Source organism: Ensifer sp. ENS07 (assembly GCF_014852185.1).
GTDB classification, from domain to species: domain Bacteria; phylum Pseudomonadota; class Alphaproteobacteria; order Rhizobiales; family Rhizobiaceae; genus Ensifer; species Ensifer adhaerens.
Window position 1 is genome coordinate 1 of the sequence record NZ_JACVBE010000021.1, and the last position, 56778, is coordinate 56778.

General features: G+C 61.7%; 52 protein-coding genes and 1 pseudogene (1 of these 53 only partly in view). 34 read left to right on the forward strand and 19 right to left on the reverse strand.

Annotated elements, in window-relative coordinates:
* From IB277_RS35380 to IB277_RS35390, 3 genes are all read left to right on the forward strand, one after another.
* Positions 1 to 3749, forward strand: a 3749-nt coding sequence (locus tag IB277_RS35380; protein ID WP_192373037.1) for an S-layer family protein, incomplete at its 5' end; no start/stop codon positions are given.
* A 73-nt stretch (positions 3750 to 3822) separates the two neighbouring features.
* Positions 3823 to 4188, forward strand: coding sequence for a hypothetical protein (locus tag IB277_RS35385; protein ID WP_034798085.1), 366 nt, complete (start codon positions 3823 to 3825; stop codon positions 4186 to 4188).
* 10 nt (positions 4189 to 4198) lie between these two features.
* The gene (locus IB277_RS35390; RefSeq protein ID WP_112975601.1) at positions 4199 to 5416 is read left to right on the forward strand and encodes an ABC transporter substrate-binding protein; all 1218 of its coding nucleotides are present in this window, start codon (positions 4199 to 4201) and stop codon (positions 5414 to 5416) included.
* Between the two features lie 87 nt (positions 5417 to 5503).
* Here IB277_RS35390 and IB277_RS38450 read toward each other — a convergent pair whose 3' ends face one another.
* Together IB277_RS38450 and IB277_RS38455 are read right to left on the reverse strand one after the other, a co-directional pair.
* Positions 5504 to 5860 (reverse strand): GNAT family N-acetyltransferase, encoded by a 357-nt coding sequence (locus IB277_RS38450; protein WP_246812892.1) that lies wholly within the window; start codon positions 5858 to 5860, stop codon positions 5504 to 5506.
* Entirely contained in the window at positions 5820 to 6368 is a 549-nt protein-coding gene (locus IB277_RS38455; protein ID WP_246812893.1) for a hypothetical protein, read from the reverse strand. The genes IB277_RS38450 and IB277_RS38455 overlap by 41 nt, the downstream gene beginning before the upstream one ends.
* Positions 6369 to 6432: 64 nt before the next feature.
* Between IB277_RS38455 and IB277_RS35400 the strand changes: the two genes are divergently transcribed.
* From IB277_RS35400 to IB277_RS35445, 10 genes are all read left to right on the forward strand, one after another.
* Positions 6433 to 7482, forward strand: a complete 1050-nt coding sequence (locus tag IB277_RS35400) for a LacI family DNA-binding transcriptional regulator (protein ID WP_034798087.1) — start codon at positions 6433 to 6435, stop codon at positions 7480 to 7482.
* Between the two features lie 2 nt (positions 7483 to 7484).
* A complete protein-coding gene (locus tag IB277_RS35405; RefSeq protein ID WP_082584572.1) occupies positions 7485 to 8450 on the forward strand; it encodes a sugar ABC transporter permease in 966 nt (321 codons plus the stop codon).
* Complete coding sequence (locus IB277_RS35410) at positions 8450 to 9352, forward strand: carbohydrate ABC transporter permease (protein WP_034798191.1); 903 nt, start codon at positions 8450 to 8452, stop codon at positions 9350 to 9352. Before IB277_RS35405 ends, IB277_RS35410 begins: the two co-directional genes overlap by 1 nt.
* A gap of 49 nt (positions 9353 to 9401) precedes the next feature.
* Entirely contained in the window at positions 9402 to 10823 is a 1422-nt protein-coding gene (locus IB277_RS35415; RefSeq protein ID WP_113189164.1) for an extracellular solute-binding protein, read from the forward strand.
* Entirely contained in the window at positions 10813 to 12018 is a 1206-nt protein-coding gene (locus tag IB277_RS35420) for an ADP-ribosylglycohydrolase family protein (RefSeq protein ID WP_060520311.1), read from the forward strand. The genes IB277_RS35415 and IB277_RS35420 overlap by 11 nt, the downstream gene beginning before the upstream one ends.
* A 16-nt stretch (positions 12019 to 12034) precedes the next feature.
* On the forward strand, positions 12035 to 14134 hold the full coding sequence (locus IB277_RS35425) for an ADP-ribosylglycohydrolase family protein (RefSeq protein ID WP_192373038.1): 2100 nt from the start codon (positions 12035 to 12037) through the stop codon (positions 14132 to 14134).
* Positions 14135 to 14164: 30 nt separating this feature from the next.
* A complete protein-coding gene (locus IB277_RS35430) occupies positions 14165 to 15214 on the forward strand; it encodes an ABC transporter ATP-binding protein (RefSeq protein WP_034798094.1) in 1050 nt (349 codons plus the stop codon).
* Positions 15211 to 16428 (forward strand): CaiB/BaiF CoA-transferase family protein, encoded by a 1218-nt coding sequence (locus IB277_RS35435; RefSeq protein ID WP_060520308.1) that lies wholly within the window; start codon positions 15211 to 15213, stop codon positions 16426 to 16428. Before IB277_RS35430 ends, IB277_RS35435 begins: the two co-directional genes overlap by 4 nt.
* Positions 16425 to 17276: a CoA ester lyase gene (locus tag IB277_RS35440; RefSeq protein WP_034798098.1), complete on the forward strand. Its 852-nt coding sequence runs from the start codon at positions 16425 to 16427 to the stop codon at positions 17274 to 17276. Before IB277_RS35435 ends, IB277_RS35440 begins: the two co-directional genes overlap by 4 nt.
* Before the next feature lie 235 nt (positions 17277 to 17511).
* Positions 17512 to 20082, forward strand: coding sequence for an SH3 domain-containing protein (locus tag IB277_RS35445; RefSeq protein WP_034798195.1), 2571 nt, complete (start codon positions 17512 to 17514; stop codon positions 20080 to 20082).
* Positions 20083 to 20280: 198 nt separating this feature from the next.
* Here the strand turns inward: IB277_RS35445 and IB277_RS35450 are convergent, their stop codons facing one another.
* The gene (locus IB277_RS35450) at positions 20281 to 21471 is read right to left on the reverse strand and encodes a DUF882 domain-containing protein (RefSeq protein ID WP_051659394.1); all 1191 of its coding nucleotides are present in this window, start codon (positions 21469 to 21471) and stop codon (positions 20281 to 20283) included.
* A 397-nt stretch (positions 21472 to 21868) separates the two neighbouring features.
* Between IB277_RS35450 and IB277_RS35455 the strand changes: the two genes are divergently transcribed.
* Positions 21869 to 22201, forward strand: a complete 333-nt coding sequence (locus IB277_RS35455; protein WP_060581389.1) for a hypothetical protein — start codon at positions 21869 to 21871, stop codon at positions 22199 to 22201.
* A gap of 110 nt (positions 22202 to 22311) precedes the next feature.
* On the opposite strand, the gene IB277_RS38770 is transcribed toward IB277_RS35455, so the two are convergent.
* Positions 22312 to 22434 (reverse strand): hypothetical protein, encoded by a 123-nt coding sequence (locus tag IB277_RS38770; RefSeq protein ID WP_255382254.1) that lies wholly within the window; start codon positions 22432 to 22434, stop codon positions 22312 to 22314.
* 262 nt (positions 22435 to 22696) lie between these two features.
* Here IB277_RS38770 and IB277_RS35460 point away from each other — a divergent pair, with 262 nt between their 5' ends.
* A complete protein-coding gene (locus tag IB277_RS35460; RefSeq protein ID WP_034798107.1) occupies positions 22697 to 23368 on the forward strand; it encodes a response regulator transcription factor in 672 nt (223 codons plus the stop codon).
* A 4-nt stretch (positions 23369 to 23372) separates the two neighbouring features.
* Here IB277_RS35460 and IB277_RS38460 read toward each other — a convergent pair whose 3' ends face one another.
* Positions 23373 to 23510 (reverse strand): hypothetical protein, encoded by a 138-nt coding sequence (locus IB277_RS38460; RefSeq protein WP_244496901.1) that lies wholly within the window; start codon positions 23508 to 23510, stop codon positions 23373 to 23375.
* On the opposite strand from IB277_RS38460, the gene IB277_RS35465 reads away from it, so the two are divergent.
* The gene (locus IB277_RS35465) at positions 23491 to 24705 is read left to right on the forward strand and encodes a HAMP domain-containing sensor histidine kinase (protein WP_246812894.1); all 1215 of its coding nucleotides are present in this window, start codon (positions 23491 to 23493) and stop codon (positions 24703 to 24705) included. The two genes, IB277_RS38460 and IB277_RS35465, sit on opposite strands and share 20 nt — an antisense overlap.
* A 178-nt stretch (positions 24706 to 24883) precedes the next feature.
* Complete coding sequence (locus IB277_RS35470; RefSeq protein ID WP_112984795.1) at positions 24884 to 25771, forward strand: DUF3313 domain-containing protein; 888 nt, start codon at positions 24884 to 24886, stop codon at positions 25769 to 25771.
* 17 nt (positions 25772 to 25788) lie between these two features.
* Here the strand turns inward: IB277_RS35470 and IB277_RS35475 are convergent, their stop codons facing one another.
* The 5 genes from IB277_RS35475 to IB277_RS35495 form a co-directional block, all read right to left on the reverse strand.
* Positions 25789 to 26604: a carbohydrate ABC transporter permease gene (locus IB277_RS35475; protein WP_060643670.1), complete on the reverse strand. Its 816-nt coding sequence runs from the start codon at positions 26602 to 26604 to the stop codon at positions 25789 to 25791.
* On the reverse strand, positions 26601 to 27545 hold the full coding sequence (locus IB277_RS35480) for a carbohydrate ABC transporter permease (protein WP_113135549.1): 945 nt from the start codon (positions 27543 to 27545) through the stop codon (positions 26601 to 26603). Before IB277_RS35480 ends, IB277_RS35475 begins: the two co-directional genes overlap by 4 nt.
* Complete coding sequence (locus IB277_RS35485) at positions 27542 to 28573, reverse strand: aldo/keto reductase (protein ID WP_112984775.1); 1032 nt, start codon at positions 28571 to 28573, stop codon at positions 27542 to 27544. Before IB277_RS35485 ends, IB277_RS35480 begins: the two co-directional genes overlap by 4 nt.
* Positions 28574 to 28640: 67 nt before the next feature.
* Positions 28641 to 29981: a sugar ABC transporter substrate-binding protein gene (locus tag IB277_RS35490; protein WP_192373040.1), complete on the reverse strand. Its 1341-nt coding sequence runs from the start codon at positions 29979 to 29981 to the stop codon at positions 28641 to 28643.
* Positions 29982 to 30273: 292 nt separating this feature from the next.
* Positions 30274 to 31479, reverse strand: coding sequence for an MFS transporter (locus IB277_RS35495; RefSeq protein WP_192373041.1), 1206 nt, complete (start codon positions 31477 to 31479; stop codon positions 30274 to 30276).
* Between the two features lie 166 nt (positions 31480 to 31645).
* Between IB277_RS35495 and IB277_RS35500 the strand changes: the two genes are divergently transcribed.
* Positions 31646 to 32548 (forward strand): LysR family transcriptional regulator, encoded by a 903-nt coding sequence (locus IB277_RS35500; protein WP_192373042.1) that lies wholly within the window; start codon positions 31646 to 31648, stop codon positions 32546 to 32548.
* Between the two features lie 116 nt (positions 32549 to 32664).
* Positions 32665 to 33099 carry a helix-turn-helix domain-containing protein gene (locus IB277_RS35505; protein ID WP_051659405.1) on the forward strand — a complete coding sequence of 145 codons (435 nt, stop codon included), beginning with the start codon at positions 32665 to 32667 and terminating at the stop codon, positions 33097 to 33099.
* A gap of 30 nt (positions 33100 to 33129) precedes the next feature.
* Here the strand turns inward: IB277_RS35505 and IB277_RS35510 are convergent, their stop codons facing one another.
* On the reverse strand, positions 33130 to 33705 hold the full coding sequence (locus IB277_RS35510) for a flavodoxin family protein (protein ID WP_246812895.1): 576 nt from the start codon (positions 33703 to 33705) through the stop codon (positions 33130 to 33132).
* Between the two features lie 4 nt (positions 33706 to 33709).
* On the opposite strand from IB277_RS35510, the gene IB277_RS35515 reads away from it, so the two are divergent.
* Together IB277_RS35515 and IB277_RS35520 are read left to right on the forward strand one after the other, a co-directional pair.
* Positions 33710 to 34312, forward strand: a complete 603-nt coding sequence (locus IB277_RS35515; protein WP_162744752.1) for a hypothetical protein — start codon at positions 33710 to 33712, stop codon at positions 34310 to 34312.
* Positions 34313 to 34424: 112 nt separating this feature from the next.
* Complete coding sequence (locus IB277_RS35520) at positions 34425 to 34925, forward strand: DUF1801 domain-containing protein (RefSeq protein ID WP_060643687.1); 501 nt, start codon at positions 34425 to 34427, stop codon at positions 34923 to 34925.
* A gap of 102 nt (positions 34926 to 35027) precedes the next feature.
* On the opposite strand, the gene IB277_RS35525 is transcribed toward IB277_RS35520, so the two are convergent.
* Both IB277_RS35525 and IB277_RS35530 read right to left on the reverse strand, forming a co-directional pair.
* Positions 35028 to 36506, reverse strand: a complete 1479-nt coding sequence (locus IB277_RS35525) for a hypothetical protein (RefSeq protein WP_113293864.1) — start codon at positions 36504 to 36506, stop codon at positions 35028 to 35030.
* A 200-nt stretch (positions 36507 to 36706) separates the two neighbouring features.
* On the reverse strand, positions 36707 to 37408 hold the full coding sequence (locus IB277_RS35530) for a DUF899 domain-containing protein (protein WP_034798126.1): 702 nt from the start codon (positions 37406 to 37408) through the stop codon (positions 36707 to 36709).
* A gap of 175 nt (positions 37409 to 37583) precedes the next feature.
* Here IB277_RS35530 and IB277_RS38465 point away from each other — a divergent pair.
* The 7 genes and pseudogenes from IB277_RS38465 to IB277_RS35560 all read left to right on the forward strand — a co-directional run.
* A pseudogene (locus IB277_RS38465) lies at positions 37584 to 37850 on the forward strand (ArsR/SmtB family transcription factor); the annotation flags it as partial.
* A gap of 63 nt (positions 37851 to 37913) precedes the next feature.
* On the forward strand, positions 37914 to 38210 hold the full coding sequence (locus IB277_RS38470) for a helix-turn-helix transcriptional regulator (RefSeq protein WP_234852832.1): 297 nt from the start codon (positions 37914 to 37916) through the stop codon (positions 38208 to 38210).
* Positions 38211 to 38339: 129 nt separating this feature from the next.
* Positions 38340 to 40457, forward strand: a complete 2118-nt coding sequence (locus tag IB277_RS35540) for a carboxy terminal-processing peptidase (protein ID WP_060530513.1) — start codon at positions 38340 to 38342, stop codon at positions 40455 to 40457.
* Positions 40458 to 40932: 475 nt separating this feature from the next.
* Positions 40933 to 41778 carry a DUF3313 domain-containing protein gene (locus IB277_RS35545; protein WP_246812897.1) on the forward strand — a complete coding sequence of 282 codons (846 nt, stop codon included), beginning with the start codon at positions 40933 to 40935 and terminating at the stop codon, positions 41776 to 41778.
* A gap of 436 nt (positions 41779 to 42214) precedes the next feature.
* Complete coding sequence (locus IB277_RS35550) at positions 42215 to 42886, forward strand: response regulator transcription factor (RefSeq protein WP_192373044.1); 672 nt, start codon at positions 42215 to 42217, stop codon at positions 42884 to 42886.
* A gap of 29 nt (positions 42887 to 42915) precedes the next feature.
* Complete coding sequence (locus tag IB277_RS39070) at positions 42916 to 44052, forward strand: HAMP domain-containing sensor histidine kinase (protein ID WP_192373045.1); 1137 nt, start codon at positions 42916 to 42918, stop codon at positions 44050 to 44052.
* A complete protein-coding gene (locus IB277_RS35560; protein ID WP_246713282.1) occupies positions 43979 to 44269 on the forward strand; it encodes an ATP-binding protein in 291 nt (96 codons plus the stop codon). Before IB277_RS39070 ends, IB277_RS35560 begins: the two co-directional genes overlap by 74 nt.
* Positions 44270 to 44321: 52 nt before the next feature.
* Here the strand turns inward: IB277_RS35560 and IB277_RS35565 are convergent, their stop codons facing one another.
* Positions 44322 to 44840, reverse strand: coding sequence for an RNA polymerase sigma factor (locus tag IB277_RS35565; protein WP_192373046.1), 519 nt, complete (start codon positions 44838 to 44840; stop codon positions 44322 to 44324).
* Positions 44837 to 45046: a DUF2892 domain-containing protein gene (locus tag IB277_RS35570; RefSeq protein WP_034798134.1), complete on the reverse strand. Its 210-nt coding sequence runs from the start codon at positions 45044 to 45046 to the stop codon at positions 44837 to 44839. Before IB277_RS35570 ends, IB277_RS35565 begins: the two co-directional genes overlap by 4 nt.
* 314 nt (positions 45047 to 45360) lie before the next feature.
* Here IB277_RS35570 and IB277_RS35575 point away from each other — a divergent pair, with 314 nt between their 5' ends.
* Positions 45361 to 46611, forward strand: a complete 1251-nt coding sequence (locus IB277_RS35575; RefSeq protein WP_256436370.1) for a TolC family outer membrane protein — start codon at positions 45361 to 45363, stop codon at positions 46609 to 46611.
* Positions 46612 to 46685: 74 nt separating this feature from the next.
* On the opposite strand, the gene IB277_RS35580 is transcribed toward IB277_RS35575, so the two are convergent.
* A complete protein-coding gene (locus IB277_RS35580; protein ID WP_034798240.1) occupies positions 46686 to 47036 on the reverse strand; it encodes a GFA family protein in 351 nt (116 codons plus the stop codon).
* Positions 47037 to 47373: 337 nt separating this feature from the next.
* On the opposite strand from IB277_RS35580, the gene IB277_RS35585 reads away from it, so the two are divergent.
* Positions 47374 to 47736, forward strand: a complete 363-nt coding sequence (locus tag IB277_RS35585; RefSeq protein WP_034798136.1) for a helix-turn-helix domain-containing protein — start codon at positions 47374 to 47376, stop codon at positions 47734 to 47736.
* Positions 47737 to 47903: 167 nt separating this feature from the next.
* Here the strand turns inward: IB277_RS35585 and IB277_RS35590 are convergent, their stop codons facing one another.
* Together IB277_RS35590 and IB277_RS35595 are read right to left on the reverse strand one after the other, a co-directional pair.
* Positions 47904 to 48203, reverse strand: a complete 300-nt coding sequence (locus IB277_RS35590) for a PRC-barrel domain-containing protein (RefSeq protein WP_034798138.1) — start codon at positions 48201 to 48203, stop codon at positions 47904 to 47906.
* Positions 48204 to 48319: 116 nt separating this feature from the next.
* Complete coding sequence (locus tag IB277_RS35595) at positions 48320 to 49342, reverse strand: LacI family DNA-binding transcriptional regulator (protein ID WP_060530505.1); 1023 nt, start codon at positions 49340 to 49342, stop codon at positions 48320 to 48322.
* Positions 49343 to 49504: 162 nt separating this feature from the next.
* Here IB277_RS35595 and IB277_RS35600 point away from each other — a divergent pair, with 162 nt between their 5' ends.
* From IB277_RS35600 to IB277_RS35615, 4 genes are all read left to right on the forward strand, one after another.
* Positions 49505 to 51031 (forward strand): sugar ABC transporter ATP-binding protein, encoded by a 1527-nt coding sequence (locus IB277_RS35600; protein ID WP_192373048.1) that lies wholly within the window; start codon positions 49505 to 49507, stop codon positions 51029 to 51031.
* Between the two features lie 70 nt (positions 51032 to 51101).
* Complete coding sequence (locus IB277_RS35605) at positions 51102 to 52112, forward strand: ABC transporter permease (protein ID WP_034798144.1); 1011 nt, start codon at positions 51102 to 51104, stop codon at positions 52110 to 52112.
* Between the two features lie 63 nt (positions 52113 to 52175).
* Positions 52176 to 53129 (forward strand): substrate-binding domain-containing protein, encoded by a 954-nt coding sequence (locus IB277_RS35610; protein ID WP_034798145.1) that lies wholly within the window; start codon positions 52176 to 52178, stop codon positions 53127 to 53129.
* Between the two features lie 205 nt (positions 53130 to 53334).
* A complete protein-coding gene (locus IB277_RS35615; protein WP_060530503.1) occupies positions 53335 to 53835 on the forward strand; it encodes an NUDIX hydrolase in 501 nt (166 codons plus the stop codon).
* An 8-nt stretch (positions 53836 to 53843) separates the two neighbouring features.
* Here IB277_RS35615 and IB277_RS35620 read toward each other — a convergent pair whose 3' ends face one another.
* Positions 53844 to 56778 carry the 3' portion of an AAA family ATPase gene (locus IB277_RS35620; RefSeq protein WP_192373049.1) on the reverse strand. It continues 1079 nt past the right edge of the window, so the window shows 2935 of its 4014 coding nt (coding positions 1080–4014); its start codon lies off the right edge, out of view; it ends in the stop codon at positions 53844 to 53846.

The window sequence follows — 56778 nt, forward strand, 5'->3', positions numbered from 1 at the left end:
GCTTCAAGGCGAACGGCAACGGCTATCTCGGCACCTTCGCGCTCGACCCGCTGAACCAGGCAACCGATCAGGTCGGCTGGAGCTTCAAGGTTGCCGACAGCGTGCTCGACTCGCTGCAGGCTGGCCAGAAGCTGACGCAGACCTATGACGTCACCGTCGATGACGGCAAGGGCGGTACGGCGACGCAGACCGTGACGATCACGATCACCGGCACCAACGATGCCCCGGTCATCACCTCGGACGTGCAGAGCGGTGCGGTCACGGAGATCACCGACAAGGCGACGGGCGAGAACACGGCCACGCACACGCAGGGCGGTGCGGTTGGCTTTTCGGACGTCGATACGCTGGATGAGCACAGCGCTAGCTTCACGGCGAACGGCAACGGCTATCTCGGCACCTTCGCGCTCGACCCGCTGAACCAGGCAACCGATCAGGTCGGCTGGAGCTTCCAGGTTGCCGACAGCGTGCTCGACTCGCTGCAGGCTGGCCAGAAGCTGACGCAGACCTATGACGTCACCGTCGATGACGGCAAGGGCGGCACGGCGACCCAGACGGTGACGATCACGATCACCGGTACCAACGATGCCCCTGTGATCACCTCGGGTGTGCAGAGCGGTGCGGTGACGGAGATCGTCGACAAGGCGACGGGCGAGAATACGGTGACGCACACGCAGGATGGCGCGGTGACGTTTACCGACGTCGATACGCTGGACGAGCACAGCGCTAGCTTCACGGCGAACGGCAACGGCTATCTCGGCACCTTTGCGCTCGATCCGCTGAACCAGGCAACCGACAAGGTCGGCTGGAGTTTCAATGTCGCTGACAGCGTGCTCGATTCGCTGCAGGCGGGCCAGGTCCTGACGCAAACCTATGACGTCACCGTCGATGACGGCAAGGGCGGCACGGCGACCCAGACGGTGACGATCACGATCACCGGTACCAACGATGCGCCCATCATTACCTCGGGTACTCAGACCGGTTCTGTGACTGAGATCGCCGACAAGGCGACGGGCGAGAACACGGCCACGCACACGCAGGGTGGTACGATCGGCTTTTCGGACGTCGATACGCTGGATACCCACAGCGCCAGCTTCAAGGCGAACGGCAACGGCTACCTCGGCACCTTCGCGCTCGACCCGGTCAATCAGGCTGGCGACACGGTTGGCTGGAGCTTCCAGGTTGCTGACAGTGTGCTCGACTCGTTGCAGGCTGGCCAGACGCTGACGCAGACCTATGACGTGACCGTAGATGACGGCAAGAGCGGCACGGTGACCCAGACCGTGACGATCACGATCACCGGTACCAACGATGCGCCGATTATTACCTCGGGTACCCAAAGCGGTTCTGTGACGGAGATCGCCGACAACGCGGGTGGCGAGAACGCCACGCTTCATGCCAAGGCCGGCGAAGTGACGTTTAGCGATGCCGATACGCTGGACGTGCACAAAGCCAGCTTCGTAGCCGGCGGCAGCGGTTATCTCGGCACGTTCTCGCTCGGTGCGGTCGATCAGGCCGGCAATTCGGTCGGCTGGAGCTTCCAGGTTGCCGACAGCGTGCTGGACTCGCTGCAGGCGCACCAGGTGCTGACGCAGACCTATGAGGTGACCGTCGACGACGATCACGGCGGCACGGCGAAACAGACGGTGACGATCACGATCACCGGCACCAACGACGCTCCTATTCTGACTGTCGATAACTCTGGCTCTGTCACGGAGGACGTAAGCGTCGTTGCGGGTAAGCTCAGCGATAGCGGAAGCCTGAGCTATGCCGACGTCGACATCGGTGATACGCACACGGTATCGAGTACGCTGGCCGGTGCACCCGTATGGTCCGGCGGTAATCTTTCGGCAGTGCTGAGCGCGTCGCAGATCGCCGAGTTGACCAGCAACTTCTCGACGGCAGGTTCTAGCTGGAACTACAATGTCTCTAACGCGCTGGTGCAGTTCCTCGACAGCGGCGAGACGATTACGTTCTCCTACAATGTCGCCGTTACCGATAGCAAAGGAGCAACCGACACTGAGACTGTGACGATCACCATCAACGGCGCCAACGACGCGCCGGTGGTTGCCAGCACCAGCGTCTGGCTTCCGAGCGATCCTACGCAGCAGGCAACCGGCTACACCAATGGCTATCCGCTACACGTATCCGTGCCGACGGATGTCGATGGCGAAAACGTGACCGTTACCGCGACGACTGCGCCAAACGAAGTTTTCTATTTCAACGGCAATAGCTACGTCCAGCTCATCGCCGGAACCGTACTTTACAATCCTGCGGCGGGGATCAACCTGCTTGATGATCTCGTCTATCGGCCAACTTCGATTGTGAATGACACCCCTTCGGTTACTCTGAACCTTAGCGCAAACGACGGATCGGGGCCCGTGCCCTATTCTGTAACCATAAGCGAAATCGCTCCGACGAGGATCGGCGGGCCCGTCAACTCGATATCCGACAATTCCGGCCCGCTCACGTCGGGTAATAGCGCGCAAGCCAATGTAGTACTCGGATCGACGTTTGCTTCTGCAGTCAACGCTGACCCATCTGGTGGCTTGCTAAGCCTGTTCACCAACTTTCAGAACTGGAACAACAAGGGGGCGACTGATCCCAGCGGCACCTATGCAACTGTGAACAGTGGTGATCGGAACGGCAATGACCTGGAGAAACAGGTCAACGTCTTTGTCTTTGTCGACGGCATAAAATTTCAGGTGATATTTGCCAACGACGCTAATCCCGACAATTGGGCCTACGACGCCTCTTCCGGTTTGATGAAGGCCGACGTCGATTTCGACTTGATCAAGAACACGACCAATTCCTCGCAGACATTAGCGCAATATCTGGCGATCCCTGCAAACGCACCTGAAGCAACCGACGTTTGGACCGTACAATACGAAGACAACAAGGGGGGCAACGAACAGGCACGATACTTCAAGTTCGACTTCTCGAAATTTGACCCGGGTGACCCAGGCATCATCGTGGTGGGTGACAGCGGCAAGTCCAACCTCATCTACGGCACCTCGGGCAACGATACCCTGACCGGCGGCGCTCTCGACGATACCATCATCGGCCGTGGCGGAAACGACCTGATCAACGGCGGCGGCGGACACGATACACTGAGGGGCGGCGGCGGAAGCGACAGGATCGATGGTGGTGCCGACAATGACCTGCTCGACCTATCCGACTCGACTGCGGGTGTAACCTTCACCCTGGTGCAGGGCAGCAGCGACACGACAGTGAACCTGACGAGCGTGGGTCTCGGGACCGACACATATCGCAATATTGAGGGGCTTATCGGCTCCGATTACAGTGATACGCTCACAGGTAGCGCTTCGGACGACCAAATCTATGGTGGTCGAGGTGCCGATACCATAATTGGTGGTGGGGGCAATGATATGCTTTATGGGGGTGCCGGCGCCGACCACATGACTGGCGGCGGGGGCGGAGATACGTTCGTCATCGGCTCCGATGCCCCTGGTATCGAAGACGTCATTACCGACTACAATTATGGTGATGGTGACGCTGTCGATCTATCCGAGTTGCTTGGCAGCCTCCCCTCGAACACAACGCTCGAAAACAACTATGTCCGCGTACAAGACGCGGGCGGTGACAACGCCAATTTGCAGGTGGACACCGATGGTGTCGGCAGCGGCGGCTGGCATACGGTTGCGGTGCTGGAAGATTTCCACGTCTCGACGGATGTGGTGAAGATCCTGTTCAATAATAATGGGACGAAAACGGAACAGGACGTCCACTAACGCAAGGTCGATCTCGACAGTTCTGCGGTTCTCGGCAATCATCCGGGAACCGCGTATTCAGGGGGAGTTTTTCATGAGCAGAAGCATGCTGGCGGGGGTGATGCTCGCACTGATGCCCATATCCAGTTTCGCGGCCGACCTTATCGGCGACTATGCGCCGGCGGCCCGGCAATGCACCGAGATCAGCCAGTCCGCGCTGACGGTCGATCAGGACGTGGCGACGCTGACCAAGGAAGTCGTGGCGCGCATGGACGAGGCGATTGCCGTTGCCGACGATCCGCGCTGGATCGCTTCGACGCGGCCGGCCTTCGTCTGGGCGTCCGAGACCAAGGTCGCCTGCGGCAAGGCCTATGGTTACCTGCAATCGAGCTGGCGTGACGAGGACTACATTGCCAAGTGCGATTGCTTCTACGCCAAAATGCGGCACTTCATGAATTGAGACAGCCGGTATGATCGAAATGCCCCACGTTGTGGTTTCCCCGGCACGGCGCGTGTCGTCGTGCCGACGATGGCTGGCACTCGGCGTGCTGGCGCTTGGAGTCCTTGCCGGCTGCCAGGGTGCTCCCACCGCCCCTGAGGTGCTCGACGTCGAATCGCCGCAGGCAAGGCATGCCCGGCGCGCATCCGAGCATGCGGTGAAGTTGCAGGAGGCCTTCGGAACCGGCGCAACGCGTGTCGGGCTTATCACTGCACTGATGGCGCCTTCGGGCGAAACGGTGCGCGAACGCGACATCCGCGACGGGGCGTCGCTCGCCGTGGACGAGGTGGGTGGTGGCCAGCTTTCGCTTTTGGTCGAAAATACCGACGGTTCGCCGCAGCAAGTCCAGGACGCCGCCAAGCGTCTCGCGGGCCAGAACGCGGCGTTGATTGCGCTGTCGGTTGCGGACGTGCCTGTCAGCACCGTCCGCCAGGGACTTGGCTCTGCCCGCGCGCCGCTTCTCGCGTTGCGCGGCAACGGCGCCGAGCGGCCGGCCGGCACCTTCGCCTTCGTTTCTGACCGCATCGATAGCGCTGTCGAGGGCGCTTCCTATGCTTTTGCCTCCGGCCGCAAGCGGCTGATCGTGCTTTTGCCCAGCGATGTCTCTGCCGCCGAACGGCAAAGGCTGGATCGCGGTCTTGCGGGCTATGGCATCAAGCCGGCGCTTGTCGCCGTGACCGGCATCACGACATTTTCCGGTGACGCGGCCGCCAAGGCAAAGCTAAAGGATATTGATGCGGTTCTCCTCATCGGATCGGAAGGGGGGGAGGTCGGTTCTCTGTCGCAACTCAAGGCCAACGGCTATCTGAAACCGAATGCAATGGTCGTCGGAACTTCCGGTTGGACGAATGCCGCCTACAAGCGACCCGAATTTTCCGGAAGCCACCTCTGTCTCTTCGGCCCGGAAAACGGCTCGCGGATGACGTCGCGCTTCCTCGATCGCTACGAGCGTGCGGCAAGTGCGGACGCGGCTTATGGGTTCGACGTCATCGCCCTTGCGGCTGGTCTCGTGCGGTCCCAGGGGGAAGGCGCCATCAATCAGGAAAGCATCCGCGCGCCAAACGGTTTCGTCGGTGCGGCGGCCACCTTCCGGTTCACAAAGGACGGCTCGGTAGAGCGAACCTGCGCCATCTATCAGGTGACCGCCGGCAGCGTGAAGCTTCTGGATCCCGCGCCCCGCTCGTTCTGACCGAAGCGTTATTGACCAAAAACCGATGCGGCGAGCGACCGCGCTGCATTCGGTGTAGAGAAGCGGGCGAGGGCACGGCAGCTAAGCTCACGTTATCCGCAAGCTCGCGCCGTGATGCCGGAGGCCAAGGCGGGAGGCGACACGCTTCGACGAGGCGTTGTCTCGATCGGTACTGTAAAACAAGGTGCGAGAGCGAAGCGTCGGCAGCCGCGACCAACCAGCCGTCGCAGCAGCGCCGAAACCGCGTCCTCGAAACGCCTTGGCGGTCACAAGCCCGAGTTCGGCGCCGGAATCGGTGAGCCGCGCCGCACATGCCAGGGAGGCGACTTCACCGTCGACAATGGCAGCGCACCAGGGCGACCAGAAGTCGGCAACGCCGTGGAAACCAAGATCGAACCAGGCCTCAGGAATCCCATCCGTCGCCTTCTTCGGAGTCGTTGCCAACGAGCCGCGCATCGCCTTGGTGAGGAGTGTCGTGCTGCAACTCAAAGACAAGGCCGAAATCGTATTCGACAGGCCCATCATCACCAAGCAGCGACAGATAGCGCTCAAGGTTCACAGGCGTGCTGGGATGAACGAAGGGCGGTTCGGTTGCGGCAAGTCCTTCCAGCTCCGCGACCAGACCGCCCGGCAGGTCCGCGCGTGCTTCGCACAGGTTTCCCTCCGCGCATCCGGCGAGCCAGAAGCGCGGGCCCGGTGCCTGATCCGGATCGTTCTCGCACACAATCCGCCCGTCGGCGCGTGTTCGAAACAATGCGTGGAAGTCTGTTTTCAGCCAATGGCTTGCTGGTATCATGAGGCGATTGCTCAATAATATCCCCGCATCCGTCGAGTACGTTCCTGGCGTGAGGGGGCAAGATGCCCACGGCGAGATCGGTCGCGCGTAATCGGCGACAAAGGAGCCTTGCGTTAAGGCGGGATTTTCATGTCTTGCCAATGCGTGAACTCTCATGGTAACGTTCCCACGAGCTTGAGGTCTGTCACCTTTGATGATGGCTTCCGGCCCGGGAGGAAACATGAAGAACGGACCCCGGCAACGGGCCACCATTATCGACGTCGCGGAGCGGGCAGGGGTCTCGAAGAGCACGGTTGCACGTGTTCTGGCGGGTTCTGCCAGCATTTCCGACGAAGCCCGCGACCGCGTGCTGAAGGCCGTTGCAGCCACCGGCTACGAGCGCAATCATCTGGCCGTTGGCATGCGTTCGGGGCGCAGCGGCATGCTCGGCCTGGTCATTCCCGACATCACCAACCCCTTCTGGGCCGAAGTCGCCCGCGGCGCCCAGGATCGCGCCGCCAAGGACGACATTTCGCTTCTCGTCTTCTCGTCGGACTGGGATGCCGGCACGGAGGCGACGCATCTTCGCGCCCTGCGGCGCGCCCGTGTCGATGGCGCGATCATCAATCCGGTCGCCGACAATTTCGATGATCTCGATCGCTTCGGCTTACCCTTCGTTTTCATCGGATCGAGCGCCGAGCGTTTTCCGGATACCTTGAGCGTCGGATCGGATATCGCCCAGGCTGTCCGTCTCGGCATGGATATCCTCGTTGAGCGCGGACACCCGGCGCCGGCCCTGATGCTCGGCCCGCGGTCGCGTCTTGCGCGCGCCCGGTTCCTGCGCGCCGTGCACGAGCATTGCATCGCGCGCGACATCGACCCCGACATCTTGCTGGTGGAGGAATCCGACTACACGGTCGAGGGTGGCCGAAAGGCCATGGGGCGTTTGCTCGCCGGGCCGTGGAGAGGCAGTCGCGCCGTCTTCGTCGCCAACGACCTGATGGCACTCGGTGCCATGATCGCCGTGCGCGAGGCGGGGCTCCGGTGCCCGGAGGATATTTCCATTCTTGGCTTCGACGGCATTCCGGCGGGTGCGTTCTCCTGGCCCGGTCTGACGACGATCGAAAAACCTGGCCGGCAGATCGGCATTCGCGCGGTCGAATGCCTGCTCGATCAGATTGCCGGCCGCCCGGAGCACGGCCGGATATTTCTGCCGTGCCGACTGGTCGAGCGCGGTTCGCTTGCCGATGTCTCGGCCTCGGTAGCTGTGCGCACGGCGGCAGGGAGGTAACAATGAGCGTAAGCAACGATCTTGTAGCGGATGCAGCCATGCCTAGAAGTGGGAACGTTCCCAACGTCCATCGGCGAAGCGTCACGAAAAACGTGCGGCAATGGTGGCCCTACTACCTGATGATGGCGCCTGGGCTGATCTTCTTCGTGATCTTTCACTATTTTCCGATCTGGGAAGCCAAGATCGCCTTCGAACAGTTGCGCATCATCCCGCCGAACATCTGGGTCGGGATCAAGCATTTCCAGACGCTCTTCTCCTCGCCGATCTTCTGGCAGGTGCTGATAAACACGCTGATCATCTCGACAATGAAGATCGTCTTCGTCTTCCCGGTCCCGATTATCGTTGCGCTGCTGCTCAACGAGATCCGGGGCGGCGCTTTCCGCAAGTTCATCCAGTCGGCGATCTACCTGCCGCATTTCCTTTCCTGGGTGGTCATCGCCGGCGTGTTCATCGCGGTGCTTTCGCCGAGCGACGGCGCGGTCAACGACATCATCGGTTTCTTCGGATTGCAGCCGGTCTCCTTCATGACCGACACGGGCTCGATCCGCTGGGTGCTGGTCTTCTCCGAGATCTGGCGATCGGCCGGCTGGGACAGCCTGCTTTACCTTGCCGCCATCATCGCCATCGACCAGGAACTCTATGATGCGGCCGAGATCGACGGAGCCAATCGCTGGCAGAAGATCCGCTACGTCACCATTCCCGGCATCGTGCCGACGATCGCGACGCTGTTCATCCTCAACGCCGGCATGTTCCTGAACGCCGACCTCAACCAGGTGATCAACTTCTCCAACGACGTGGTGCGCAGCAAGATCGATATCATCGACACCTATGTCTACCGCATCGGCCTGCAGACCGGCGAGTATTCGCTGGCAACGGCCGCCGGCCTCTTCAAGGCGGTTCTCGGCATGCTGATGATCGTCGCCGCCCACCTTCTTTCCAAACGTCTTACCGGCAAGGGGGTATGGTGATGGCCGCCCACAACGTTCGCAGAACGCCGCTCGAGCGGCTCGAATATGCGATCATCGTCTCGACGCTGATGTTCCTCGTCGTACTGACGGTCCAGCCGCTGCTCAACCTGCTCGCCATCTCCTTTTCGGATCCGGGCAAGGTTGCCGGCATGAGCGGCCTGACGGTGGTCCCCAACGGGTTTTCGACCGACGTCTGGAGCCTCCTGGTCAACAACCCGGCCGTCCAGCGCGGCCTCCTGAACTCGATCTTCATCACGCTGGTCAGCACCGTCCTTGGTGTCGTGCTGACGGCGCTGATGGCCTGGGCACTTTCCCGCCCGGGTTTGCCGGGGCGGCGCGCGATTTTCGTCTTCGTGCTGGTGACGATCGTCTTTGAGCCCGGCATCATTCCCGATTATTTCATCAACAAGCGCCTCGGCCTTCTCGACAGCTACTGGTCTCTAATCCTCTTCAAGGTTGTGAACGCCTGGTATCTGATCATTCTCGTCCGCTTCTTCGAGGAAGTGCCGAAGGAACTGATCGAGGCCTCGGAGCTCGACGGCGCCAACCCTTTCCAGATCTTCTGGTACGTGGCGCTACCACTCGCCAAGTCCGCGCTTGCGACCATCGCTCTCTTCTACTTCGTCTTCCACTGGAACGAGTTCTTCCGGGCGATGATCTATCTCAACGACCAGTCAAAATGGCCGCTGCAGGTCGTGCTGCGCCAGTTCGTGGTCGAGGGCGACAAGCTCGCCATGGTCGGGGTCGTCGACAGCAACAACTACACCGGTGCGAGCCAGATCAACATTCGCGCGCTGAAGGCAGGCATGATCCTGCTCACGATCGCGCCGATCCTCGCAATCTACCCACTCATTCTGAAGTTCTTCACCAAGGGCACCATGAGCGGTGCGCTGAAGGGCTGACGATGCAGAACCGAACCATAAAAGCCATAGCATATTGGGAGGAACAAACATGCTTGGAAAACTGATCCTTGGCGCAACCACCGCCATGGCATTGATGGCGAGCGTCGCCATGCCCGCCTTCGCCGATCCGGTGACGATCCGCGTCGTCTCGAAGGATCTCACGACGAGCAATCCTGACGACGTGAAGCTGATGAAGGCCTATGAGGAGGCGCTGAAGGCCAAGGGCACCGACATCCATATCCAGGTCGTCGACCTGCCGTCCTCTGGCTATGCCGACAAGCTCAGCGCCATGCTTCTGTCCGGTGATATCCCCGATCTCATCTATTTCCAGGGCGGCGACGCCAAGATGGCCGAACAGGGCGTGCTGGAGGACTGGAACACCTGGCTGCCGAAGACGACCTATCTCAAGGACGCGCTCTTCCCGCACAATGTCGAGCGGCTGAAGAACTATCCCTACCTGCTCTATGTCTACCCGCCGCGCATACCGCAGCCGGTGATCCGCGCGGATTGGCTCGAGAAAGCGGGCGTCGAAGCACCGAAGACTACGGACGACTACGTCACCCTCTTCAAGGCGATCAAGGACGGCGATTTCGACGGCAACGGCAAGGCCGACAGCTACGGCGTTACCACCGCCGACAACACTCAAGAGCTCGACGCCGTCTTCAATCAGGCATTTGGCGTCACCGGAACCTGGCTGAAGAACGATGCTGGCGAGTGGATCCATGCCCGCGTTTCGGCCGCGGAAAAGGCAAAGATCGCTTTCTACGCATCGCTCCGCGAGCAGGGTCTCTATGATCCGGAATTCATCACCACCAAGTGGGACGTGAAGGAAGACAAGTTCTATTCCGGCCGTGCCGGGGTGATCTTCGGTTCCTCCGCAGAGGTCATCGACATCTATGGCGGCAAGATGCGCCAGGCCCATCCCGGCGTGACCCTCAGCCTGCTTTCGCCGCCGAAGGGTCCGGGCGGCCAGGGCCTGATGGCGCTGGACGTCTCCAAGGAAGCGCGCGGTCTCGCGATCGCAACGACCTCGGAGCACAAGGAGGAGGTGGTCAAGTTGCTCGACTTCATCGCCAGCCCCGAGGGCCAGGCGATTGAACGGCTCGGCTTTGAGGGCGAGCAGTACACCAAGGACGGCGAAACCATCAAGCCGACCGACAAGCTCGCTACCTGGTATGCCCGCTTCCTCGTTGCCGCCAACTGGCAGCCGCCGGTTCAGTGGCTGAGCGATGCCGCGCAGCAATCGCTGAAGACGATCTCCGCCGACTTCAAGCCGGACAACGCCTTCGTCTGGCCTGCGGAATACGCCACCGACATCGACGCCACGGAGAACGTCTACCGGGCCTGGGTTTACAAGTTCGTCTCCGGCGAAGCCAAGCTGGACCAGTGGGACCAGTTCGTTTCCGAGTGGAACGCTGCCGGCGGCGAGAAAATGACCGAATATGCAAGGACGGTTCTCAATGACAAATGATGCTCAAGGGCTCTCCCTTAAGGGACGGGTTCGGGCGCTTCTCTTTGGCGTCGCCTACGGCGACGCCATCGGGGCGCCGGTCGAAAAGCTCTCCGCTGCGGAAATCCGCCAGCGCTATGGCCGGGTGACATCTCTCGACACAGAGTGGCACCGCATGAAGCAGAGTGAGGCGGCCCGCAACGGCCGTGTCCGCGGCAGCGGCATCGTCACCGACGACACGCTGATGACGCTCTGCGTGATGTCGATCTACGACGACGTGAAGCGCCATCTCGATGCCTGGGATATGGCCTCGGGCATGGTGCGGGAAATTGCCTGGACGCCGCGCTGGGTGCCGGAGCTGCAGCGCGAGACGATGCTGATCGAGCGGCTGTTCTATCCTGAGAAGTGGATCTTCCAGCGCCATCAACTTTCCGGCTGCGACCCGCGCCAGGGCGGCGTCGGCAACATGGTGAACTGTGGCGCGGCGATGTACATCGCGCCGATCGGCGTCGCCAACGCCTGTGATCCGAAGGCAGCCTATGATGAGGCGATCGCCTTTGCCTCCGGCCACCAGCAGAGCTTCGGCCTGGAAGCTGCCGGCGTACTCGCCGCCGCGGTCGCCGCCGCTTTCGTGCCGGGCACCACCCTCGACACCGTCATCAAAGAAACGCTGGCCGTTGCCAAGGACGGAACGCGTGATGCGATCGCCGATATCGTCGAGGCTGCGGGCTCATTGAAGGGCGCGGATCATGCGACAGTCGTCGCCGAATTCCACCGCATCATCGCGCGCTATTCTCCAATGGGCGACGACGTGCAGCACACGCCGCAGAAGGCCGGCATTGCGACCGACGCCTACCAGCCGTCGCGTCTGCACGCGATCGAGGAACTGCCGCTGGCGCTCGGCTTTGCGGTCGTCAATGACGGTGATTTCTACAAGTCGATCATCGACGGCATCAACTCCGGCCGCGATACGGACTCGATCGGCGTCATGGCCGGCGCAATCCTCGGCGCCATGCAGGGCGAGAGCATCATCGACCGGGCGATGGTCTCCCAGCTCGACCGTGTCAACAAGCTCGATCTCTACCGATCGGCCGATGCTTTTACCGCAACCGTGACCGCAATCCGGGCGGCCGACCACAAACGCGAAATGGCGCGGGCCACGGCGCGCGCAGGCCTCTTTGCCGCTCCCGAGCTCACCCAGGTTTCCAGTCTCTAGAATTCGAAAGTATCCGATGCTCAGCACCACAGAAATCTTCGAGCGTATCTATTCCGGTTTTATCGGCAAGGCGATCGGCGTGCGCTTGGGCGCACCTGTCGAACCGACGATCTGGAGCTATGAACGCGTCCGGGACACCTATGGCGAGGTGACGGAATATCTGCGCGATTTCAAGAATTTCGCTGCCGATGACGACACCAACGGTCCGGTCTATTTCATCCGGGCGCTGCGCGACTACGGTCTCGGCGCCACCGCCGAAGAGGTCGGCAAGACCTGGCTGAACTATGCGGCCGAGGAACACGGCATGTATTGGTGGGGCGGCTTCGGCAATTCGACCGAGCATACCGCCTACCAGAACCTGCGCGCTGGCATTCCGGCGCCGCAATCCGGCTCGATCGCCCAGAACGGCACGACGGTTGCCGAGCAGATCGGCGGGCAGATTTTCATCGACAGCTGGGGCTGGGTGCATCCGGCCGACCCGAAGAAGGCAGCCGAAGCCTCAGCCCGTGCGGCAAGTGTCGCCCATGACGGCGAGGGCCTGCATGGCGCCCGCTTCTGCGCCGCGGCCATCGCCCAGGCTTTTGTTGCCAAGAACATCGAGGACGTGATCGAGACGGGTCTCGCGACAATCCCGGCCGACTCCCTCTATGCCAAGGTTTCGCGCGCGGTACTCCGCTTCCACGACAGCAACCGGAACGACTGGCGTGCCTGCCGCGACATGTTGACGGCGGATTGGGGCTATGACCGCTATCCCGGCGTCTGCCACATCATTCCGAATGCCGGCGTCTTGATCATGAGCCTGATCTACGGTCAGGGCGATCTGCCGCGCACCGTCGAGATCGCCACCATGGCCGGCTGGGACACGGACTGCAACGCCGGCAATGCCGGTGCGATCGTCGGCACCCTGCAAAAGGTGCAGCCGGGCTGGGACAAGTACCGCAAGCCGATCAACGATTTCGTCGTCGCTTCCGGCGTAACCGGTACGGTCAACGTCGTCGACATCCCCTCCTTTGCCCGTGAACTGACGGTGCTGGCGCTCCGCCTGCAGGGACGGGAGGCTCCGGCGCTCTGGGTCGAGGATTTCGAGCGCCGCGGCGTTCGCTTCGATTTCGACGCACCCGGCGCCACCCATGGCTTCCGCACCGAGCCCTTCAACCAGATCGCCGTCAAGGCATCGGCGGAGCGTCATACGGATAACGCCAAGGGATCGCTGGAAATCCTGCTCGACCGTCTCGAGCGCGGGCATGGTGGACGCATTTTCTGGAAGCCCTTCTATCGCCGCTCCGACTTCGACGACGAGCGCTACCGCCCGATGTTCACGCCGCTTGCCGATGACGGCCAAAGGGTGTCGTTCAAGCTCTGGCTCGACCCTTGGAACGGTGACGGCAACCTGCGTGTGGCGCCCTATGTTCGCCGCGCCATGACAGGCGCCATCCAGGAAACAGGCGCCTGGCACGTGCCGTCTGCGAGCGGCTGGCAGGACTACGCGTTCACCATCCCCGACGGCAACGGCGAGGCGGTCGACGAGATCGGCATCCTGGTCGAATATTTCGGGCGCCTGAAATTCCTCGGCCGGCTGTTCCTTGCGGACTTCTCCGTATCCGGCAAGGGTCGCGCCGTCATCGACCCGTCGAAGGAAGCGCATGAATGGGGCGGCATCACCCGCTTCACCTGGAACCGCGGCCATTGGAGCCTGCAGCAAGGCCGCATCCATGCCCATACCGCAACCGACGCGGACGCCTGGACGGGCAACGCCTATCTCCGCGACGTTAGTGTCAAGGCCGAGCTTCAGCCGCACTCGGGTGCCTCGCACCTGGTGGTGGCCCGGGCTCAGGGTACGAGCCGCTTTTATGCCGCCGGTTTCGAGAACGGCGAAGCCGTGATCCTTCTTGAAGACCACGGCACGAAGATCCTCGCGCGCAGCCCGTTCCGTATCGAATACGGCCGGAGCTACGCGGTCGATCTCACTGTCGAAGGTGGCAAGCTGACGCTTTCCGTCGATGGCGAGCGGCTGCTTCAGGCGGACGATGGGACGCTGCGCTACGGCATGGCTGGCCTTCGCATGGCGTCTGCCGGGCGCATGTCGATCGGCCGGCTTGAGGTCGCCGAGCGCTAACTGCGCGAGGCGGAAAGAAAGGGAGGAAACATGTCCGAGATAGAGCTTAGAAGCGTCGGCAAGAGCTATGGCAGTGTCGCCGTGCTCAACGACATCTCGCTGGAAATGGGCGACGGCGAATTCGTCGTGCTCGTCGGCCCTTCGGGCTGCGGCAAGTCTACGCTGTTGCGCATGATCGCCGGGCTGGAGGATATTTCAGCTGGCGAGATCACCATCGGTGGCAAGGTCGTCAACGATATGCCGGCCAAGGAGCGCGACATCGCCATGGTCTTCCAGTCCTATGCGCTCTATCCGCACATGAAGGTCGCGGAAAACATGAGCTTCGCCTTGAAGCTCGCCGGTGCGCCGAAGGCGGAGATCGAAAAGCGCGTTACCCAGGCGGCCGAAATCCTCGGCCTCGAAAAGCTGCTCGACCGCCTGCCGCGGGAACTTTCCGGGGGCCAGCGCCAGCGTGTCGCCATGGGTCGCGCCATCGTGCGCGACCCGCGTGCCTTCCTCTTCGACGAACCTCTGTCGAACCTTGATGCCAAGCTGCGCGTGAAGATGCGCAGCGAAATCAAGAAGCTGCATCAACGGCTTCGCCGCACGATGGTCTATGTCACCCACGACCAGACCGAGGCCATGACCATGGCCGACAAGATTGTGGTGATGAACGGCGGAAAGATCGAGCAGGCGGGCGCACCGCTCGATCTTTACAACGATCCTGCCAATCTCTTCGTCGCCGGCTTCATTGGCTCGCCGGAGATCAACCTGATCGAGGCGGTCACAGAGGGAGCGACGGCCTTGACCCGGGGCGGCGTATCCCTGCCGCTCGGGCGACAGGTGCAGGCTGGCAAGCGGGTCGTCTGCGGCATCCGCCCGCAGCACATCACGCTCGGAACAACGGGCGTGCCGGGGCGCATCAGCCTCGTCGAGCCGACCGGCGAGGACCAGGAAATCGTCGTCGACATGGGCGGCCAGGATATCTCGGTCGTCGTCCACGGCGGCAAGCTACTTTCGGCCGGGCAGGATGTGACGCTGACGATCGATGCCGACAAGGTTCTGCTCTTCGACAAGGATACCGGGGAGCGCCTTCGATGAGTGGATTTGCGAAGCGACAGTTCGATCCCGACGCCAAGGGACCGCTGGTCGGCACGAGGGTTCTGGATCTTTCCCGGCTCGTTGCCGGCAACATGTTGTCGCTGCAGCTGGCCGATGCCGGCGCCGATGTCATCAAGATCGAGCCGCCGGCGGGCGATCCGCTCAGAGACTGGAAGGATGATGGCCACTCGCTCTATTGGAAGACCTATAGCCGCAACAAGCGCTCCGTCGTTCTGAACCTCAGGCAAGAGGCGGCGATGACGGCGCTCTGGGCACTGATCGATACGGCCGATGTCTTCATCGAGAATTTCCGGCCGGGAACGCTGGAGCGCATGGGGCTTTCGCCGGAAACGCTGCACGCCCGCAATCCCAACCTGATCATCGTGCGCATTTCCGGTTTCGGCCAGACGGGGCCTTACGCGCAGTTCCCGGGCTTTGGCACCATCATCGAAGGCATGAGCGGTTTTGCCTACAGAACCGGCTTTCCCGATCGCGAGCCCGTGCTGCCGCCGCTGGCGCTTGCCGACATGATCGCCGGTGTCTATGGCAGCTCGGCCACCGTGACAGCGTTGCTTGCGCGCGATCGCGGCTACGCAAAAGGACAGGTCATCGACCTGTCGCTGCTGGAACCGATGTTCTCGGTGCTCGGGCCAGAAGCGGCGATCTATCAGACGACCGGCAAGATCAAGGAGCGCGTGGGCAGCGCCTCCAATACGGCCGCCCCGCGCAATGTCTACCGCTGCCGCGACGGAAAGTACGTGGCGCTGTCGGGATCGACGCCGCAGGTCGCACGGAGGATCTTCGAGATCATCGGCCGTGCCGACATGAACCAGGACCCGCGCTTTGCCACCAATTCTGAACGCGTCAAAAATCGCGATCTGGTCGACGAGGCCGTTGGCGGCTGGTTTGCCCGGCACGACCATGACGAGGCGCTGAAGATCATGCGTGACGCCGGTGCGACGGTCGGGCCGATCTACAACATCGCAGATGCCGCGTCGGACCCGCATTTCGCCGAGCGCGAAATCATCGTCGATGTGGAGGATGACGAGTTCGGCAGCCTGCCGATGCACAACATCGTGCCGCGGCTTTCCCAGACGCCGGGCGTCTGGCGGCGGCCGGCACCAGCGCTTGGGGAACACACGGCGGAAGTTCTGGCCGAAGCGGGACTGGATCGCGGCGCGATCGAGACGATACTCCAGGGTAAAGCCGCATGAGGCTTCGCTCCCTACTCTACGTCCCGGCCTCGTCCGCAAAATTCATCGCCAAGGCGCACGAACGCGGAGCGGATGCGATCATCCTCGACCTGGAAGATTCAGTCGCCCCGGATCAGAAACAGGCCGCAAGGGATGGGTTGAAGGACGCCGTGGCGCAGGTGGCACGCGGTGGTGCGACCGTCTTTGTCCGCGTCAATTCGGCGCCGGATCTGCGGATGGCGGATGCAGAGGCCGCCTGCCGTGCCGGCGCGTTCGGTCTCTATGTCGCGAAAACCCGGTCGCCGCAGGAGCTAGAGGATATTGCAGCGCATCTCGCACCAGTTGAGCGGCAGATCGGCAGGCCGCCGGTCGCCTTCGTGCCACTCCTCGAAGATGCCGGGGCAGTTCTCGATGCGCGCGCGATTGCCCGCGTCAGCCGCGTGGTCGGCCTTGCCGCTGGCGGCGAAGACATCGCGACCAGCATGGGCGCAGAACCGCTGCCAGACGTATTGCGACTTCCGAAACTGATGGTCCACCTTGCCGCCAAGGCGGAAGGCAAGCTGTCCTTCGGCATGCTTTTGACGGTTGCGGACTATACGCGACTGGATGCCTTGAAGGCAGCCGCTCGTGAGGCGAAGGCCCACGGGTTCGATGGCGCGAGCTGTGTCCACCCGTCCGTGGTCCCGGTGCTGAATGCGTCTTACTCCCCGAGCCCAGAACGGATCGCCTGGGCAAAGTCCGTGATCGACGCAGCGAAGACGGCGCAGGCAGACGGCCGTGGCGCCTTCGTGCTGAACGGGACCATGGTGGATGCGCCGATCATCGAGCGCGCGCATGATGTTCTCGAACAGGCAGGCGACCTCGGCTGACGCTCAGCGCAGCTTGGCGGAAGAGTCCTCACGATCGCGAGGCGCGCCGGTGCGCGCCAGGATTTCGTGCTGCGCAGTTGCACCTATCACCGAATGTGCAATGATCCTGAAATTGAACGACTTTAACCGGCTGCGAACGCGGGCGACTTTGTCGTGGCGGTCCGTTTTTTTTCAGTAGCACTCCAGCATGCAGGGACTTCGAACAGCTTAGACACCCCAGGAAGGGAATGTGATCATGCGTAGACTTCTTGCGTACCTGACGATCGCTTCGTTCTTCTCAACTTCAGCCTTTGCAGATCCCGCCATCCTGACTGCAAATGTGAACTTCAGGGTGGGCCCGGGAACCGGATTTGACGCCATGCGCGTGATCCCCCAGGGCGAGGAAGTCGACATCAAGGAATGCGACGCAGAAGCCTCCTGGTGTGCCGTGAGTTATGCCGGGGCAAATGGCTTTGTTGCCGGCAAGTATCTCAACCAGTCCGATGCCACCGCGCCGGCCTGGCCAAGGATGTTCAACACCGAAAAAGGCGCGACGATCACGCTCTTCCAGCCGCAGATCACGTCCTGGAAGGATTTCAAGGAGCTCGAAGCCCTTGTCGCGACCGAGCTCAAACCGTCCGCCGACGCCAAGCCGATCTATGGGATCATCGGGCTTTCGGCCAAGACTGTGGCCGACGAGGCGACGGAGAATGTTACGCTGACGGATGTTCGCACCACGCAGCTCGATTTCTCCGCACTGGACCGACAGCAGCTCGCTGACCTCGCGCTCGACATCGGCAAGCTTGTCCCGACCGATCCGATCGTCGTGTCGCAGCAACGCCTGGCGGCAAGCCTTGCGGACTTCCAACGCCTCGCCGATATCCCCGATATCAAGGCCGATCCGCCGCCGATCTTTGTCAGTGAGACGCCGGCCATCCTGGTGCAGACGGACGGCAAGCCGGTGACGGCTCCGGTCAAGGGCGTTGAGGGCCTCTCCTTCGTGGTCAATACGAATTGGGACCTCTTCAAGGTGGATCAGGCGGCAGACTACTATCTGCGGAGCGAAAAGAACTGGCTGACAACAAAGACCTTGGAGAGCGGTTGGGTTGAAGCGGCATCGGTGCCGGACGTCTTTTCCAAGCTACCGGAAATCGACAACTGGAAAGGGGTAAAGGCCTCTCTTCCGCCCACGCCCTTCAGCGATAACCAGGTTCCGAAAGTTTTCTATTCGGAGAAGCCGGCGGAGCTTCTGATCTTTGAAGGAAAACCGGCCCTCGAACCGATCGCGGGCACCGGGCTGGATTGGATTTCCAATACGAGCAGTTCGGTGTTTTTCCATCGGGCCAGCAAGACGTGGTACACACTTGTTTCCGGACGGTGGTTTTCTTCAACGTCACTCGAAGGTCCCTGGACCTTTGCCACGCCTGACCTGCCCGATGATTTCGTAAACCTGCCCGACGACGCCTCCTACTCGGCTGTGCGCGCGTCGATCCCCGGCACGTCCGAAAGCGCAATGGCGCGTCTGCGGGCGAGCATTCCGAAGCTCGCGCGGGTTTCGACGGATGGATCGCTGAAGGTGGACGTCCACTACAATGGCGAGCCGAAGTTCGAGCCGATCGAAGGCACGTCCATGTTCTATGCCGTCAATGCCAACGAGCAGGTCATCAAGGTCGCGGACAAGTATTTCGTCTTGAAGGACGGCATCTGGTTCGTCGGCGATACGCCGACCGGGCCCTTCGCCGTTGCGCGCGCCGTTGCCGATGAGATCTACACGATCCCATCGTCGTCTCCGGTCTATAACGCGACCTATGTCCGCATCTACGATACGGAACCGGATGCCATCTGGTACGGCTATACGCTCGGCTATCTCTATACCTACCTTGCCTGGGATACAGTCGTCTGGGGCTCGGGATGGTATTATCCGCCCTATTGGGACTATTACGACGACGATTGGCCCTATTATCCGCCGCCGATCAGCTACGGGTTCGGCGCCTCGTACAACCCGGCCTATGGCACTTTCGGGCGCTATGGCTACGCCTATGGCCCGGAAAGGGGCCTGGTCTTCGGCGCAGCCTATAACCCCGTCACGGGGACACGGTTCCGCGGTGGCGCGGTGGCGGGTCCCGGTGGCGAGCGCGGTTTCATTTCTGCCTACAATCCACGCACGGGCAACGCGATGGTCGCGCGGGGCGGGCAGAATGTTTACGGCTCCTGGGGCAGTGTAGCCGTCAAGCACGGCGGAGAGTTCGCGCGCATCAGCGGCGGATCAACCGGGAGTGCCGGCGGCCTGCGCTGGCGCAACTCGGAAGGCGACAAGGGCTTTATCGCCGGCAGCAAGGGCGGTGACGTTTATGCCGGCCGCGATGGCAGCGTCTATCGCCGTCAGGACGGCCAATGGCAGAAGCATACGCCGGATGGCTGGCAACCGGTTCAGAGGCCGGACGGGGAGAACCTCCGCAATGCCGCCCAAGGCGCGGCATCCAACCGGCCCCAAGCCACGCAGCGTATCCAGAACCGTGCTGAAACGAGGCCCGCACCGCGCCGCAACCAGCAGGTTCGCCAACGGGCGCCGGATCATCTGTCCTTCGACCGTGCCGGACGGCAATTCGGCAACCAGAACGAACTGAGCCGCAATTATGGGCGGCTTTACCAAGAGTCCGGCCGGAACTTCCAGAGCTTTGACCGTGGTCGCGGCGGCTACAGCGGCGGCGGCTTCCAGGGTGGCAACCGCGGCGGCTTCCACGGAGGTGGTGGTCGCGGCGGTGGAGCTGCTTTCCGCGGCGGCGGTGGCGGACGTGGTGGTGGTGGCGGCGGCCGCGGTCGCTGAGAAAACCGGGCCGCTCGGGCGAACTTTCCCGAGCGGCCGCGTTACAAGGCGTGGCAAAAGGTGTGCGGGGTCGCCGCTCCTTCGGCCGAAAAGCTTGGCGTGATCATCGGGCCGTCTGCCGCTGTGACGCCGGCCTTGGTGGCGCGCCGGACCGGCCGGTCGAACCTTAAGCCGAGATGCTGACAGGTGCTTGCCGCATCAACCGTCCGACCAGAAGCGCTCCTTGTTGAAGCTTTTGTTTTCCTTACCGGCCTGGGACGCCCGCTTTAGAACGCGCGGTGTATCGTCGGCGCTTGCCACCGAGAGCTCCAGGTTCGCCGGAAGTGCCAGACGCTCAAGCTCCTTGGCCGGCGCAAGCGCCCACTTGAAGAGTGCGGCGTCGCGAATTGTCCACTCGGCATTTGTAGGCGACGGGCCGGTGAGGCTGCTTTCGCCTGCAGCTGGATGGCGCATCATGCCCACGCCAAGCGCAACCTTGAACGACGAGGAGGGAATGAAAGCCGAGACGTCTGTGGGTAGCGCGCGCTCGGGCGTGGGGACGGGCGTCACGGTCGCGGCGGTAGCCGTGGCGCGCAGCGTCGGCAGCGGCACGGTGATCGCCGCAAGGTCGAAGAACGGCGACTTTTCGGCTGCTTCCTTCCGCATGGTCTGAAGCTCGAGGGCTTCTTCACCGCGGCTCTTGCGCGTGGGAAGCATCGCGGTCAACAGCGTGTTGCCGGCCGGTTCTCCGCCCTTCAGTTTGGCTGGGCCGGCGCTGTTTGCAGCGACGATCGAGGTGGCCTTGACCCGTCGCTTGTAGTCGGCCATCGCCTGGTCATACCCCGGCAAAGCCCCGCCGCTTGCCGGAAGGTGGAGTGTCTGCCCCTTGGGGAATATACGCGCGAGTTCCTGGCGCGACATGCGCGGCCACGCCCGTACGTTTCCGACGTCGAGATGTACGAAGGGAGATCCTGACGTCGGGTAGTATCCCACGCCGCCGACCTGCATCTGCATGGCGACTTCCCGCAGCCGGGTGAGCTTCACGCCCGGAATATAGAAGTCCATCGCCTTTCCCAGCATGTGCTGGCTGTTCTTGGCGACCCCGGTGCTGCGGGAGCGGCCGCGCAGCATGCTGTTGGTGGCGGGCGAGCGGTAAGCCGAGACGACGTTGATATAGTCCTTCCCACCGGCGCGCTGATAGACCTCCCAGACAAGATCGAGAAGACGCGGGTCCATACGGGCGGGCTCGTTCCTGCGCCAGTCGCGCAGGAAACGGTTGATCTGCGCGAGCCCCTTCTGGTCGTATTTGCCGTCCCGCTTGAAGGTGATCGTCGCGCGTTCACCGGTGTGCGTGAAGAACAGTTTCAGCGACCGGACTTCCGCCGACGACGCCGTGCTGGTGAAAGTCATGGCGGATGCTGCAAGGGCGGTGATGGCGGCCGCTCGAGCGGCCCACCGGGCAATACGCTTCACGCCTCTGACGATGGCAGGCGAGGCAGGCTCTGGATACGCAGTTACAGGATACTCAGACACAGCGGCTTCCGATTCAATCGAGGTACAATCCACCGGCGGCAACGGCCGGCGGCTCGGCTCTTCGACGGAGATTATGGTCAACAAAGGATTAAGAAGCGGTTGATGCCATCGGACGTGCTTCCCCGGTGATGAATTTCCGCGAGGTGCATGGATTTCAGGGCCTCGGCTTGCCCTTACGTGAAGGTGTTGGCTCTTGTTTTCCTCAATCTATACATTAGTTACCATGAATGGATTGGTCGGTTGCACCGCGGTACTTGCATAGCCAAGGTGTCCCATGAAGAGCACGAAAGACGTCATCGCCGAACTGACCCGCGCCGCGCGCGACGTTCACATGCTGACGGAGGGCGAAAAGCTCCGTCTTGTCTCCCGGGCCTATGTCGCGATCAAGGAAGGTTGGGAGCTGCTCGGGCAGCCCAATCGCCTCAGCGAGTCTGCCGAAACGATGGACATCATTCGCGCCGGCGGCATGCCGGTATATCTCTATGACGATGAGATGCGGGCAATCCTCCAGGAGGCCGTCAAGGTCATCAGGCAGATCGAAGCGGCGATGGAAGCGAAGAACACCCCGGCACCCACATCCGGCGAAGATAGCAACCAAGGGTCGTGAATGGGCCCGAAGCAGTTCGAACAATGTTGTCCGCCGTCAATCCGCGCGGCGACGTTTTGACTGGCTGGATCGACCAGATCGCCACGTCGGGGATCTGATCCGTTGGCGCGCTACATCGCAATTCGATCGGACGTCAGGATCAGAATGATCGCCGGGCCAGCCAGGAAGGCTGCGAGGAAAAGTGCCGACAGGATCGAGCGTATGAGGAAGCGCAGCAGGGGGCCGCGGGTCATCGAGCGGCCCTATGCTCATGGCGCGAACTAACAGTTTTCAATCCCGGCCCGGAAGGGCACTCCACTTGTGACGTCGTCATGCTTCCTGCCTTTCCGGTTCGTTGAAGGCCGCGCCTATCACTGCTGATACGAGCGAGGGCGGCTCGATGCGTGCGCTAGCTCTGAACGATTGCAGCAGTGTTACGTTCGGCTGCCCCGTGGTTTCCGTAATGCTGCTGTAATTCTTGCGGCAGATTCGAAAGGTCGAAGCCATGGGGTGCCGATGCGGATACTGCTGATCGAAGATGAGAGGGAGCTGGCGGCGGCACTGGCTGTGGCGCTCAGCAAATATGGCATCGTCATCGACCATACGACCCATCTCGCCGATGCAGCCGAACTTGCGCGTCAAAATGACTACGGCGCTATTCTTCTCGACCGCCGCCTGCCCGACGGTGAAGGGCTGAGCTTCATCCCGCAATTGCGCCGCATTGGCCAAGACGCGCCGATCATCGTCCTGACGGCACGCAACGAGCCGATGGAACGGGTTGAAGGTCTCGACACCGGGGCGGACGACTATCTCGGCAAACCCTTTCTCGTCGAAGAACTAATGGCGCGCCTGCGCGCCGTGTTGCGCCGTCCGGCTGCGCTTGCTGAGCTTCAGATCAAGGTGGGACGAATGGCGCTCGATCCGCTGAACCTCACCGTGACCGTCGATGACGTGAAGCTTGACGTCCCAAGGCGCGAACTCTTCGTGCTCCAGGCCCTTGCGAGGCGCCGGGACAAAACCGTTCTCCGCTCGACGCTCGAAGCAGCGGTCTACAACTACGAAGAAGAGATCCAGTCGAACGCGATCGACGCCCACATTTCAAGGCTGCGCAAGCGGCTGGCGGATGCTGGGGCCGGAGTTTCGATTCACAACATCCGTGGGGTCGGTTACCTCCTGAAGGAAGAGTGATGGGTCAGACGACAGGACGCAATCCGTCGCTCTGGTGGCGGCTCAGCTGGCAATTGAGCCTCGTCATCATCGCCGTCGTTGCCTCGGTGATCATCGGGCTCTGCATCTGGGCAACCACGATCATGTCGCCGAACACGGCCATGGAGGGGACGGTCGTCTCGGTCGTGTCCCGTGCCGTAGGCCGCGGAAGCGATGGTCAACTGCAGCTTTTTGAGACCCATGACCTGACGACGCTCAAGGCGCAAAACAGCGCATTGTGGTTCGTAGTTGCCACCACCAGCGGTGCCTTCGCGTCCTATGGATCCGTTCCGCCCGCCTATGCCGCGCTGCCCACGGTAATCCACCTGTTCGACGAAGCGGATATCAGGGGGGCCGCAGCCACTGGCGAGATTGCGACGATCGAAAACGCGAAGACGCCGGCTGGCGAAGTCCGGATTCTGTTTGGCGGCGTGGCGGACAAGGGTTGGGGTGCCCTGGCTCTCTTGGCGAAGGCCTATCCAATCTACCTGTCTTTGATCGCCAGTGCTCTCCCGGCGATTTTTCTTGCCGTTCCTCACATCGTCGGGCGTGCTCTCGCGACGGTGAGCGAGGTTGCCGACGAAGCATCGCGGATCGATCCGCGCCGCCACGGGACGCGCCTTCCGCTCGCGGGAATCCCGAACGAAGTCGCCCCGGTTCTGATCGCATTCAACGGCGCACTTGAGCGTCTCGAGGACGAGTCCAGAAAGCGGCGGCGCTTCCTGATCGATGCGGCCCACGAACTGCGAACCCCCATTGCGATCATGCAGACGCGCATCGATGGCATGCCTGATGGCCGGGAGAGAACGCGCCTGATGGATGATGTCGCCCGGCTCGCAGAAGCGGCAGAGCAGCTTCTGGACTTCGAGCGCAACGACCAGGCGCTCGTTCTGGACGAGCCGATGGATCTGGTTGACATCGCGCGATCGGCGGTTGCCGATCTCGCTCCGTTGGCGATAGGGGCTGGCTATCAGGTGTCTTTCCACAGTGACGTGGAGACGCTGGCGCGAAAGGGCAACCCACCTGCCGTGTTGCGCGCGGTCACAAACCTCGTCCGAAATGCGATCGATCACGGCGGCAATTCGGGCATGATTGCCGTCTTGGTCTCAAGCGATGGGCGCGTGGAGGTTTCCGACGAAGGACCTGGCATACCTGCCGAGCATCAGGAACTCGTCTTTGAACCCTTTTACAGGGTTTCTCCCAAGGACACGGGCGCGGGTCTTGGTTTGAGCCTTGTAAAACAGGTGGCTTCAAACCACGCGGGGCGTGTCAGTCTCACGAGTTCAGCGCGCGGAACCAAGGTGGTCGTCCACCTCTGACCGCGAGAGGCGTGGGATTTAGGTCGCGGTCACCGCCGCGCCCATGCTTGAAGGGTTTTCGAGACACCACCCCTTCGGTGTCAGCTCTAACCTGCTTGTAATTCTGTAGCAATTGTCCATCCCCAAGGTCGCCGTTGCATGTCAACGGAGATCATGAAACGTGCTAAAAGAATATTTTATTCAATCGCTTGCCTGGGTTTCTTCATCGCTCGTCCCGGCCCGCGCGGTGGCGCTGGCAGGGCTACTCTCGGCAACCCTGGTCGGATGCCAATCGGTTCCATTGAAGGAGGCGGGGACTTTGACCTCCTATGGCAAGCTCGGTCCGTCGAAAGGCATGGTGGCCAAGAAACGCCTCTACGTTGATGGACAACGTCTGGTCGACGTGAAAACCGTCCGCATCGCGCCAACGACGTTTTCCTTTGCAGCCGCCTCCAAGATCAAGTCCGATGCCGATCGCGATTTGGTTTCGAACGCTCTCGATCGGGCGCTCTGCGTCGCGCTCAGCGACAGGTACCAGATGGTTCCTGCCAATCAGCCTGCTGATCTGACGGTTCGCTCCGTGATCGCCGATATTGTCCCGACAGACAAGGCGCTCGCAGGGGTTTCCACGGCCATCACCATTGGTACGGGGTTCGTCCTGCCCGTCAGCGTGCCGCGATTGCCTGTCGGCCTGGGAGGCTTGGCTGTAGAGGCCGAAGCGGTCGATGCCAGCGGTCTGCAAAGTGCCGCCATGCTTTGGGCGCGTGGTGCAAATTCGATCCTCGACAAGCCCCGTGTTTCGGAAGTCGGCGACGCCTATAGCTTTTCGACGAAATTCGCCGACGCGTTTTCGCAGGTGCTGATTTCCGGCAAGGAGCCGAAGGCATTGGATATCTCGCTGCCGACCCGGCAACGCATGCAGTCCTGGTTGGGTGGCAAACCCAAATATGCCGCATGCGATGCCTTCGGTCGGGCACCGGGCCTCGTCGGCGCGATAGCAGCCAAATACGGCGCGCCGCCTCAATGGACCGACAAGAAACCAAAAGCTGCGGCGCAACAAGCGTTCAACTCTCCTATTGCGCGATAGCTTGCGGTTGGCGATCCTTATTTCACCCCGCCATGGGCAAGCCCGCTCACGAGGTAGCGTTGCATGAACAGCGCGACCAGATAAACCGGCGCGATGCCTGCCAGGGAGGCGGCTGCCATCTGGCCGAAATTCACGAGACGGTCGCCCTGGAAGAGCGAGATGCCCACCGGCAAGGTCCGCGTGGCGTCGGAGAAGGTGAAGGCGGAAGCAAACAGGAACTCGTTGTAGGACAAGACCGTGACGATGATGAAGGTCGCGACGATGCCGGGCGCGATGATCGGTACGACGATCTGCAGCAGCGTGCGAAATGGACCGGCGCCGTCCATCGCCGCTGCCTGTTCGATCTCGATCGGCATCCGGCGCAGGAACGGCATCAGCAGCCAGAAGGCGACCGGCACGTTGGCGAAACCATAAATGAGAATCAGGCCGGCGCGCGTATCGAGCAGTCCGGTTGTCTTCAGCAGAAAAAACAGCGGGATCAGCGCTACGATCGGCGGCGCCATGTAGCTCGACAGCGTCACGTCCGACAGCCATTTGCCACCGATCTTCAGCCGCAGGACGGCATAGGCCGACGGCAGCGCCAGCGCGATGGTGACGAGGCCCGAAACCAGCGACACGATCACGGAATTCAGGATGAAACCGAGGATGTTGGCCGCGTCGAAGGCCGCCGGCCAGTTGGCGAGCGTCGGTATCGTCGGCCAGAAGCGTCCGTTGAGCACGTCGTCCTTCGTCTTGAAGGAAACCGCGATGAGATAGAGGAAAGGCAAGGCAAAGAAGCTGACGACCGGCGCTGTCGCAAGGCCGAGCCACAGATGTCGCGCGGCAGGTCTCACAGCTCTCGCCTTTCGAAGTGCTGGTGCAGCCGTACGACGGGCAAGGTCACAAGCCCGATGACAAGCGCATAGATCATCGTTTCGGCCGCGGCGCGGCCGACGTCGAACTGTTCGATCGCCCGCCGATAGATGGCAAAGCCGGCCGATGTCGTCGCAAAGCCCGGTCCGCCGAAGGTCAGGATGTAGATGAGGTCGAAGAGCTTGAACGACAAAATGAGCTTCAGCAGATAGATCGACGAAAGCGGTGCGGCGACCAGCGGAAGTGTGATGTGCCAGAAGCGCTGCCAGCCATTGGCCCCGTCCACCAGCGCTGCCTCGTGAACGCTGTCGGGTACCGTGGAAAGAGCCGCAAAGCAGAGAATGACGATGAATGGCGTCCATTGCCAGAGGTCGGCGGCGCCGATCGCCAGCCAGGCGAGCGTCGGGTGACCAAGAAAGGAAATCGGCTCGGAGATAAAGCCATAGGTGATCAGGCTACCGTTCAGGAGCCCGCCTGCCGGCGCGAAGATCAGCTTCCAAGCGATGCCGACCATGACCGGCGGGGTCATCAGTGGCAGCAGAACGAGGCTCATCAAAAAGCGGCCGGCCTTCAACAGGGAAGTGAAAAGCAGCGCGATCAAGAAGCCGAGCGCAAGCTGCACCAGCGAGGTGGCAAGTGCATAGGCGACGCTTCTGCCGATGGCCGCGAGGAAGATCGGATCCTGAAGCGCCGTTGCGAAGTGCTTGATGCCGACGAAGCCGCGGAACGGCTTTCCAAGCGTGCTCTTGCTGAAGGCAAGCGCCAGCAGAAAGACAGTCGGGTAGAGCGTCGTGACGATCAGCGCGACGAGAACCGGTGCTATCCAGGCCAACCGTGCGAGACGCGCCCAAAAGGCGTGGGCGCGCGCGGCAACATCCGCCGCGCCGGCGCGTTCCAGCACCTCAACGGCAAAGGTGGTCATGCGGCCTCGGCCAGATCCGGGCGTGTCGGCCCGCTGCCGGCCCGGGTGGCCAGCAACATGTCCTCGATATCGTCGAGGTCGCTGGGCGTGAGCGCAAGGGTTGCGGCATCGATCCAACCGTCGATCTGCAGCGGTTCGCGCGCGCCGATGATGGCACCGGTGACGCCGGGCCAGGAAATCGCCCAGGCCGCAGCGATCGCAGCGACGGTCGTTTCGTGTCGCGCGGCAATCGGCCTCAAGCCTTCGGCAAAGGCCAGGTTGCGGTGAAGCGCTTCGCCCGAAAATTCCTCGTCGCGCGATCGCCAATCGTCGTGCGGAAGGGCCCGGGCGCGCGCCGGCGTAAAGGCGCCGGTGAGCAGGCCTGATTGCAGTGGGCTGTAGGCGATGACGCCGCTGCCATGCGCCTGCACCCACGGCAGGTCTGCTCTGGCGAACTGGCGCTTGATTGCCGAAAAGGGCGGTTGCACCACATCGACGGGCGCCACCGTTGCCGCGCGCTCCAGAAGCGCCCGATCGTGGTTCGAAAGCCCGATGGCCCGTACCTTACCCTCTTTCTTCAACTCCGCAAAAGTCGCCCAGTATTCCTCGACCGGCGTGCCGTCATTGGCAGGCCAGTGCACCTGGTAGAGGTCGATGACATCAACGCCGAGCCGCTTCAGGGAAGCCTCCAGCTCGCGGCGAATGGATTGGGCATTGCCGATGCGGGCGGGAAGGGCGTTGCGGTTGTCCGGGTCCCAGATCAGCCCGGCCTTGGTGAAGATCAACGGACGTTGGGAGCGTGGGATGGTCGAAAGCGCCTCGCGCACGATCTGTTCGGAATGGCCGAGGCCATAGACGGGCGCCGTGTCGATCCAGTTGATGCCGCGCTCGACCGCATGACGGATGGCGGCGATCGACCGGGTATCGTCCTGACTTCCCCATCCCCAGCCCCAATCGGGGCCACCGATGGCCCAGGCGCCGAAGCCAACGGGCGTGATGTCGAAATCGGTTCGGCCGAGCCTGCGTTTCGGCAAGGATCTTGCGCTCATGGTCTTTTGCCTCGTTTCAGAAAAAGTGGCGGGGCGGCGCCGGGAGGAAGCGCCACCCCGCAAGCAATCAGCCGTTGGTCTCGATGATTTCGGTCCAGGCCTGGTGGGCATCGGCGATCGCCTGTTCCGCGCTTTTGGTGCCGGCGAGCGCCAGGGCCAGTTCGTCGGTCAGCGCATTTTCGAGTTTTGGCGCATAGACGGCGGTCGGCCAGGCCAGGCTGTTTTCCAATGCGCCATCATCGAGCAGCGGTTGCACCAACGGCTGGAAGTCTCTGAAATTCTTAGATTTCAAGCCAGACTGGCGGTCCGGGTCGATGCCCGAGCCGGTGAGCGCCAGAAGCTCCTGGTGGTACTCCTTGCCGGTCGCAAGCTTGATCAGGTCCCAGGCGACGTCCTTGTTTTTCGATCCGCTGGTGATCGCAAAACCGAAGCCGGCATTGAAGGCGAGGCGGGGTGTTTTGTTGCTGCCGCCGACGGGAATGCGCGTCACCCCCCACTTGTCGACGATCTTCGAGCCCTTGGGGTCCTGTGCATAGCCGCCGAGATCGGTCCAGAAGTCGATCTGTGCAGCCTTGCCGTTGAGAAACGCGGGCAGCCCTTCTTCGAAGCGGGTTTCAAGTGGGGTCGGCAGCGCATGGGGAGCCGACGCAAGCAGCGACTTCAGGGCTTCGACGGCCTCGGTGCTGTCGAGCGCCGAGGTGCCGTCCGCCTTCAAGAAGTTGCCGCCGAAGCCGGTGAGCCGGTTGGCATAGGTGGAAAGAATGATGACCGGGATCTTCGCGCCCAGAACCGCAGCACCATAGATGCCGTTCTTCTTTTCCGCCTCGGTGATCACCCTGGCGTTCTCGTTGTATTCGTCCCAGGTTGCCGGCGCCTTCAGGCCGTAGCGATCAAACAGCTCGCGGTTATAGAACAACAGATGGCTGTCGCCGTCATAGGGCAGGCCATAGCGACGGCCGTCATGCAGCGTGTACTGGTCGTAGATCGTCTGGATGAAGTCTTCCGGCTGGATCTCGGCCTTGTCACGCTCGATGAGATCGGTCACGTCCTCGATCACGCCATCTTCGGCGAGCTGACCCTTGTAGGTATAGAAATAGTCGATGACGTCGAACTGGTTGGCGCCCGACTGCACGTCCAGCGTCGCCTTGACGCTGACCTGGTCGTAGGGCACCGCCGTGACGTTGACCTTGGCTCCGGTCAGCCTTTCGAAATCTTCGGCAATTTTCTTGCCCGTGACGACATGCGGCTGGATGATCAGGAGATTGACCGTGCGGCCGGCATATTTGTTGCCGGACGCAAGGGCCGTCGAGGAGGCAAGTGGCGCGATGAAGGGCAGGGCGCCGGCAGCCGCGAGCGATTTCAGCACGCTGCGGCGGCGATAGGCCTGGCCGAAAATGGAACTGGACATGAGATCCTCCGTCGAAATCTGGGCTGGCCAGCGTTGTCATTCGTTGCAGGCGGAACGGGTCCGGCGCACGCGTTGTTGCCAGCATCATGCGTGAGAAACCTCGGTTTATACACATTTAGTCTATGTATTTTATGTAGTATTGCGGAATGATTTTGCTGCTCTCCCCCCCGGCCGGAGTAGGAATTTCCTCAAGCGATTGTTCCTGATCCGCCGGAGCCGGGACGAAAGCCGTCCCGGTCCATCCGGTTGCGCACAGATGGTAAGTGCGATCCGCTCGATATATGTCCGATGATCAGTCAACCTTAGCAGTGGCCAGACGTTGCGCTTTCAATCCGAGCAGAATTCCGAGGGAAGGCAGGATGCCCGCTACGAGCAGGTTGGTGCCGAGATCGAACCGATCGACAATACGACCGCCGGCAAAGGATCCGGCGGCAATGGCGATATTAAAGATTGCGACGAACAGCGCCGTTGCGACTTCGATGTCGGAGGGTGCCGACTTCATCATCCAGGTTTGCAATGAGACCGAGACGCCACCATAGGCGATGCCCCACAAGATGAGGACGACCGCACCGCCAAGAGCGGAGTTTCCGAAGAGAGCAAAGCCGAAGAGGACAGCAGCAAGGGCACCGGCAATGCACAGCAAGGTCGCGCCGGTACGCCTGTCGGCGACAGGGCCAGCAACAAAGTTTCCGCCAATACCAGCGGCTCCATAGGCAAACAGCATGAGCCCGACCCATTGTGTGCCGATGCCCGAAACAACTTCCAGAAGCGGACGTATGAAGGTGTAGGCCATGAAATGCCCCGCAACGAACAGGAACGTGATCGCCAAACCAAGCTGGATCCGGCGGTTCAAGAGCTGATGGCCAAACTGGCTGAGCCGGACGGACTGGTGGACGGGCAGCGCAGGCAACGCACAGAGATTGACCACAAGCACGATCGCACAAAAGACCGCCATCGCGGCAAACGCGAAGCGCCAGCCCGCCGCGTCACCGATCATGGCTCCGACCGGAACGCCAAGAACCGACGCTGCTGCAACGCCGCCGAAAATGATCGCCGTTGCGACACCGATCGATCGGCCCGGAACCAGCCGTAGCGCAAGGCCTCCGGCAACGGCCCAGATGCCGCCCATGCAAAGGCCGACAATGATACGCGCCGCCAGGAGCAAACCGATCGTACTGGCCAGCGCCGAAATGATGTTTGCAACAACCAGCAGCAAGAGAAGGGTGGTCAGGATGCGCCTTCTGTCGATCCTGCCGGCCAAGAGTACCACGGTGAGCGCAAAGAGCGCGGCAAGCAGCGCCGGCAGCGAGAGCGTCAAACCGGCGGTCCCCATCGACGTTTGAAGGTCGTCTGCGATCGGCGTCATTAACCCAACGGGCAGCATCTCCGTCGTCACGACGCAAAAGGTCGACAGGCCGGCGGCATAGACCGGTAGCCAATTCTCCCGGTCAGGGCCTCCCTTCCTTTGGAGTCCGTCGGTTTCTTCCTGGAGTTTCATCTAATTGCCTCTTTCATTCTGGGGCGAGGCACGTTGTGGCGCCCAGCCAATCCTTCATGTCCCGTTGCCGGGACGTTGCGAGGCATTCTTTACTGTTTCCGATATTCAGATAAACTTCGGCCTTATGGAAACAAAAGGGACGAATCGTCCCCAATAGGATCTTGCGATGCTGGACCATCTCGGCGATGTGCGCGCCTTTGTTCGTGTCGCCGATGACCAGAGCTTCACCCTGGCGGCGGAACGGCTCGGCCTCTCCCGTTCCGCGGTCGGGAAATGTGTCGCACGTCTTGAAGACAATATGGCAACGCGGCTGATCCATAGAACAACGCGTAGCGTCAGCCTCACCGAGGAGGGCCAGCTCTTCTACGAGCATGCGATCAGGATCCTGTCAGAAGTGGACGACGCGGAGTTCGCCTTGGCACAACGGCACCAGGCCCCAAGAGGGCGCCTTCGCATCGATGTGCCGATCGCCCTCGGTAGGCTGCACATTCTGCCCGTTCTCCAGCGCTTCCTGAACCGTTGGCCCGAGGTGGAAGCGGAGGTTTCGTTTTCGGATGAGTATCGCGACATCGTCGGCGACGGCATCGACGTTGCCGTTCGTATCGGCGGGCCCACCGACAGTCGCCTCGTGCGGCGGGTCCTGGCCTCTCATCGGCTCATAACCTGCGCTGCGCCGGAGTATTTAAAGCGGCGCGGAACGCCGCGCACCATCGACGAACTGACGCGCCACGACAGGATCGGGTTCAAGCACGCAGGCGGACCGGTACCGTGGCATTACAGGGTCGGCGGCGGAGACCGGGACGTCGGTGTTCAGGGAAACTTGCGTCTCGGAAACACCGAGGCCATTCGCGACGCTTGCCTCGCCGGAACGGGCCTTGCGCAACTCGGCGCCTTCCTGGTGGGCCGCGACATCAGGGAAGGCAGGCTTGTCCCCCTGCTCGAAGAATTCGAACGCGACGAGCCGCCTGTTTACGTCGTCTATCCGACACGAAAGCACGTTTCTCCAAAGGTCCGCCTTTTTATTGAGGCCATCCGAGCGGAATGGGCGGCCGGTGCGCCCTGGGCGTAGCCCGGCGCGCCCTCATGCCTTCGGCTGTGCTACTCGCAACTTGTGGGGCGCGATCACGCGCACTACCTGTGAGGCGTGAAGAGCGGCGGCCGCAACGGCATGTCCTTGAGGTGATGATGAAACTGCCCCCGCAAGCTGGAGCCCCGCCTGCGAGCAATCCCGACGTGTTCGACGCATCCTGCTCGGCTCGGCATGCGCTCGAACTGATATCGACGAAATGGGCGATCCTCATCATGTCGGCGCTCGCGGCGGGCCCGATGCGCAATGGCGCGTTGCTGCGCAAGATCGAGGGCATTTCGCAAAAGATGCTGACCCAGACGTTGAAGGACCTCGAGCGCAACGGGTTGGTGCAGCGTCACGATCACCAGACGAACCCGCCCCATGTCGAGTACAGTCTGAGCTCAGTCGGCCTGTCTCTCAGCGAAACGCTCATCAGCCTCGACCGATGGGCGGAGCGGAACTTTCCGGAGCTTGATTACTTCAGGGAGCAATACGATGCGGCCGCGAGCGAGGCAAAGGCGGCCAGGCGGCGGAAGGTCCGCCTGGCCTAGCCGAAAGATATTGCGCGCACGCAAGACGGCTCACGCCCAGACGCGACCTGATCGCGGCGTGTCGATCTGGTAGTCGGAGGTGTGAGCGCTGAAGAAGTTCCGACCGAACACGCGTGCCCGTCCGATCGGGTCACTCGGATCGCGGCAAATATCTGTGCGTGCGTTGCCATGGCCATGAACGACGCCGACGAAGGTCGAACGCGTATAGCGGCTGAATTCCTGGAACTGATGCTGCGGGCTGGACGAAACGGTGGGGTAGGTCTCTTCTGAGCTGAGGACGAGGCCGATCCGTTTTCCAGTCATCTGCGCGACAACGGACGCCGATTGTGGATGCGACGCGGCCACGTAGCAGAACATTCGATCGAAGAACGCCTTCAACTGCGCAGAGACGCCATACCAATAGATCGGGCTTGCGGCGACAAAACCGTCAGCGGGAAGGTAGGAGCCAAAGAACGCCCGCCGGAAACCGTCGTCGATCGCGCATTCGCCATCGGGCATACGACATTGGCGACAGTCTCTAAGCAGCGCCGACAGGACGTCGTCGACATGAACGGTCTCGACCTGATGGCCCGCCTCAAGCAAACCATCGGCCACCGCTTTCGCCATCGTCGTGGAGTTTCCATCGCGCCGCGGGCTGGAGCAGAGAACCATTGCCTTCATCGATATCTTCCTCAAGCAGCGGACAACCTGGAAAGGGAAACTCCAGGGCTTGGCTGCAGGCCTATCGGGCGCAGAGGCCACCTACAAGTACGCACCTTGGGGTGCCTATGTTGCGGGTGCTTTCGCTCTTTCGCTATTCGGTTCGGGCCGCGACGGCCAGTTCGGCACATGCCGGGTAGAGGCGCTTGCTGGTGACAAGGGATCGCGGCCGTGGCCTTGGGCCCACGTGGCAAATCGACCGGAGCAGGCTGCAACAGCGCGCGCAGTCGTGTCGGCAGAGCGTCTTTTCAGTTCAGCAGGTCTACAGCCGTTTGGGCATGGGTGTTGTCCGGCGGTCAAGGTGTTGGTGGAGAACACGCTCGAGATCCCGAATGATGGCTCGTCACGAGAGCCGCTGCTGCACAGGTCGGGATCGCAAGGGGATCCGGACCGTTTGCATGCCATGACCCTACGGCTGTGGAGGGATGCCGTGCCGATGGCCAATACCTGGCGAAGCGGCTTTCTGATCGAGTTGCGGCCCGCAATGCAGCTGACACCGGAGGTTTATTCTTGACCGATGCATAGCTGGATGGCTATGTATCGTGCTTAGCCATTTGGTATGGGGCTCCGCGCCCATCACGGTGGATCCGACCCTGAACGAACTGACGGAACAGTCGAGGTCCGGGATGTCTGAGAAGAAAGTCGGAAAGAACGCACCGAAAGCCGCTTCCCTTGCGCCACGCTCAAAGATCGGACGCAAGACGCCGCCGACAAAATCGGCCGATGGCGTCGTCCTTCTAACCGGCGGCAATCCGCAGATCGCAAAGGGCTACGGAAATGCGCCGGTGCAGCAGTACATCGCTGCGATGCCGGGGTGGAAAAGCGATCTAGGCAAGCGGCTGGACCGGCTGGTCGTCAAGACCGTTCCCGGCGTCGAAAAAGCGGTCAAGTGGAACTCTCCCTTTTATGGCGTGGAAAAGGATGTCTGGTTCCTCAGTTTTCATTGCATGACGAAATACGTGAAGGTCGCTTTCTTCCGCGGGGCGCAATTCAGCCCCTTACCTCCCGGCACGTCAAAACAGCCGGATGTTCGTTATCTCGACATCTATGAGACGGACGAACTCGACGAGGCGCAGTTCATGGATTGGGTCAAGCAGGCCAGCGAACTGCCGGGCGAGAAGATGTAAAGCGTCGCCGCAGATCCTTCGCCGCCGGGAATGGCCGGGCCAACGGATGTCAGCGGCCACGGCGGCGTACGGCCGCGGCCCTGCCTCCCCACAAGCTGCTTCTCAATCGGCATTGCCCACCATGAGTATCTTCATGACGGCGGCCATTGCCGGGTCGGTGCCATCGGCATAGTCGGCAAAGCTAGTGGAGCGCGCGACGTCTGGCTGAAGGGGACCTGCCGGGACGTCGTAGACGTAATTCAGCAGGAAACAGGTCCTGATCTCCGACAGGCTGCAACCGTGTTCCCAGTCGTGATAGGCCGTCGAGTAACGGATGGTGATCTTCGAGTTCGGCAGAACCGTGCGGCCGCCTTCGCCCCAAAACTGCAGCCGGTCTCCTATCGGCTCGCCGACAAGTACCGTGCGCGGGCCGCCGAAGTACTTCAGTCGCGCCGCCGTGCTGATCGCGGCCGAAAACGTGTTCGCGCTGGTCAGCACAAACAGCCGTCCCTCCGGCGGCAGGATGGCCGGGAGCCTTCGCGAGAAATCGGCGGTCAGTTCGTAATTGCCGCCATTGTTGAACCGCAGGTCGACGACTGCATTGCGTATCGGTTTTTTCTCAGCTTCGTCCAGCACCTTGGCGAGCCCCTGCGACAGGCCCTCTGGCGTCGCATCCCTGATGCGGTTGATCTGGATGTAGAGAAGATCGGGCAAGGGATAGTGGTGCCAGACATTGGCGTCGGGGCGCGTGAGATAGGCCGGTAGCGTGACATCGTCGAGCACGTGCCGCCACCCGGCGCCGCGACCGGTCTGTGACAAGGGACTGAAATCGCGTCGTGGCCAGACATGGGCGTTCAAGGGTTCCGGCGCACCGGACGTGGCGACAAGAGCGATCTGCGCAGCGCTTCCATCCTCGCGACGGATGAAATAGGCGCTTTCCTGCGGGCTTTTGGCAAGGCCGGCGGCATGGAGCAATTCCGGCGAAATCGCGACATTCGGCACGAATTCCTTGGCGAGATTGGCGGGGCCGCCGAAATAGGGCCGAAGCGCATCGACAAAGGCCTCCGTCGCTCTTCCATTTACCTCAAGGATCTCTCCGCCCAAAAGGTGCGATTGCTCGCCTGTCGTGGCGATCACAAACAGGCCGTCGGCAAACCAGCCAAGCCGGATGGGAACCGCATTGAAGCTGTGGCCGCCGACGAGGCCGACCACGCTGGTGTGCCCATTGTCGGCGAGCGCGACCGCTTTTGCAGCCGCGATCGCCAGACCGGCGCGGTCGAGATCACCGGCCCGTTGTTCGATCACTTCGAGGGCGGCGGCAAACGCGGCCTGGGCGGTCGGCGAGAAGCTGCGGTCGACCTCGATCAGGCGCCGCAGATGGGCAAGGTCCTGCCTGTTGCGCTCCAGTTGCGAGGTCGCGGCCGGAAAGTCGCTTCGGGGATAGCTCTTCAGCGTCGGATAGAGAATAGCCGCAAGCGGCGCGACCAGCAGGAAAAGCAAGGCGGCAAGCGCGATCGATGCAATCCGAACGCCGCGCCGCCACCAAAACCTCTTGCCTCTCGGCGCCGGACCTTCCTTACCGATTTGAGTCTCGTTTCCCATCGATTGACGGCCCCCAACAGCGCCCCTCTTCAAGGCGCGATCCATCCACAAATTCGGCGCTCCAGCCAGGGCCGGCGATATTCCTTCAGCATCGCGCCCGAGCCCTGTTCCGGCCCGCAGCAATGACGGAGGTCGGACGATCGGCAAGACAAGACGTAGGAACGGCAGCACGACAATTCCATGCTCGCCGCCGGGGAAAATCAGAAGGCCGGTTCGGTCCCGTATTCGTCGTGGCGCCGGTTCCAAACGTAGGGTTCGGTCTGTGGCCATCCCGCGGGAGACACTTCCCATGTTTCCTGGCGACCGTAGGGCGTCAGGTCCAGATACGTCCACATGCTGCCGAGATACTCCACGCCACGCGCACCGTTGAAATAGGTGCGGTAGATATCGTCGCCGTCCCTGAGGAAAACGCTGACGCCATGACGCTCGCTGGTCCTGGTCGGGTCATCCGGGTCGGCGACCGTGGCCCCCATGTCGTGGTTGAAGTCGCTCGCCATGGACGAGTACCAGACCGGGTGCTGCCACTGCATCCGGGCCTGATATTTCTGCAGCTTCTCGAGCGGCGCGCGCGAGATCAGCACGATGGACGTATCGCGTGCGTTGAGATGCGCCGGGTGGGTCATCGCGTCCACGACCCAGGAACAGCCGTCGCAGCCCGCCTTCCATCCGGGCGCGAACATGAAGTGATAGACGATCAGTTGCCGCCGACCATCGAAGAGGTCGGCAAGGCTTAAAGTGCCCGTGGGGCCTTCGAACGAATAGTCCTTGTCGATCCTGACCATCGGCAAGCGCCGTCGCTCGGCGCTCAAGTCATCGCGTGCGCGGGTGAGGGCTTTCTCCCTGGCAATCTGTTGTTCGATTGCGGCTTGCCACTCATCCATTGAAACGATCTTAGGCAACATTCTCAATGATCTCCCTTTTTGGGCAACTTGCGTGGGGGCATCGTTGCAACGCTGAACTCCGGTGGGCGACGTCCAGCCAACCGGCTCGGTTCGATTGCTCCCGAAAAGCTCTCAATCCGATCTTACCGGCGCGGTCTCCGTCGCATCTGGCTGAATTATGTTGTAAAAACATAACATGTCAAGCAAGCGGGAAGAAGTCTCGGTTTTCTGGGCATTGGCCCAGGCGCAGACCACCGACATGCTCTGCGCCGCCTTTTCAGACATGGATCGCTGTACCGTCATGCAGCATCTGAAGGTGCTGGAAGAGGCCGACCTGATCATCGTCAGCCGGGCAGGACGCGAGCGCTGGAACTATCTCAATGCGCTGCCGATCAAGCGCATTCACGGCCGCTGGATCAGTGAACATGCCGCCCACCCGGTGACCATTCTCGACAGACTGAAACCCGGCATGCCCGAAGTGCGTGCGGCCCTTCGTTCGGGCCTGCGCTATGCCGCCGAAGAGATCATGGCGCGCGACAAATACCAGCAGAAACTGACGCCGGCAAAGGTCGCGCTCGAGCTCGGTATTTCCGTGCGCCAGCTGCATGTCCTGTTCGAACACGCGGAATTGACCTTCGCTCGCACGCTGGCATCGATGCGGACTTCGCAGGCGCGGCGGCTTCTCGTCGAGCGGCCCGCCTTGCCCGTCACCGAGGTCGCCTATGCCTGCGGATTCGATAGTCTTGCAAGGTTTTACCGACTTTTCACGGGCGCTTACGGGATGGCGCCGGGCGAATTCCGGGCGGCAGGCTCGCTCCATTAGTCCCGGGCGGATGCCTGCCTTGACGTAAGGCCGGCCTCGGCGTCGGATCAATCCGGTTGCCAAAAAGCCATAATTGCTTCACCTAGATCCCTCTTCGAAACTCGGCATTAAGAATTGGGTCAACGCTGAATGCGCATTTCATACGTCTTCCTTGGTGCATTTCTTGCAATCGCGCCGTCCGCCTATGCCGACGTTGCCTCGCCTCCTGTTCTGGAGCCGCTGAAGCAGCAGGCACAGGCCGCACAGTTGAGCGCAAAATTTCTGACGCGCTACAGCTACAAGCCCGTTCCGCTAGATGACGCCTTGTCGGCCAAGATCATGGACAGCTTCATCGAGTCCCTCGATCCGGATCGTGGGCTCTTCCTGCAGGCCGACATCGACAGTTTCAAACCTGACCGCAACGAGATCGACGACGCCATCAAGAAGAAGGACCTGAAGATCCCGTTTGCGATCTTCAACGTCTATGGAAAGCGTGTCGTCGACCGCATGAACTACGCGCGCGAACTGCTGAAGCAGGACTTCGATTTCACGAAGCAGGAGGATTATTCCCTGTCGCGCGAGAAGGCGCCCTGGCCGCAGTCGGAAGCCGAGAGCAACGAGCTGTGGCGCAAGCGTGTGAAAAGCGACTGGCTACGCTTGAAGCTCAGTGGCAAGACTGATGCGGCCATTCGCGAAACGCTCGACAAGCGCTATGCAAACGCGCTCGAGCGTGCCTCCAAGTACAAGAGTGACGACGTCTTCCAGTCGTTCATGAACGCCTACACGACGTCGGTCGATCCGCACACGGATTACTTTGGCGCCCGCGCTTCGGCCGATTTCGATATCGCCATGAAGCTCTCGCTGGTTGGAATCGGCGCGGTGCTGCAGGAACGCGACGACTACACGACGATCCGCGAGCTCGTGCCTGGTGGGCCGGCGCAGCTGTCCGGCAAGCTTGCGGTCGGAGACCGCATCACCGGCGTTGGGCAGGGTCACGACGGCCCGATAAAGGAAGTGGTCGGCACGCGCATCGATGAAGTCGTGCAGTTGATCCGCGGGAAGAAGGGGTCGGTCGTGCGCCTCGACGTCCTGCCGGCCGATGCGGGAGCAGACGCCGCCCATCGCATCGTCACCCTCGTGCGCGACAAGATCAGCCTCGAAAAGCAGGCGGCGCAGAAGAGCGTTCTGTCTGTGAAGGCGGGCGATACCACCCGCAAGATCGGGGTGATCACTCTTCCGGCCTTCTATGAGGATTTCGAAGCCCGGCGCAAAAGAGAGCAGGATTATCGCAGCGCGAGCCGCGACGTCGCAAAGCTTCTGGAAGAGCTGAAGCAGGAACAGGTCGACAGCGTTCTGATCGACGTTCGCAACAATGGCGGCGGTTCGCTGGACCAGGCGATTGCCCTGACCGGCCTGTTCATCGGCTCTGGACCGGTCGTTCAGCAACGCAGTGGCGACGGCAAGGTCGTGGTGACAAGCTCGGAGTTTCCTGAGCCTCTCTGGTCAGGACCCGTCGGTGTTTTGATCAATCGCGGGTCGGCTTCGGCCTCTGAGATTTTTGCTGCGGCCATCCAGGACTACGGCCGCGGTGTCGTCATCGGCGAGCCCAGCTTCGGCAAGGGCACGGTTCAAACCGTCGTCGACCTCGACCAGATGGTCCGCAACAGCAAGCCTGCGTTTGGCGAACTCAAGGTGACGATCGCCCAGTTCTTCCGGGTCAATGGCGGCACTACGCAGCTGCACGGCGTAACGCCCGATATCAGTCTGCCGGGGCTTTCCGACCCGACGCGCTTTGGCGAGACGAGCTATGATAACGCCCTGCCGTGGTCAGAGATCAAGCCTGCGGATTATACGCCGGCCGATACCGTCACGGCGCTGCTGCCGGCACTGCAGGACCGCCATAATGCGCGCATTGCAAGCGACCCCGATTTCCAGCGCCTCCTCGAAGACATCGCCGACATCAAGGCGCAACGCGAAAAAGGCGTTGTCTCCCTCAACGAAGCCGAACGTCGCAAGGAAATGAAGGATCGCGAAAATCGTCTTAAGGCTCGAGCCCAGGGAAGCGATGGCGAGGATACCGGTGAGGACGATGGATTGAATGCGGACGAACGCAGCCTGAGTGCCGATATCGCAATGGAAAACGCCCGCAAGAACGCAAAGGACGTTCTGCTTGCTGAGGCGACCGCCATTCTGGCCGATGAGGCGGATTTGCAGGAAGGTGGGTTGAAGGCGGCCACGCAGCCACCGGCAAGTGCCACCGGAAAGTAGTCTGCTCGGCCGATGCGCGGGTACTTGAGGAAAGGTCGACAAAGCACTCTTTTGTCGACCTTTTTTGTTTCCCGCGCTCAGCGCAGACGTACAAGCCTATAAAATATCGTTGGCGTCGCTGAGCTGCGAGTAAATGGAGTATGCGCTCAGGAACAGAATGCTGAATACGATTATCGCGCTAAAAAACATAAAAAGGTACATCAATGCGCTCCGAGTAAAATCACCGTACATCCTTGTCCTATTGTTTTTTTGCAGGAACATTACGCTGCAAGAGACCTGATTTTTCCCGGATATTGAATTCAAATGGTAGTCAGCGCGTTGAGCTGAATTCGTAATGTTTTCACAAGGTGCAGGACCCCAATCGGCGCTCGTCTTTGACAACGAGGGTTCTGGGCGAATGACATGCAATGAGAAGACGAACAGCCATAGAAGGGGCGTGGCAGGGGGTCGGGGAATCGCAAGAATAGTGCCGATCATGCTCACTCTTGGGGGATGTACGACCGTTCCCTTGAAGGAAGCAGGAACGCTTACCTCCTACAGCAACCTCAGTGCTCCGAAGGGGAAGTTCGAGAAGAAGAGAGTCTATTTCAGCAAGGATGGCCTGAAGGACGTCAAAACGGTGAGCATCGCGCCGACGTCTCTGGCCCCGCCTGCGCTGCAGCGTGTCGAGAAGCAGAAGGACCGCCTGCTGGTAACGAACGCGATTGACCGCGCGATCTGCATCACCATGAGCGAAAAATATCAGATCGTCCCGTTCGGTACGCCCGCAGATCTGACGGTCCGAACGGTTGTTACGGACATTGTCCCGACCGAGCCGTCCGTCGCTGGTGCCGCCAAGGCGATTTCCATCGGCAGTTCGCTTGCCTTGCCGGTCGGCATACCACGACTGCCCTTCGGGCTCGGCGGGCTGGCCGTCGAAGCGGAGGCCGTCGATCGAACCGGCAAACAAACGGCGGCGATCGTTTGGTCGAAGGGCGCGAACTCGTTTACGAGTGAAGCGCGCGTTTCGCAGGTTGGTGACGCCTATGACCTGGCCGCGGCTTTCGGCAAGGATTTCTCAAGAATGGTCGTCGCCGGCAAAGAACCTGGAGATTTCGATCTGTACTTGCCGTCCGTTTATGACATTCGCACGTTGCTTGGTGGGAAACCCGGTTCTGCGATCTGTGAGGACTTCGGGCGTGCGCCGGGTGTGGTCGGCATGATCGGCGCCTCCATCGGAGCGCCGCCGTCCTGGACGGACAGGGGAGGCAAGCTCGCCGTCGCGGCAACCGGAACAGCCGTTTCTGCCGAAAAAACAATCCCTTCCATTGGCAGCCGCTGAGGCGGACTACGCTTGTGTCTCGTAACATTGTCGCAAGGTGGCAATGGGATCCAGGTATCGACAAAACGAGAAATAAACCGAGGTCATTTTATGCGTCTTTTCATTGCAGCGGGCCTGCTGATCGTGTTGGCGGGATGCGAAACCGTAGAATACAGAAACCGTTGTGCCGAGTACGGATTCGTGCCGGGAACCGATGCTTATGCTAATTGCGTACAACGTCTTGATATGTCCGATGAACGCCGTAGAGGACGCGATTACGATCCTCCCGTGTATTCTTACGAGTAATTCCGCAGGGATGACGGATGTTTTAGCGAGGGCTGTTTCGATTAGGATGATTGCGACCTGACTTACGTCGTGTTGTTTAGAATCCTCTTTTGTTTCCTTCATGAATATTCGCATCTTCAAAACTCAATTCTAGTCGACACTGGCAGGCAACATGCGAATTCTGATCGTAGAAGATGATCGTGAGCTGGCGTCTTCGCTCAAGACCATGCTGGAAGCCGCGATCGGCGTTGCGGATGTATTCGAAACGCTTGCGGATGCCGAGGCGGCACTGCTTGCCTTCAAGTTCGATCTCGTGGTCATCGACCGCAACCTACCTGATGGTGACGGCCTGTCGCTGCTGCCGACGCTGCGGCAACTCCGCCCGAGGCCGGCAACGCTCGTTCTGACGGCATTGGACGATCCGACCGATATCGTGTCTGCGCTCGACAAGGGCGCAGACGAATATGTCGGCAAACCATTCGAGCCCATGGAGCTTATTGCACGGGCGCGCGCGGTTCTTCGTCGCTACAGCCTGGACGAGACCGGCTGCACGCAATTCGGCAATCTATCGTTTGATCTCATCAATCGATCCGCCATGATCGGTGAGAACGCGCTGAGCGTTCCGAGACGCGAACTCGCCGTTCTGGAAGCGTTGATCCGGCGGGCAGGGCGCGTCGTGCAGCGCGACAATCTTGAAGCTGCCGTCTATAATATCGAGGAGGAGATCGAGTCCAACGTGCTCGATTCCCATGTCTCGCGGCTACGCAAGCGTCTGCGCGAGGGCAATTGCAGCGCAACGATCCGGACCATTCGCGGCATCGGCTACATGCTGGTGCAAGAGTAATGAGGGGTCCGAATTCAATCGCGTTTCCGGTGGCCATTGTGCTCATCTTGGGCATGGCGCTGATGATGGTGATCAGCACCGTCCTCACCGTCGCGGTGTTCCTGTTGACGGATGGGCAGAGCAGGAAAAAAATCGCAGTCGAAAGTGTCGTCGAACTTCTCCAGGATGGTGTGAGCTACGATCACACCGGCAAGTTTGTGCTCGAGGTCGAAGGCGTAATTGCGGAAAAGATTATCAGGCTTTCCGAAGAGCAGTCCGAATTCTGGTACTTTGTCAGTGACGGAACCCAAACCATCATACACGGTGCCGTGCCGGCATCGGTCCAAGACATCATCGATACGACCTCTCCCCAGGTATTCTCCTCTGAGTTTTCTTACATGGCGGGCCAGCAGCAGTTTCTCGGGCTCCGAAAACTGAACGCGGAGGATCCACCCAAACTCGTTGTGGTCGGCGGAGTGACATTTTCGAATGCTGAAACGCTGCTCGTGGTCCTGCGCGAAATTTGGCCGCAGGGGCTTTACCATCTTCTGGGTATTGTTCTTGTTGCCACGGCCACGATCGCTGTCGTTGCTGTCAAGCGCACGATCGCAACCCCTGTAAAAAGGGTTGTCGATTCAGCCGAGCAGATCGACGGGCTTCCCAATGGTCGCCGGATATCGGATCGCGACACTCCGATAGAACTGAAGCCGATGGTTGCCGCGTTCAACACGGCGCTCGGTTGTATCGACAACGCGTTCGAAGCGCAGCGAAACTTTCTTGCCAACGCATCCCACGAATTGCGGACGCCGCTGACCAAATTGCGGTTGAAGCTCGACCTTGTTCAGGACCCGGACGTGCGGGAGGTCCTTGTTCGCGACACGGCGCGGCTTGCATCAATCGTCACGACATCGTTGCAGTTGGCGCGTTTGTCAGGCCAGGCGCTGACCTTCACCATGGTAGATCTCGCAGCCATCGCGCGCGCGGCCATTGCCGAGCATGTGCCATCCGTGATGAAGCAGGGCATGGACATCGAGTTCAAAGCAGAGGGGCGGGTCATTGTCCCCGGTTCCGAACCGGCCATTCGCCTGGCCTTACAACTTGATCATCAATGCGATGCGACACGCACGCGGAACGGAAGTGCTTGTAGTCGAGGTTCTGCAAGCCCGGATCGTGCGGGTCAGCGATGAGGGCCCAGGAATCCCGGCCGCGGAGCGCGAGAAAATGCTGAGGCCGTTTGTGCGGGGCAATACCAGCGCGAGTGAGGGAACAGGCATGGGACTGGCCATCGTTGCCCAGATTATGACGGCACACAACGGCTCCGTGGCGCTCGGAGAAGCAGCGAACGGCGGTTTGGTCGTCGATCTGGCGTTTCCGAAAACTGCGAAGGAATCCGCGTTTTCGTGATAGCCGCGCCATTGTTCCTTGAAGCCGCTCGCGCACAATCTCTTCGGCTCGCTCACTCCGCCAAATATTCGCGCAACAGCAGGCGTGCACGGTGCAGCTGCGCTTTCACTGCCTGTCGCGAAAGATCGAGAGCCGCGGCGATCTCGTCGATCGTCATCTCCTGGAGGTCGCGCATCAGAGCCACGTCGCGATAGTGCGGCGGCAGAGCCTCGAAGGCCGCTGCCAGATCAAGCCGCAACACATGTTCGGGCCGCTGCACCAGACTTGTTTCAAGTGCGTCCTCGTCTACGGCGGCGATCATGCCGGTACGTCGGGCGAGCCTCAGGCACTCCCGCCGCACCACGCTGAACAACCAGTTCGACAGGGTCGCGAGTGCCCGGATCGCGCCGACATGGCGCGACAGAAGCCAAAGCGTTTCTTGTGTCGCATCGTCGACATCGGCGGTCCGGCAGGTTGCTCGGGCATATCGGCGAATATCCGGCTGCGTCCGCTCGAGCAGCCGGACGATCGCATTGCGATCGCCGTGGCGGGCGGCTTCGAAAGTTTCAGTCGTCACCGCCTTTGTGTTCATGGCTTGATCCGATCATGGATCCCGGCAACGGCGCAGGCCGGGCAATAGCCGATGAGGCCGGTGAGGACGAAGGTGAGGGCCGATACGCCCACCAAGAGGGCGATCCACCCGCTCAGGAAACTGTATGCCATCACAGCCGCGCCAACCCCAAGGCCAATCCGCACGATCTGCTGCCCCTTACCTATATTCTTGCGAAAAAATGCCATGCAACACCTCCGGTGCAAACCGAGACCCATCGTCTCAGTCACAAGAGGCGCGGAACCCGGAAAAGGATTCGCGACGGCACGACTTTTTTCGTGACGGCGGATCCATCGGTACCAAATTTGGGCCGCTGTACTTCTGCCATGGCGCCGGCCAAGTGCTGTTCGGCCGTTGGCCGTCCCTTGACGCCGTCCGCCGAGCGTCTCCGTGCCCTCGATCCGGATTATCTCGCTTGCGAGCCATCCGGGTTCCCAACGGAGATTCCTGTTCGATGAAACGAATACTGGTGACCCTGGTTGCAATGATTGCTCCGATTGCCATGGCTGAGGCTCATGCCGAGCCGCTTTCAAGTGCCTTGGCGAAGGCCTACCACAACAACCCGACGCTCAATGCAGCGCGGGCCGGAGTGCGCGCGAGCGCGTACGACATCGACATCGCACGGTCGGCGATGCATCCGAAAATCACCTGGCGCAGCGGGATCGGGTACAATTCCAGTGCGGCGACCAATCGCGGCACGTTTGGTATCGTTCTCGATCAGACCCTCTTCGACGGCGTGCAGACGACCAACAATGTCGAGGTCAATAAGGCGCGACAGCGCGCCGCCGAGGAAAACACCCGCAACACCGAGCAGAACATCCTGTTCGAGGCGACCGAGGCATATATGGACGTGGTGCTGACGCGCCGCATCGTCGCGCTACGCAAACAGGATCTGGATTTCCTCAAGGAGCTCACGCGATCCGAGATCGCCCGCCACCAAGCAGGCGAACGGACCCGAACAAACATCGCTCAGGCCGAGGCGCGCCGCGCTGCGGCGCAGGCGGAACTGAGCCTCGCCCATGCCGAAGCCAAGCGTGCCCAAGCGACCTACAGGCAGGTCATCGGCGACGAACCGGGCAATTTAACCGGTGGAAAAGTTCCCGTGGAAATGCTGCCCGCCAACATCGATAAGGCGCTGGCGATTGCCGCCAAGCAGCATCCCGCTCTTCTGGCGAGACGGCACCTCGCCGAAGGCGCCATGTTCAATGTTGCCGTCAGCGAGGGAAAGCTCCTGCCGACCGTGAAGGGGGCGATCGGGATTGGCAGAGGTGAGCGCGTGAGCGCGATCGACGCAATGGCGTTCGACGGATCGGCGACGGAGCAAAAGGCGGGCATCGAGCTCAAGGTACCCATCTATCAGGGAGGAAAGGCGGCGGCCGAGGTACGGCGCTCGAAGGAGGACCTCGGGAAATCGAACTTCACCGTCGACGTTCAGCACGCCGAAGTTCAGTCGAAGGCGGCCTCTGCCTGGGCGCAATACCAGGGAGCGCTCGCAACCGCGTCCGCCAACCGGGCCGCCGTCAAGGCGGCAAAAATGGCCAAGGACGGCATGATGGCAGAACAAGCGATCGGCCAGCGCACGCTACTCAACGTACTGGAAGCCCAGGCCGACGTGGTGAAGGCGCAGGTGAAGCTCGCCACCGCTGAGCGGGAGACCGTCGTCGGAGGCTACCGCATCCTGTCGGCCATCGGCAGGCTCGGGGCCAAGGACCTGGGCCTCGTGGCCCGACGGGCGGATACCGAGACACGATGAGCGGACAAGCTCCCGCGCCGTGGCCCTCGCCGCGGTGGATTGCGACATGTTGCGTCTGAGGGGAAATCGGCCACCTATCCAAATGTCTCGATGCCTTCCGTCAGGTCGTACCAGGTATGTCGGCGCGAGGCCCAGAACACGGCGGCGGGCGGCGGGAAGTCCGGGTCGGCAAAGCAGCCCGCGGAGATCATCACCGCGTCCGTCAGCGCCTCCGCCTCCATGTAGACCAGCGTTCCGCATTTCGGGCAGAAGGTCTGGTCCACCCAGCGGCCGGCGTCGCTGCCGCGTCGCCACACCCGGCGTTCCCCTTCGATGCCGATGACGGACGCTCTGGAAAATCGGGCGCGATAGCCGAAGCCCGATCCCGTTGCGCGTTGGCATTCCAGACAGGCGCAGGCGTAGACACGGGCAGGGGGTCCGTTCACGGTAATCTTCAGGCCACCGCAGGCACAGCTTGCCGTTCGCTTTCCGGCGCACTCTAGGGTCTGCGGCCGTCCATTGTCTTTCAGGCGATCGCTTGTGGTCATGGCACGGACCTGGCCAGGGCCGCGCGTTCACGCGACAGATATCTTGCCGCAAACGTGCCAGGCTTCAGAAATATCCGGGCGCGCGCGGGGCCAATGCGCCCGCCGCCGGCAACACCTATATTGGTCATGAACGACAACTCCGGTTGAAAGCTGCCGTCTAATAGGAGCGGTTTTCGGAGCCTGTAAATTACGCACTTTAAAGTAAGCGGTAACTCGAAAGTAGGGAGCGGGGCGCGTGAAACGGTTGCAGCAGGACGATTGTGGCTTCGCATCGGCGCTGAACGCGATCGGCGGCAAATGGAAGACCCTGATATTGTGGGAGGTCAACATCGAACCGCGTCGCTTCGGCGAATTGCGACGTCTTCTGCCGGGGATCAGCGAAAAGGTCCTGGCACAACAACTTCGCGAAATGGAAGCCGATCGTCTGGTTCGCCGCGAGGTTTTTCCGGCCGCCGTTCAAAGGGTCGAGTATTCGGTGACGGAGTTCGGCAAGACCCTGAACGAGGCGGTCACGGTCCTGTCGACTTGGGGCAAGGAACATCAGGCAAGGCTTGCCGCGAAGGGCGAAGGATGTGGCGCCGATCCCGGCCGAAACTGAAACTGCAGTCCTTGGGTGATGGGGAATGGCTGGCATTCGCTCCAGGAGTGATGGCGCAGCGAGACGGGGTGTTCAGCCGTATGCGGCGGCCGGATATGTTTTGGCCGCCGCCGCAATCCTAATGTGAGCCTGGGTGCTAGAAGCCTCAGGCCTTTATGTCGGACAAGCTACGAGTCGTAATGCTCGGGCATTTCCTTGAGTTGATCCTTGGTCCACGTCGTCACGGCGTGGACGTCGCCGTCTTCGTCACGCATGAAATCGAGATCGGCAAGCGGCACGGCAACGGGTTTTGCGCCGATGCCCAAAAACCCGCCGACGTCGATGACGACGGTGCTCGCTGTGCCGACGCCGTGGACGTGGTCGACCGTGCCGACCTTATCGTCGTCCGCTCCGTAAACCGTTGCCCCTTCCAAAATCGCCGGTGTCAGTTCCGTGGCTGCAAGGCGTACGTGACCAGTGTGATCCATCTTCGTTGCTCCTTTGACTTCACAGTGGGAGAACCGACTTGAGAGCAAACGGTTCCATCACCGTGTCACAGGTTCAAGCACGGGCAGGAGTTTCCAGAAGGGCTGCGAATGTCGCGTCATCGCCGTGCCGGCGGGGGGCCAACGGAGTTGCGGATGACGAGGTCAGGCCGCAGCAGGATTTCGGTTTCGGAGGGCGCGCGGTCTGAAAGCAACTCCAAAAGCAGCGCCATCGCGTGTTTGCCGATGGCGGTTCGAGGCTGGCGGATGGTCGTCAGCGAAGGCGTCATGAAACTCGCCTGCGGGACATCATCGAAGCCGGTGACGGAAAAATCGTCAGGGATGTCGTAGCCGCGGGCGCGCAGGCCAAGCGTCACGCCAAGCGCGGTCTGGTCGTTGACGCACATGAAGGCGGTCGGCAGGTCGTCACGCATGAAGAGTTGTTCGAGCGCCAGCCTGCCGCTTTCCACCGTGCCGTCGCCTTCCATGATCAGACGGCGATTGATGGCAATATCGGCCGCTGCAAGCCCCGCTTCATATCCCTGTCGCCGGCGACCATAGGCAAGGCGGGTGTTGGAATCGCCGATGAAGGCGATGCGCCGGTGCCCTTCGGAAATCAGGAGATCGACGACTTTGCGAGCGCCCTCGACGTCATCGACCCCGACATAGGGGATGCCGCCGTTAAAGACCGGCTCGAAAACGCCGACGGTCGGCGGCAGCCGCGCCGTTAGCGTCTGATGGCCGAAGGGAAGGATGCCCGTAAACAGGATCATGCCCGCCGCCTGGTTGGAATTGAAGAACTTCAAATATTCCAGGCCACGCTGGGCGTCGTTCTGCGTATGGCCGATCAGGACGCCGTAACCATGCGCGCGCGCTTCGTTTTCGAGACCCACCAGAATGCTGGAAAAGTTCGGATCACCGATATCCGGTGCGACAACGAGGATCATGTTCGACCGCCCGAGCCGCAGGCTGCGCGCCATCGCATTGGGCGTGTAGCCGGTAATCGCGATCGCCTGGTTGACCTTGAGGCGCGTCGATTTGGCTACCTTTTCCGGCATGTGAATGGCCCGCGATACGGTCGCGATCGACACTTCGGCGATCCGTGCGACGTCTTCAATGGTTGCGGGCTGGGAATTGGACACACTTGGCCTCGGGATTTGCTGCGAGGACGTTACACAGGTTCGCCCGACGGTCAAACGAAGAAGCCAAAAAAATTGTCGGGCAAGTTTGATGTAAACCTTTACATCGGCGAGTGTAAAGGTTTACATCATTGAAATAGCGGTGGAGGCCGCAGGGAGGGGATAATGACCACGGAGCATGTCGACGGGGCTCCCGTCGTGCTGTCGGCGCGCCGCATCAGCAAATCGTTCAGCGGCGTGCAGGTCCTGTTCAGCGTCGATTTCGAGCTTCGCCAGGGCGAAATCCATGCGCTCATGGGCGAGAACGGGGCTGGAAAATCCACGCTGGTGAAGATCCTGTCGGGCTTCGAGCAGCCGACATCGGGCGAGATCCTGCTTGACGGGAAGTCGACGAAGCTGCCGGCCAATGGCGCTGCGGAAGCGCTCGGCATCGTCATCATCCACCAGGAATTCAATCTTGCCGAACATCTGACCGTTACCGAGAGCCTGTTTCTCGGCCGCGAGGTAACCCGTTTCGGCGTGCTCGACCGCAAGTTCATGCGCGCCGAGACCCGTCGTGTGCTCGATCTCCTCGGTTCGCATGTCGATGAGAGCGCGATGATCGGATCGCTCTCGATTGCCGAAAAGCAGATGGTCGAGATCGCCAAGGCCATCAGCCGCGATGCGTGCGTCGTGTTCATGGACGAGCCGACGGCTGTGCTGTCGCGCGAGGAGACGAACTTCCTGTTCCGGCTGGTGCGCAAGCTGCGCGACAAGGGAACGAGCTTCGTCTTCGTGTCGCACAAGCTCGACGAGGTGATGGAACTGACCGACCGCGTGACGGTGCTGCGCGACGGCCAGTGGATCAAGACGTCGCCGACCTCCATTCTCGACGGCGAGGCGATCGCCCAGCTGATGGTCGGGCGCGAGCTGTCGAGCCTTTATCCCGCAAAGAACGAGCCGGATGTCGACGAAGACGTGGTTCTGCGCGTCGATGCGGTATCGACCGGCTATGTCCGCGACGCGAGCTTCGAGGTGCGCCGCGGCGAAGTCCTCGGCTTTTCCGGCATGATCGGCTCAGGCCGGACGGAGCTGATGGAGGCGATCGTCGGCTTGCGCGCGCGCACGGCCGGCGAGGTGCTGGTGCGTGGCGAGCCGGTGCCATCCGGCGACGTGCATGCGGCCAACAAGGCTGGCCTTGCCTATATGACCAAGGACCGCAAGGCCAAGGGGCTCCTGCTCAATGCCGGCATGATGGCGAACCTGACGCTGCAATCGCTCGGCCGCCACAGCCGCCTCGGCTATCTCGATCCCGGCAGCGAAGAGGCGGCCCTGGTCAAGGCGCGGCGTCGCTTCGACATTCGCGTGCGGGACGACAGGATCGTAGCCGGGCGCATGTCCGGCGGCAATCAGCAGAAGCTGCTTCTCGCCAAGGTCATGGAAACCGACCCCAGCATCATCATCATCGATGAGCCGACGCGGGGCATCGACGTCGGCACCAAGCAGCAGATCTATCACTTCATTTCGGCGCTCGCCCGGGATGGCCGCTCGATCATCGTCGTCTCCTCCGAGATGCCGGAGATCATTGGCCTTTGCAGTCGCGTCGCGGTCATGCGGGAAGGCCATATCGCCGGCATTCTCGAAGGCGACGAGATCTCCGAACAGGAGATCATGCGTTACGCCGCAGGCCTGAAGAAAAAGACGGCGGCTTGAGCCGCACCAGCGGCGCGGCCGACGGCAACAACAACAAGATTCCCGACAGATGGGGGAGGTTCGATTGGACATGAGCGTGAACCAGGAAGGCAGCCAGGAAGCCATCCGCCGCCGCAGCTGGCGTGACATTGATCTGAGGGCAGTGGCGCCATTCGTTGCGCTGGCGTTGCTTCTCTTGGTCGGCGCGCTGGTCAATCCCAATTTCATCAGCATCACCAACCTCGCCAATGTCGCCACCCGAAGCGCCTTCATTGCGATCATCGCGGTTGGCGCGACCTTCGTGATTTCGTCCGGAGATCTCGACCTCTCCGTGGGCGCCATGGTCGCGTTCATCGCCAGCCTGATGATCCTGTTCATGAACTCCGGCGTCATTGCCGATCCGGTTCTCATGCTTCTGGCGGCAATCCTCTTTGCCATCGTCGCCGGTGCGCTTTGCGGCCTCACCAACGGCCTGATCACCACCGTCGGCAAGATCGAGCCCTTCATCGCGACACTCGGCACCATGGGCATCTATCGCGGGCTGACGACCTGGCTCTCGCAGGGCGGAGCGATCACGCTCAAGGAGCCTGAGCTGCAGGAAATGTACCGGCCAGCCTATTTCGGCACGATCGCCGGCGTGCCGGTTCCGATCGTCGTCATCCTTGCGGTGACTGCTGTTGCTGCCTTTGTCCTCTACCGCACGCGCTACGGTCGCCACGTCGTTGCTGTCGGTTCCAACCGCGACGTTGCCCGCTATTCGGGCATCTCCGTCAATCGCGTGCGCACCATCGCCTTCGTCATTCAAGGGCTCTGCGTTGCGGTCGCTGTTCTCCTCTATGTGCCGCGCCTCGGCTCGACCTCGGCCACGACGGGCATTTTGTGGGAGCTGCAGGCGATCACCGCCGTCGTCGTCGGCGGCACGGCGCTGAAGGGCGGCGCAGGGCGCGTCTGGGGCACGATCTGCGGCGCGTTCATCCTCGAGTTGGTCGGCAACATCATGCTGCTCTCCAACTTCATCAGCGAATATCTGATCGGTGCCATCCAGGGCGCGATCATCATCATTGCGATGCTCGTCCAGCGTTCGCTGGTGCGGAAGTCGTGAGACGGCCGGGCCTACAGGTCTCCCGGCCTTGAACAGGCTGACCTGAAATTTGGGAGGAACTTAATGCACAAGAAGCTATTCGGCCTGACCCTTGCCGCGATGACCGCCTTTGCCGGCGTGTCTCACGCGCAAGAGGAAAAGAAAGTAACCATCGGCGTCTCGATCCCGGCGGCCGACCATGGCTGGACGGCCGGCGTCGTGTTCCATGCCGAACGGGTCGCCAAGATCCTGATGGAGCGTAATCCCGGCCTGAACGTCATCGTCAAGACCTCACCCGATCCGGCAAGCCAGGCCAACGCCGTGCAGGATCTTGAGACGCAAGGCATCGACGCGCTCGTCATCCTGCCGACCGATCCGGATCCACTGGTCAACGCCATCAAGGAAGTGAAGGGCAAGGGGACCTTCGTCGCTCTCGTCGACCGTGCCCCGAGTGTCAACGACAACTCGGTGCGTGACCTCTACGTTGCCGGCAACAATCCGGCGCTTGGCCAGGTCGCTGGCGAGTACATCAAGGCAACGACGCCGGAAGCTGAAGTCGTCGTCATCCGCGGCCTGCCGATCCCGATCGACCAGCAGCGCCAGGACGGCTTCGACAAGGGTATCGAAGGCTCGAAGGTCAAGGTTCTCGACCGCCAGTACGGCAACTGGAACCGCGACGATGCCTTCAAGGTCATGCAGGACTACCTGACCAAGTACCCGAAGATCGATGTTGTCTGGTGCCAGGACGACGACATGGCCGTCGGCGTGCTGCAGGCGATCGAGCAGGCCAAGCGCACCGACATCCAGTATGTCGTCGCCGGCGCAGGCTCGAAGGAAATGATCAAGAAGGTCATGGACGGCGACAAGATGATCCCGGTCGACGTGCTCTATCCGCCGGCAATGGTCGGCACGGCGCTCGAAATGACCGTCGCCAACTTCTACGGCCAGGTTCCGGTGCGCGGCGTCTACACGATCGATGCAACGCTCGTGACCAAGGACAATGCGAAGGACTTCTACTTCCCGGATTCGCCGTTCTGATTAAGCTTTGATGTGATGACGGCCCGCGATTTGTGGGCCGTCATCAGGCTCGGCGAGGCTGAGAATACTGCCCCGCGGCCGGCCATCTTGCCGGCCTTTCAATTGCATTAGCATGCTGTTGAATCTCACTATGAATCGTCATAAAACCGTCACATAGCCGCCTGACCTTCCCTTGGCTTCCAGTCAGTTCAACATGAGAGCGATGATGCAAACACCCGCTGTGTCACGTCTGTCATCTGACGCGATAGCCGCTTCCGACGCAGAGCCGGTCGTCGTCGACCAGGCTGGTGCGATCTGCATTCGCAAGGAAAGCGGCGGGGACCGGTTCGAGGTGCTGCTCATTTGCGGCCGCACCACCGGGCTCTGGGGCATTCCCAAGGGGCACCTGGAGTATGGTGAAGACACCCCTGGCGCTGCCGTCCGGGAAGCGTTCGAAGAGGCCGGTGTTATCGGAACGGCGTTAAACGACGAAATCGGCGGCTACACCTACAGCAAGGTCGGCAAGACCGCCGTCTATCACGTCCAGGTTCACCTGATCGCCGTTGTGTCCATGGCGCCCGACTTTCCGGAAAAGGGCGCGCGCGCGATGCGCTGGGTGCCGGCATCCCTCGCGGCGTCGCTTGTCGGGCAGCCTGGCCTTAAAACGCTTCTCACCGAACGGCTGGGCGGGCTTGGAAACGATAGTCTCGCGAGTTGCGCCGATTAGTCACGTCCCTAAAGCCGGTCCCGCCTGCGACGCAGCTCGGCGGCGATCATGGCCTCGTCGCGCCGAAGACTGAGGTGTTGCGCGGCCGCCATGCCATCCTTCCACACCGACATTGCGCCGGCCTCCTTGCCCTCCAGCCAGAGCGATACGCCCGACCACAGCGCGAGTTGAGGCACGCCGATCGGAAAGGCTCGGGCATAACGTTTGAGTTCGCGTAGCGCTTGGGCCTCCCAGCGCGGCCATTCGTCGTAAGCGTGTGCGAGGCCGGCCTCGCGGCCCCGCAGGAAAACCTCGGCGGCGCCGGAGATGCCAACCAAAGTGCTGTGGGACGAAGGCCGGCGCATCAATTTGACCAGTTGCAAGGTTTCGGCGGCCGCCTGGACACTCTCCGCATGCCGCCCCGTGCGCGCGAGCGCCAGCGCCAGCGCACCCTTCGCCGAGATCTGCGCGGCCAGATCGACCGACCCGAGCATCGCCGAGCCGATCAGCCGGAGAATGTCGACGGCCTCGCGCGGCTGATCCGTGTGAAGCACGCACAACGCCTTGCACCGCAACGCCCAGATTTCCTGCTGGATATTGCCGGCATTCTGCGCGCGCGAGAGCAGGGCGGTCGCCGTTGGTTCGAGCGCGGCCTGCTCGCCACGGTAATAGAGCGACCAGAAGCGCATGCCCTGGGCATTGCACCACCGCAATTGGTCGCCGGCTCGAAGGCAGAACTGCTGGCCCTGTTCCAGCCTTGCGTCCACCCCCGCCCATTCTCCGCGCCCGAGCTGCCAGAGCGCGTCGAGATTGCAGACATGCGCATGGATCGCGGTGTCTGAAAGCTCGGTCGCGATCCGCTCCGCCCTTTCCATGAAATAGCGGCACCCGGAGCGCCAGCCCATCATCCCGAAGCCGCAGCCGAGCTGCGAGGCGGCGACGGCCATTTCGATCGTCCGTCCGGTCCGTTCGGCGCGCGCCACCGCGCCAACGAGATTGCACATTCCACGGGTGAAGCGCAGCTCGAAGTAGTCAACCAGCGCTGCCTGGTTCAGGCACCGCGCCATTTCCCTCTCCCAGGACAGCCGGTCCTCGCGGCGGGCAAGCTTCGCTGTTTCCGGCAGCATCTGCTGCGCCGCAAGCCGCAAGCTGCGCGCGGCAAGCCGTACCAGCGTCGCAGACGAAGAGACGGGAACCGGTTGGCCGGCCGCTTTCAGCGCATTCCTGACGGCAATGCCCTGCGCGTGAATGTCGCCGCGACTGTAGTGCGCTTCGGCAAGTTTGCGCCGCCAGCGAACCGCCTGCAGTCGCTGTTCGGGCGTCCGGTCCTGCGGCTTCGGCTCGTGCGCCATGCAAATGCCGAGAAAGAACTCGACCTCGCGGAAGGCGCCGACCTGCAAAGCCCTCGCGGCCGCCAGGTCCGCGTATTTCACGACCTTCTCCTTGTTGTCCGCCGCCTCGAAATGCTGAACGAGAACCGCCAGATCTCCACCCATTGCTTCAATGCGGCTGCGCTCCAGCCAGTGGGCGAGCGATGCGTGGAGGCGGCTGCGCAGGTCGCCCGGCATCGATCCGTAGACCACATCGCGCGTCTGGTCGTGACGGAATTCGTAGCTTCCGGCTTGGCCGAGCCGGCGCACCAGATGGGCATCGACCAGCCTTTCGACGGCGGAGCCGAGCCCTTCCGCATTCAGCTCTTCTTTCAGCAATGCCTCCAGCTCGGCAAAGGTGAACGAGCGTCCGATGACGGCCGCCGCTTTGATCACGTCCTGCGATGTCGAATCGAGGCGATCCACTCGCTCTCGGATAACGCGCTCGACTCCCTCGAAATACTGGAGGTCCTCAAGGGGGCGGATCGAGCGCCAGAGGCCATCGCGCACGGCGATCAAGCCTTCGCTCTTCAGCGTCAGCGCGATCTCCTCGGCAAAGAACGGATTGCCTCCGGCAAGGGCAGCGACCCTGCGCGCGAGTTCCTGTTGTGGCGGAACCTCGCCAAGGGTGCGCGAAACGAGTTCGCAAACAGTGCCGTCGTCGAGCTCTTCGAGTTCGAGGATGCGGTAGCGCCGGGCCGGCTCCTCTGTCTCGGTCCCGGCTTCGCCTGCCGCCTCGACCCGTCGTCGCAATTGCTTCAGATCCTCGGGCACCTCTTCGGAGCGCACGCAGAGCACGAGCAGCAGCGAAGGCACAGAACCGAGCACCCATTCGACCAGCCGCCAGGAGGCGGAATCCAGCCACTGGCTGTCTTCGAGTACGAGGGCGAACGGCCGTGGCGCCAAGACGCCGAGGATATCGCCGAGGAGGCGCATGGTCGCATCGGCGCGGTGGGCACCTTCCAGGTGGCGCGTTCCCTCGTTCTGCTCAATCTCGATCGCCAGCAGGTCGTTAAGAAGGGGCAGGCGGTCTGCGATCCACGGCGCCGTGCGGATGCGCGCGGTAATGCTTTCGAGCAGGACGAGGCCATCGCTTTCGACGGGCAATCCCAAAAGCGTTTCAAGAACGCGTCGCCAGGCCAGAAGCGAGCTTCGCCGGTCGTCCCGTTCGGCGAGCGTCACGGCAATCGCCACTCCCGCGGCGTGAAGATTGTCGGTAAAGGTGGCAGCCAGCCTGCTCTTGCCGATGCCGGGTTCGCCCAGGATGACGACAAGACGGCTCGAACCGCCGCGCGTCTCCTCGAAAGCATGCTGCAGGAAAGCAAGTTCCCGCTCTCGGCCAATCAGCGTTGCCGCAGACAGGGCCCGCGACTTCGGCTCAAGAGGCCGAAAGACGGGCGCCACGTCGCCAAGTCCCGCCAGCTGGACGGTTCCGCGTTGCTCGAAATCGAAGGACGCCCGGCTTGCCCTTTCGGTCGGCGCATCGCACAGCACATCATTGGAGACGGTCGTGACGAGGCGCACGGCGCGATTGACCGGCGTGCCGAGAACCATCAGCTGTCGGCGGCGCGTGCTGCCGACGACTCGAAACAGG

What these genes read in the sequence shown, in the direction of transcription:
- IB277_RS35385 (WP_034798085.1), top strand. Translation starts at nt 3,823, where the DNA reads ATGAGCAGAAGCATGCTGGCGGGGGTGATGCTCGCACTGATGCCCATA.
- IB277_RS35390 (WP_112975601.1), top strand. Translation starts at nt 4,199, where the DNA reads ATGATCGAAATGCCCCACGTTGTGGTTTCCCCGGCACGGCGCGTGTCG.
- IB277_RS38455 (WP_246812893.1), bottom strand. Translation starts at nt 6,368, where the DNA reads ATGAGAGTTCACGCATTGGCAAGACATGAAAATCCCGCCTTAACGCAA.
- IB277_RS35400 (WP_034798087.1), top strand. Translation starts at nt 6,433, where the DNA reads ATGAAGAACGGACCCCGGCAACGGGCCACCATTATCGACGTCGCGGAG.
- IB277_RS35405 (WP_082584572.1), top strand. Translation starts at nt 7,485, where the DNA reads ATGAGCGTAAGCAACGATCTTGTAGCGGATGCAGCCATGCCTAGAAGT.
- IB277_RS35410 (WP_034798191.1), top strand. Translation starts at nt 8,450, where the DNA reads ATGGCCGCCCACAACGTTCGCAGAACGCCGCTCGAGCGGCTCGAATAT.
- IB277_RS35415 (WP_113189164.1), top strand. Translation starts at nt 9,402, where the DNA reads ATGCTTGGAAAACTGATCCTTGGCGCAACCACCGCCATGGCATTGATG.
- IB277_RS35420 (WP_060520311.1), top strand. Translation starts at nt 10,813, where the DNA reads ATGACAAATGATGCTCAAGGGCTCTCCCTTAAGGGACGGGTTCGGGCG.
- IB277_RS35425 (WP_192373038.1), top strand. Translation starts at nt 12,035, where the DNA reads ATGCTCAGCACCACAGAAATCTTCGAGCGTATCTATTCCGGTTTTATC.
- IB277_RS35430 (WP_034798094.1), top strand. Translation starts at nt 14,165, where the DNA reads ATGTCCGAGATAGAGCTTAGAAGCGTCGGCAAGAGCTATGGCAGTGTC.
- IB277_RS35435 (WP_060520308.1), top strand. Translation starts at nt 15,211, where the DNA reads ATGAGTGGATTTGCGAAGCGACAGTTCGATCCCGACGCCAAGGGACCG.
- IB277_RS35440 (WP_034798098.1), top strand. Translation starts at nt 16,425, where the DNA reads ATGAGGCTTCGCTCCCTACTCTACGTCCCGGCCTCGTCCGCAAAATTC.
- IB277_RS35445 (WP_034798195.1), top strand. Translation starts at nt 17,512, where the DNA reads ATGCGTAGACTTCTTGCGTACCTGACGATCGCTTCGTTCTTCTCAACT.
- IB277_RS35450 (WP_051659394.1), bottom strand. Translation starts at nt 21,471, where the DNA reads ATGACTTTCACCAGCACGGCGTCGTCGGCGGAAGTCCGGTCGCTGAAA.
- IB277_RS35455 (WP_060581389.1), top strand. Translation starts at nt 21,869, where the DNA reads ATGAAGAGCACGAAAGACGTCATCGCCGAACTGACCCGCGCCGCGCGC.
- IB277_RS38770 (WP_255382254.1), bottom strand. Translation starts at nt 22,434, where the DNA reads ATGACCCGCGGCCCCCTGCTGCGCTTCCTCATACGCTCGATCCTGTCG.
- IB277_RS35460 (WP_034798107.1), top strand. Translation starts at nt 22,697, where the DNA reads ATGCGGATACTGCTGATCGAAGATGAGAGGGAGCTGGCGGCGGCACTG.
- IB277_RS35465 (WP_246812894.1), top strand. Translation starts at nt 23,491, where the DNA reads ATGTCGCCGAACACGGCCATGGAGGGGACGGTCGTCTCGGTCGTGTCC.
- IB277_RS38460 (WP_244496901.1), bottom strand. Translation starts at nt 23,510, where the DNA reads ATGGCCGTGTTCGGCGACATGATCGTGGTTGCCCAGATGCAGAGCCCG.
- IB277_RS35480 (WP_113135549.1), bottom strand. Translation starts at nt 27,545, where the DNA reads ATGACCACCTTTGCCGTTGAGGTGCTGGAACGCGCCGGCGCGGCGGAT.
- IB277_RS35485 (WP_112984775.1), bottom strand. Translation starts at nt 28,573, where the DNA reads ATGAGCGCAAGATCCTTGCCGAAACGCAGGCTCGGCCGAACCGATTTC.
- IB277_RS35490 (WP_192373040.1), bottom strand. Translation starts at nt 29,981, where the DNA reads ATGTCCAGTTCCATTTTCGGCCAGGCCTATCGCCGCCGCAGCGTGCTG.
- IB277_RS35495 (WP_192373041.1), bottom strand. Translation starts at nt 31,479, where the DNA reads ATGAAACTCCAGGAAGAAACCGACGGACTCCAAAGGAAGGGAGGCCCT.
- IB277_RS35500 (WP_192373042.1), top strand. Translation starts at nt 31,646, where the DNA reads ATGCTGGACCATCTCGGCGATGTGCGCGCCTTTGTTCGTGTCGCCGAT.
- IB277_RS35505 (WP_051659405.1), top strand. Translation starts at nt 32,665, where the DNA reads ATGAAACTGCCCCCGCAAGCTGGAGCCCCGCCTGCGAGCAATCCCGAC.
- IB277_RS35510 (WP_246812895.1), bottom strand. Translation starts at nt 33,705, where the DNA reads ATGGCGAAAGCGGTGGCCGATGGTTTGCTTGAGGCGGGCCATCAGGTC.
- IB277_RS35520 (WP_060643687.1), top strand. Translation starts at nt 34,425, where the DNA reads ATGTCTGAGAAGAAAGTCGGAAAGAACGCACCGAAAGCCGCTTCCCTT.
- IB277_RS35525 (WP_113293864.1), bottom strand. Translation starts at nt 36,506, where the DNA reads ATGGGAAACGAGACTCAAATCGGTAAGGAAGGTCCGGCGCCGAGAGGC.
- IB277_RS35530 (WP_034798126.1), bottom strand. Translation starts at nt 37,408, where the DNA reads ATGTTGCCTAAGATCGTTTCAATGGATGAGTGGCAAGCCGCAATCGAA.
- IB277_RS38470 (WP_234852832.1), top strand. Translation starts at nt 37,914, where the DNA reads ATGGCGCGCGACAAATACCAGCAGAAACTGACGCCGGCAAAGGTCGCG.
- IB277_RS35540 (WP_060530513.1), top strand. Translation starts at nt 38,340, where the DNA reads ATGCGCATTTCATACGTCTTCCTTGGTGCATTTCTTGCAATCGCGCCG.
- IB277_RS35545 (WP_246812897.1), top strand. Translation starts at nt 40,933, where the DNA reads ATGCTCACTCTTGGGGGATGTACGACCGTTCCCTTGAAGGAAGCAGGA.
- IB277_RS35550 (WP_192373044.1), top strand. Translation starts at nt 42,215, where the DNA reads ATGCGAATTCTGATCGTAGAAGATGATCGTGAGCTGGCGTCTTCGCTC.
- IB277_RS35560 (WP_246713282.1), top strand. Translation starts at nt 43,979, where the DNA reads ATGCGACACGCACGCGGAACGGAAGTGCTTGTAGTCGAGGTTCTGCAA.
- IB277_RS35565 (WP_192373046.1), bottom strand. Translation starts at nt 44,840, where the DNA reads ATGAACACAAAGGCGGTGACGACTGAAACTTTCGAAGCCGCCCGCCAC.
- IB277_RS35570 (WP_034798134.1), bottom strand. Translation starts at nt 45,046, where the DNA reads ATGGCATTTTTTCGCAAGAATATAGGTAAGGGGCAGCAGATCGTGCGG.
- IB277_RS35575 (WP_256436370.1), top strand. Translation starts at nt 45,361, where the DNA reads ATGGCTGAGGCTCATGCCGAGCCGCTTTCAAGTGCCTTGGCGAAGGCC.
- IB277_RS35590 (WP_034798138.1), bottom strand. Translation starts at nt 48,203, where the DNA reads ATGGATCACACTGGTCACGTACGCCTTGCAGCCACGGAACTGACACCG.
- IB277_RS35600 (WP_192373048.1), top strand. Translation starts at nt 49,505, where the DNA reads ATGACCACGGAGCATGTCGACGGGGCTCCCGTCGTGCTGTCGGCGCGC.
- IB277_RS35605 (WP_034798144.1), top strand. Translation starts at nt 51,102, where the DNA reads ATGAGCGTGAACCAGGAAGGCAGCCAGGAAGCCATCCGCCGCCGCAGC.
- IB277_RS35610 (WP_034798145.1), top strand. Translation starts at nt 52,176, where the DNA reads ATGCACAAGAAGCTATTCGGCCTGACCCTTGCCGCGATGACCGCCTTT.
- IB277_RS35615 (WP_060530503.1), top strand. Translation starts at nt 53,335, where the DNA reads ATGCAAACACCCGCTGTGTCACGTCTGTCATCTGACGCGATAGCCGCT.